The sequence below is a fragment of the Providencia rustigianii DSM 4541 genome (assembly GCF_000156395.1).
Taxonomy (GTDB): Bacteria; Pseudomonadota; Gammaproteobacteria; order Enterobacterales; family Enterobacteriaceae; genus Providencia; species Providencia rustigianii.
This window is the reverse complement of the sequence record NZ_GG703819.1, coordinates 348889-406559: the sequence shown is the minus strand read 5'-3', so window position 1 is coordinate 406559 and position 57671 is coordinate 348889. Positions and strand designations below refer to the sequence as shown.

The 57671-nt window shown below is 41.3% G+C and carries 51 protein-coding genes, 1 pseudogene and 1 riboswitch (2 of these 53 only partly in view); of the genes and pseudogenes, 36 read left to right on the top strand and 16 right to left on the bottom strand.

The features are described 5' to 3' along the window. Nucleotides 1-247 carry the 3' portion of a helix-turn-helix domain-containing protein gene (locus PROVRUST_RS11790; RefSeq protein WP_006815055.1) on the top strand. Its footprint begins 8 nt before the window's first position, so 247 of the gene's 255 nt are visible here — the last part of the coding sequence; the start codon falls outside the window, past its left edge; it ends in the stop codon at nt 245-247. Nucleotides 248-740: 493 nt separating this feature from the next. On the opposite strand, the gene PROVRUST_RS11785 is transcribed toward PROVRUST_RS11790, so the two are convergent. Next, on the bottom strand, nt 741-1382 hold the full coding sequence (locus PROVRUST_RS11785; protein WP_006815054.1) for an NAD(P)-dependent oxidoreductase: 642 nt from the start codon (nt 1380-1382) through the stop codon (nt 741-743). A 211-nt stretch (nt 1383-1593) separates the two neighbouring features. After that, nucleotides 1594-2229 carry a TetR/AcrR family transcriptional regulator gene (locus tag PROVRUST_RS11780; RefSeq protein WP_006815053.1) on the bottom strand — a complete coding sequence of 212 codons (636 nt, stop codon included), beginning with the start codon at nt 2227-2229 and terminating at the stop codon, nt 1594-1596. Between the two features lie 106 nt (nt 2230-2335). Here PROVRUST_RS11780 and PROVRUST_RS11775 point away from each other — a divergent pair. Next, a pseudogene (locus PROVRUST_RS11775) lies at nt 2336-3027 on the top strand (DAPG hydrolase family protein). A 48-nt stretch (nt 3028-3075) separates the two neighbouring features. On the opposite strand, the gene PROVRUST_RS11770 reads toward PROVRUST_RS11775, so the two are convergent. After that, on the bottom strand, nt 3076-4053 hold the full coding sequence (locus PROVRUST_RS11770) for an FUSC family protein (protein WP_006815050.1): 978 nt from the start codon (nt 4051-4053) through the stop codon (nt 3076-3078). A gap of 226 nt (nt 4054-4279) precedes the next feature. Here PROVRUST_RS11770 and PROVRUST_RS11765 point away from each other — a divergent pair, with 226 nt between their 5' ends. Beyond that, on the top strand, nt 4280-4900 hold the full coding sequence (locus tag PROVRUST_RS11765; RefSeq protein WP_006815049.1) for a malonate decarboxylase holo-ACP synthase: 621 nt from the start codon (nt 4280-4282) through the stop codon (nt 4898-4900). Between the two features lie 147 nt (nt 4901-5047). Here the strand turns inward: PROVRUST_RS11765 and PROVRUST_RS11760 are convergent, their stop codons facing one another. Next, nucleotides 5048-5677, bottom strand: a complete 630-nt coding sequence (locus PROVRUST_RS11760) for a glutathione S-transferase family protein (protein WP_006815048.1) — start codon at nt 5675-5677, stop codon at nt 5048-5050. 440 nt (nt 5678-6117) lie between these two features. Here PROVRUST_RS11760 and PROVRUST_RS11755 point away from each other — a divergent pair, with 440 nt between their 5' ends. The 5 genes from PROVRUST_RS11755 (at nt 6118) to tehB (ending at nt 10541) form a co-directional block, all read left to right on the top strand. Continuing rightward, nucleotides 6118-6675, top strand: coding sequence for a cytochrome b (locus tag PROVRUST_RS11755; RefSeq protein ID WP_039855155.1), 558 nt, complete (start codon nt 6118-6120; stop codon nt 6673-6675). A gap of 13 nt (nt 6676-6688) precedes the next feature. Then, entirely contained in the window at nt 6689-7267 is a 579-nt protein-coding gene (locus tag PROVRUST_RS11750) for a YceI family protein (protein ID WP_039855154.1), read from the top strand. A gap of 241 nt (nt 7268-7508) precedes the next feature. After that, entirely contained in the window at nt 7509-8282 is a 774-nt protein-coding gene (locus PROVRUST_RS11745) for a hypothetical protein (protein WP_039855153.1), read from the top strand. A gap of 179 nt (nt 8283-8461) precedes the next feature. After that, nucleotides 8462-9541 carry a linear amide C-N hydrolase gene (locus tag PROVRUST_RS11740; RefSeq protein ID WP_039855150.1) on the top strand — a complete coding sequence of 360 codons (1080 nt, stop codon included), beginning with the start codon at nt 8462-8464 and terminating at the stop codon, nt 9539-9541. 112 nt (nt 9542-9653) lie between these two features. Further along, a complete protein-coding gene (gene tehB, locus PROVRUST_RS11735) occupies nt 9654-10541 on the top strand; it encodes an SAM-dependent methyltransferase TehB (protein WP_006815043.1) in 888 nt (295 codons plus the stop codon). Between the two features lie 43 nt (nt 10542-10584). Here the strand turns inward: tehB and clcA are convergent, their stop codons facing one another. Next, nucleotides 10585-11973 carry a H(+)/Cl(-) exchange transporter ClcA gene (gene clcA, locus PROVRUST_RS11730; RefSeq protein WP_006815042.1) on the bottom strand — a complete coding sequence of 463 codons (1389 nt, stop codon included), beginning with the start codon at nt 11971-11973 and terminating at the stop codon, nt 10585-10587. A gap of 257 nt (nt 11974-12230) precedes the next feature. Between clcA and hcp the strand changes: the two genes are divergently transcribed. The 3 genes from hcp to PROVRUST_RS11715 all read left to right on the top strand — a co-directional run bounded on the left by hcp (nt 12231) and on the right by PROVRUST_RS11715 (nt 16553). After that, on the top strand, nt 12231-13883 hold the full coding sequence (hcp, locus tag PROVRUST_RS11725; RefSeq protein WP_006815041.1) for a hydroxylamine reductase: 1653 nt from the start codon (nt 12231-12233) through the stop codon (nt 13881-13883). 46 nt (nt 13884-13929) lie between these two features. Beyond that, on the top strand, nt 13930-14934 hold the full coding sequence (hcr, locus tag PROVRUST_RS11720; RefSeq protein WP_039855148.1) for an NADH oxidoreductase: 1005 nt from the start codon (nt 13930-13932) through the stop codon (nt 14932-14934). A 301-nt stretch (nt 14935-15235) separates the two neighbouring features. Beyond that, a riboswitch (M-box (ykoK) riboswitch) is annotated at nt 15236-15408 on the top strand. A gap of 128 nt (nt 15409-15536) precedes the next feature. Continuing rightward, nucleotides 15537-16553: a magnesium transporter gene (locus PROVRUST_RS11715; protein WP_223844831.1), complete on the top strand. Its 1017-nt coding sequence runs from the start codon at nt 15537-15539 to the stop codon at nt 16551-16553. 31 nt (nt 16554-16584) lie between these two features. Here the strand turns inward: PROVRUST_RS11715 and PROVRUST_RS11710 are convergent, their stop codons facing one another. After that, nucleotides 16585-17112 carry a SprT family zinc-dependent metalloprotease gene (locus tag PROVRUST_RS11710; protein ID WP_006815038.1) on the bottom strand — a complete coding sequence of 176 codons (528 nt, stop codon included), beginning with the start codon at nt 17110-17112 and terminating at the stop codon, nt 16585-16587. 104 nt (nt 17113-17216) lie between these two features. Between PROVRUST_RS11710 and PROVRUST_RS11705 the strand changes: the two genes are divergently transcribed. From PROVRUST_RS11705 to PROVRUST_RS11695, 3 genes are read left to right on the top strand one after another with little or no spacing between them, the layout of a single operon-like run. Then, entirely contained in the window at nt 17217-17558 is a 342-nt protein-coding gene (locus PROVRUST_RS11705) for an ArsR/SmtB family transcription factor (RefSeq protein WP_006815037.1), read from the top strand. Continuing rightward, the gene (locus tag PROVRUST_RS11700; protein ID WP_006815036.1) at nt 17548-17985 is read left to right on the top strand and encodes a YeeE/YedE family protein; all 438 of its coding nucleotides are present in this window, start codon (nt 17548-17550) and stop codon (nt 17983-17985) included. Before PROVRUST_RS11705 ends, PROVRUST_RS11700 begins: the two co-directional genes overlap by 11 nt. A 5-nt stretch (nt 17986-17990) precedes the next feature. After that, nucleotides 17991-18407, top strand: coding sequence for a DUF6691 family protein (locus PROVRUST_RS11695; RefSeq protein WP_006815035.1), 417 nt, complete (start codon nt 17991-17993; stop codon nt 18405-18407). Nucleotides 18408-18485: 78 nt separating this feature from the next. On the opposite strand, the gene PROVRUST_RS11690 is transcribed toward PROVRUST_RS11695, so the two are convergent. Together PROVRUST_RS11690 and metK are read right to left on the bottom strand one after the other, a co-directional pair. Next, on the bottom strand, nt 18486-19604 hold the full coding sequence (locus PROVRUST_RS11690) for a Fic family protein (protein ID WP_006815034.1): 1119 nt from the start codon (nt 19602-19604) through the stop codon (nt 18486-18488). Nucleotides 19605-19765: 161 nt separating this feature from the next. Then, nucleotides 19766-20917, bottom strand: a complete 1152-nt coding sequence (gene metK / locus PROVRUST_RS11685; RefSeq protein ID WP_006815033.1) for a methionine adenosyltransferase — start codon at nt 20915-20917, stop codon at nt 19766-19768. Nucleotides 20918-21592: 675 nt separating this feature from the next. On the opposite strand from metK, the gene speA reads away from it, so the two are divergent. Together speA and speB are read left to right on the top strand one after the other, a co-directional pair. Beyond that, entirely contained in the window at nt 21593-23497 is a 1905-nt protein-coding gene (gene speA / locus PROVRUST_RS11680) for a biosynthetic arginine decarboxylase (RefSeq protein ID WP_006815031.1), read from the top strand. A gap of 13 nt (nt 23498-23510) precedes the next feature. Further along, nucleotides 23511-24431, top strand: a complete 921-nt coding sequence (gene speB, locus PROVRUST_RS11675; protein ID WP_006815030.1) for an agmatinase — start codon at nt 23511-23513, stop codon at nt 24429-24431. Nucleotides 24432-24487: 56 nt separating this feature from the next. Here speB and PROVRUST_RS11670 read toward each other — a convergent pair whose 3' ends face one another. Next, nucleotides 24488-25369: an alpha/beta fold hydrolase gene (locus tag PROVRUST_RS11670; protein ID WP_039855143.1), complete on the bottom strand. Its 882-nt coding sequence runs from the start codon at nt 25367-25369 to the stop codon at nt 24488-24490. A 224-nt stretch (nt 25370-25593) separates the two neighbouring features. Between PROVRUST_RS11670 and PROVRUST_RS11665 the strand changes: the two genes are divergently transcribed. Next, nucleotides 25594-25833: a hypothetical protein gene (locus tag PROVRUST_RS11665; protein WP_006815028.1), complete on the top strand. Its 240-nt coding sequence runs from the start codon at nt 25594-25596 to the stop codon at nt 25831-25833. 7 nt (nt 25834-25840) lie between these two features. Here the strand turns inward: PROVRUST_RS11665 and PROVRUST_RS11660 are convergent, their stop codons facing one another. The 7 genes from PROVRUST_RS11660 to leuA form a co-directional block, all read right to left on the bottom strand. Then, entirely contained in the window at nt 25841-26578 is a 738-nt protein-coding gene (locus tag PROVRUST_RS11660) for a TerC family protein (RefSeq protein ID WP_006815027.1), read from the bottom strand. Nucleotides 26579-26640: 62 nt separating this feature from the next. Then, complete coding sequence (gene mutH / locus PROVRUST_RS11655) at nt 26641-27324, bottom strand: DNA mismatch repair endonuclease MutH (RefSeq protein WP_006815026.1); 684 nt, start codon at nt 27322-27324, stop codon at nt 26641-26643. Nucleotides 27325-27889: 565 nt separating this feature from the next. Then, nucleotides 27890-29566 (bottom strand): HTH-type transcriptional regulator SgrR, encoded by a 1677-nt coding sequence (gene sgrR / locus PROVRUST_RS11650; RefSeq protein ID WP_039855141.1) that lies wholly within the window; start codon nt 29564-29566, stop codon nt 27890-27892. A 406-nt stretch (nt 29567-29972) separates the two neighbouring features. Further along, entirely contained in the window at nt 29973-30575 is a 603-nt protein-coding gene (leuD, locus tag PROVRUST_RS11645; RefSeq protein WP_006815023.1) for a 3-isopropylmalate dehydratase small subunit, read from the bottom strand. A gap of 11 nt (nt 30576-30586) precedes the next feature. After that, nucleotides 30587-31990, bottom strand: coding sequence for a 3-isopropylmalate dehydratase large subunit (gene leuC, locus PROVRUST_RS11640; RefSeq protein ID WP_006815022.1), 1404 nt, complete (start codon nt 31988-31990; stop codon nt 30587-30589). A gap of 1 nt (nt 31991) precedes the next feature. Next, nucleotides 31992-33083, bottom strand: a complete 1092-nt coding sequence (gene leuB / locus PROVRUST_RS11635; RefSeq protein ID WP_006815021.1) for a 3-isopropylmalate dehydrogenase — start codon at nt 33081-33083, stop codon at nt 31992-31994. Nucleotides 33084-33085: 2 nt separating this feature from the next. Further along, on the bottom strand, nt 33086-34666 hold the full coding sequence (leuA, locus tag PROVRUST_RS11630) for a 2-isopropylmalate synthase (protein ID WP_006815020.1): 1581 nt from the start codon (nt 34664-34666) through the stop codon (nt 33086-33088). 903 nt (nt 34667-35569) lie between these two features. Here leuA and leuO point away from each other — a divergent pair. The 19 genes from leuO to ftsA form a co-directional block, all read left to right on the top strand. Continuing rightward, on the top strand, nt 35570-36517 hold the full coding sequence (gene leuO / locus PROVRUST_RS11625) for a transcriptional regulator LeuO (protein ID WP_006815019.1): 948 nt from the start codon (nt 35570-35572) through the stop codon (nt 36515-36517). A 278-nt stretch (nt 36518-36795) separates the two neighbouring features. Next, nucleotides 36796-38577 (top strand): AMP-dependent synthetase/ligase, encoded by a 1782-nt coding sequence (locus PROVRUST_RS11620; RefSeq protein WP_248696642.1) that lies wholly within the window; start codon nt 36796-36798, stop codon nt 38575-38577. Between the two features lie 320 nt (nt 38578-38897). Further along, nucleotides 38898-40625 carry an acetolactate synthase 3 large subunit gene (gene ilvI / locus PROVRUST_RS11615; RefSeq protein WP_006815017.1) on the top strand — a complete coding sequence of 576 codons (1728 nt, stop codon included), beginning with the start codon at nt 38898-38900 and terminating at the stop codon, nt 40623-40625. Nucleotides 40626-40627: 2 nt separating this feature from the next. Continuing rightward, the gene (ilvN, locus tag PROVRUST_RS11610; protein WP_039855139.1) at nt 40628-41119 is read left to right on the top strand and encodes an acetolactate synthase small subunit; all 492 of its coding nucleotides are present in this window, start codon (nt 40628-40630) and stop codon (nt 41117-41119) included. A gap of 84 nt (nt 41120-41203) precedes the next feature. Further along, a complete protein-coding gene (gene cra, locus PROVRUST_RS11605; RefSeq protein WP_039855137.1) occupies nt 41204-42214 on the top strand; it encodes a catabolite repressor/activator in 1011 nt (336 codons plus the stop codon). Between the two features lie 722 nt (nt 42215-42936). Beyond that, nucleotides 42937-43395, top strand: coding sequence for a division/cell wall cluster transcriptional repressor MraZ (mraZ, locus tag PROVRUST_RS11600; RefSeq protein ID WP_006815013.1), 459 nt, complete (start codon nt 42937-42939; stop codon nt 43393-43395). A gap of 2 nt (nt 43396-43397) precedes the next feature. Beyond that, on the top strand, nt 43398-44351 hold the full coding sequence (gene rsmH, locus PROVRUST_RS11595) for a 16S rRNA (cytosine(1402)-N(4))-methyltransferase RsmH (RefSeq protein WP_006815012.1): 954 nt from the start codon (nt 43398-43400) through the stop codon (nt 44349-44351). Further along, nucleotides 44351-44671, top strand: coding sequence for a cell division protein FtsL (gene ftsL / locus PROVRUST_RS19615; protein ID WP_006815011.1), 321 nt, complete (start codon nt 44351-44353; stop codon nt 44669-44671). The genes rsmH and ftsL overlap by 1 nt, the downstream gene beginning before the upstream one ends. A gap of 12 nt (nt 44672-44683) precedes the next feature. Beyond that, nucleotides 44684-46450, top strand: a complete 1767-nt coding sequence (gene ftsI, locus PROVRUST_RS11585) for a peptidoglycan glycosyltransferase FtsI (RefSeq protein WP_006815010.1) — start codon at nt 44684-44686, stop codon at nt 46448-46450. Beyond that, nucleotides 46437-47924: a UDP-N-acetylmuramoyl-L-alanyl-D-glutamate--2,6-diaminopimelate ligase gene (gene murE, locus PROVRUST_RS11580; RefSeq protein ID WP_006815009.1), complete on the top strand. Its 1488-nt coding sequence runs from the start codon at nt 46437-46439 to the stop codon at nt 47922-47924. The genes ftsI and murE overlap by 14 nt, the downstream gene beginning before the upstream one ends. Beyond that, entirely contained in the window at nt 47921-49285 is a 1365-nt protein-coding gene (gene murF / locus PROVRUST_RS11575; protein WP_006815008.1) for a UDP-N-acetylmuramoyl-tripeptide--D-alanyl-D-alanine ligase, read from the top strand. Before murE ends, murF begins: the two co-directional genes overlap by 4 nt. After that, nucleotides 49279-50361: a phospho-N-acetylmuramoyl-pentapeptide-transferase gene (gene mraY, locus PROVRUST_RS11570; RefSeq protein WP_006815007.1), complete on the top strand. Its 1083-nt coding sequence runs from the start codon at nt 49279-49281 to the stop codon at nt 50359-50361. Before murF ends, mraY begins: the two co-directional genes overlap by 7 nt. Nucleotide 50362: 1 nt before the next feature. Further along, entirely contained in the window at nt 50363-51688 is a 1326-nt protein-coding gene (murD, locus tag PROVRUST_RS11565; protein ID WP_006815006.1) for a UDP-N-acetylmuramoyl-L-alanine--D-glutamate ligase, read from the top strand. Continuing rightward, the gene (gene ftsW, locus PROVRUST_RS11560) at nt 51688-52881 is read left to right on the top strand and encodes a cell division protein FtsW (protein WP_006815005.1); all 1194 of its coding nucleotides are present in this window, start codon (nt 51688-51690) and stop codon (nt 52879-52881) included. Before murD ends, ftsW begins: the two co-directional genes overlap by 1 nt. Further along, nucleotides 52878-53954, top strand: a complete 1077-nt coding sequence (gene murG / locus PROVRUST_RS11555; RefSeq protein WP_006815004.1) for an undecaprenyldiphospho-muramoylpentapeptide beta-N-acetylglucosaminyltransferase — start codon at nt 52878-52880, stop codon at nt 53952-53954. Before ftsW ends, murG begins: the two co-directional genes overlap by 4 nt. A 54-nt stretch (nt 53955-54008) precedes the next feature. Next, complete coding sequence (gene murC, locus PROVRUST_RS11550) at nt 54009-55472, top strand: UDP-N-acetylmuramate--L-alanine ligase (protein ID WP_039855135.1); 1464 nt, start codon at nt 54009-54011, stop codon at nt 55470-55472. A gap of 2 nt (nt 55473-55474) precedes the next feature. Beyond that, entirely contained in the window at nt 55475-56395 is a 921-nt protein-coding gene (locus PROVRUST_RS11545) for a D-alanine--D-alanine ligase (protein ID WP_006815002.1), read from the top strand. A 1-nt stretch (nt 56396) separates the two neighbouring features. After that, entirely contained in the window at nt 56397-57203 is an 807-nt protein-coding gene (gene ftsQ, locus PROVRUST_RS11540; protein ID WP_006815001.1) for a cell division protein FtsQ, read from the top strand. A gap of 44 nt (nt 57204-57247) precedes the next feature. After that, on the top strand, nt 57248-57671 hold the start of the coding sequence (gene ftsA / locus PROVRUST_RS11535; RefSeq protein WP_006815000.1) for a cell division protein FtsA. The gene runs 833 nt beyond the window's last position; 424 of the gene's 1257 nt are visible here — the first part of the coding sequence; it begins with the start codon at nt 57248-57250; its stop codon lies off the right edge, out of view.

Here is a 57671-nt window from a genome sequence, read left to right as displayed (position 1 = left end):
AAATGAAATTGCTAAAAAGCTAGGGGTTAAGATCCGACTGCAAAGGGAGAGTCATAAAATGAGTCTTCAGCAAGCAGCTAAATTAATTGGAGTTTCAGTGGATGAGATGAATCGCTTTGAAAATGGCGAGAGCTGTATCGATGTGGATTCCTTGTTTCAATTCGCCTATTTGTTTAATCTAGAACCTGCCTCATTTTTGTATGGTGTAGTGAATGTTAATAGTGGAGCTCGTAGTACATTACACTAAAAGTATTATAAGATAATGATTCCACCTAGATGATATAACCTTTAAAATCAATGTATTAATAAATCAATAATGAAACTGTTTCGTATGAAATCATCTGTATAAATGAAATGCTATAAATAAAAATACTTAACTGCAAAGGTAATCTAATTAAGTAATTATAGATTCACTTCTCCGTGGATAATGCCTTTTTAGATGAAAAAGTATTTTTATGTTATATGAGGTACTAATTTAGTGTGTATTTAAAACGCTAATTAATAACATGAGAGTCTCATTATTAATCGATATAAGACTAATCCGGATATTTAAAAAAATTAACTTTATATTGATAAAAGATAATTAATGGAAAGAGTTAGTGGTAAATATAGTCATTTAGGGATTATTTTTAAGTAAATGTTCTTATTATTTTTAGATGACTTTAATTTTATATGATTAAATTAATAATCATATAAGTAAAAATCACTCTCTTTGGGATTGTCATAAAAATAAAGCGGCACTAGTAGGCCGCAGTAAATTGCTGACGAATAAATTGAGGGTGCTCGACTTCATCTAAAATGGCGACAGATAAATCCTGTACAGATATCTTTGCAGGTGTATTTCCATTCATAAGTAATTGATTGTTACCGAGCCGAAAAGTTTCAGTTCTTTCTCCTGGCTCAAGAATTGCTGCGGGAGAAACAAATGTCCAATCGAGAGAGTTAATTGATTGTAGAACTAATTTAAATTCTTTCACAGCTTGAGCGCCTGGACGAATCTTATCTGGAAATTCAGGAGAATCTAATAGTAATACGCCGGGTGAAATTTCAAGACTACCAGCACCTCCTACTACGATAAATCGTTGTACAAGGGATTTTTGTACAGCATGTAAAATTGCTTGGTTGCCAGCTATAGTGTCTTGATACAAATTAGGATTATCCCAGCCACCATTAAAAGCACTGATCACCACATCCTGACCTTTTAGTCGTGATGTTAGCCAAGAAGTATCCATAATATCACCAGACTCAGTGATCAAATGGGCATGCTGAGGTAGTTGGTTACTGTGTCGAGAAATTGCGGTGACTTGGTGGTGACGCATTAATGCTTCTGAGACGAGTGCCTTACCAACAAAGCCCGTTGCACCAATAATAGATATTTTCATTCTTAGCTCCAGTTAACTTTCGATGGTCTATTTAAGTTTTCCATTCTTTCTAAAATATATCTTCGTCATGCTTCACATTGCTGTGTTATTGATACTAATATGGTGCTAATCATTAATTTATGTAGATTTCCAGTAGCATTCTCATGGACCACTTAACGACATCTTTAAGTATTTAGAGTATAGAGCACGAAAGTCTATTAGGTGATTTTATCTACATCACTGAACGGCAGAGAATAATAATCTGTTGGATCCTATTTTTTAGTTCGGTAGATATCCCTGCGGGTGCCAATCCGAGAGAAATTTGCCTCAATGGTTCTGCAATTGCCATAGATAAAATTAAGTCACTCATAACGACATAGTCATTTTGCTTTATTATTTTTTGCTCCCAATGGAAAGTTAGCCAATCTGCTAATAATCGACGACTTCTTTCAATTCCACTTTTTTGATATTTATCGAGCAGGATCTTTTTTTGTTTAAAATCAGTCTGGAGTAATCGATATAAGCCAACTGCCTCTTCAGAAAGTACCGTGTTAGCGACCGTTTCTAAATTGACCTGCAATAATTCGAAAAAAGTATCAGTAGAGTGAGCTTTTGAGTCAAATAAAGGTACAAAGCTATCTGTCCAGCTGAGTACAACCTGCTCAATCAGGTCGTCACGGTTATCGACAAAACGATAGATTGTTTTTTTCGCGACACCAGCTCGCTTTGCAACATTATCAATGGTCGTTAGTTGGTAGCCATCCTTAATGAGTGATTCGCTAGTTGCCTGAATCATTTTCATTTTTAGAATATCCTCAGAAATACTAGGGCGTCCTCTAGCGGGCTTGATGTCTTCACGCTTTGACATAAATGGCGATCCTTAATGTTGTTATCTTGACATAAAAGGATTTTACCCTGAAATTAATTGGGAAACAAATTTAGTTTCCTAATTAATATTATTCAGGATGATGACTATGACAACACATAAAATTTGGGCCGTTGATGATGTCAATGAGCTATTGCTTTCAAAGCCTCTACGTATGGAGATGGGAATTGAACGTGATGAAAATGGATTATTAACCGTCGCAGTACGAACGGATTTGCATGGTTGCAAAGGGCGAATGTTGGAGTGGTGGTTTACTTTTTTTGAAACGACTCAGCATATTCGTTGGTGGCATCCTCATGATCATGTCGCTCACCATGGTTGGGATGAGCATTGGAAAAAAGGGAGCGTTTTATCGGTGCTTCAATTCATGCGGTTGAGTCTTTAGGTTCGATTCCTCCTGTTGCAGCTAAGCTCAAGTTTAGAGAAGCTTCAGACTTTTTCGATAAACAATCATTCGCTCAAGCGATTGAGAATAAAACTATTTCAGGTGCAGTCTGTGCTTCAATCGGCTTTGGTGACCATGTGCTAATGGATGAGCAGGGATATCCTATAGATGGGAAAATGGTGCATTTAACCAGAGATACTGATTTTGGATGTGTACTTCGTAGTCGATTTGTTCTAGGTGCGTCTCTTAGTGACCCACGTACTGAGTTATCTGACGAGATTGGTTTAGAGTTAATGCGCCATTGCTATAATGAATTTACCTATTTATCACGCTTTCTTCCTTCATTGTATTATGGTGAACATGCGAATGGAGAAAAAGCCCCTTTACCGTGGTAATCAATGGATAATAAAAATAAAATTAGCCCTATGGCGCGAATGGTAGTGCTAATTTTGTTTTGCCTTTTCTCGAAATAATTTCAACACAATACTGGTAATAATTGCGATAGCTCCACCCAGCGCGGTTTCTAATACTCGATCAAACAATAGGGTGTAGGCGGGATGTCGCCAATAAACAACTTGCTCTAGAACCGATAATATCAAGCTAGTGACAACGAATGTCATAAAGGTATAGCCATGGTGGAAGCTCATTGGCAGTAAAAAAGCAAAAACAAGGATAGCAGCTAGCCCGATATAAGGCATCAATGGGGTATTGAACAGTAAAAAGAGGAATAACACAGAAATTAAACTACCCGCAACTCTTTGTAAGGTTATCTTCACAATGCTCTGTGATTTAGGGTGGAGTACGAAGACAAAAGTCAGCAATGTCCAATAAAAGTGCCCGAGATCGATCATTCTTGGGATTGCCAACGTGAGTAGTAAGCCAATCGCATATGTCATTGAGCGAGGAATAATATTCTTTCGAAGCGTGACTAAATTCTTTTCAACAAGTAACGGCGTAATAATTGAATGGCGCGTCATTTTTTGGCTAAGTGCTGAATAGACCAGTAGGGTGACACCACTACCAATTAAAAATCCAAGAGTCAGGCTTTTCGAAATTGCGGGAAGTATTGTACCAATGGTGGACATGATAATCATGAATTTCATGGTTAAATCCATCATCGGATCTGTCCCGTATAACTGATAATAGATAAATGAAAAAACGGCTAAGTAAATATAAAATTCAGTGCCTAAGCGTAAAGTATCTCCAATCAAAATAGCGACTAAGATCATGGCGAGACAGCAGGCAGTATAGAAGTAATTTTTATATTCTTTCGCTGCACTGAATAGGTTGAATGAGTATAGCGTCGAAAAGGCTGCCCACATGGCGGCTTGAACATCAATGAGGGCCAATGCGGCCAAGGCACTGAGAATTAGGCAACTACTGAATATAATGCCGTCATGAATAGCGGGGATTTTCTTCATAATATGACGCTCATAAAATGTAATCTAACTCATTCATTACTAAGAGTTTTGAATGATATCATATGACAGTATAAATATACATTTAGCGCCGATTTTAGTTATTGATAGAGTGAAATACAAGGCAGAATAACTATGGCTTGAGATTGGCGCTGTATTTATCTGAGATAAAAAATGCATAATACCCCCAGCGTAAAAGCAATATGTTGTCATGTGAAAGGAAGAATAAATGCAAATAATTAATCCCCATGATTTTGTTTGGGTGGGTAGCAATAATGATGTGCCTGTGGAATCACTGCCTGAGTGGGTTCGATCCCAGTGGAATCATAAGCTTCCTCTGACCGTATACCGCGACAAAGCCGAAGACAATAAATTGACGGTTGCCATTCGTGGGATCAAACCTCACCAACGCGTAACGACCCAGATTAATAAATCTGCAATAACTCATATTATGAATGTGGAATCATTGGTGACGAATTCGATTGAACTACAGCGGTCAATGTTTATTGCACTTCCTCCGATTCAAGTTCTATTACTGATTTCGCAACATAATTGGCCATGGAAATGGGGCGTAACAGGGAGTTGTGCATATACACTTGCTACCGATATTCAAAGTATGTTGGCTGATGGCGATCTCGATGTGGTGATCCGCTGTCCAACTCGCCAACAAAAAGAAGACTTTGCACAGTTTGCCATTAAAGCTAATACACCCTATTGCCCAATTGACATCTATGTAGAAACGCCAAAAGGTGGTTTTTCATTGGCGGAGTGGTTTAAAAATGATCTTGTGACATTGCACACGCCAACAGGGAATGTACTGACAGCAGACCCATGGGATGAAAACTTATAGCGGTACGGTTTCAAAATAGGCGCTCATAGCACATTTTGAAACCAAATTGATTAAAACGTAATTTTGATGCTCGTACAGATGTTTTTTTAGTAATCAAAATAGACATTAAATAGGGTTAGCTCTAGCCCTAACCCTATTTACTCTGATTTAGTGCTCAATCTGAGGTTCTTGGGAGGCTGACTTTTGCCATTCTTGCATTGCGGGTAAAGCGAGAATATTGTCAACCCACTGTTTAGCTTGAGTATTAACTGGAAGTTGATAGCTATGAATTCGGGAAGCTACGGGGACGAAAAATGCGTCTACGGTCGTAAATTCTTTGCCAGCCAGCCATGGACCACCAAATCTATCAAATCCTTCTTGCCATAATTGTTGGAGTCGATTGAGGTTGGCTTGTAACTCATGGGAAATTTCAGGTAACGCTTCACATCTTGTGATATTCATCGGGCATTGTTGGCGTAATGCAGTAAATCCAGAATGCATTTCTGCGCTAGCACAACGTGCCCACGCCCTTGCTTGTTTTTCTTTTGGCCATGCTTGAGGAAAATCCTCTGCGACATATTCACAGATGGCTAATGAATCCCATATCGTTAGATTGCCATCAATTAAGCAAGGTACTTGACCACTAGGGGAGAAACGCTGAAATTTTTCGTGGCTACTTTTTCCATTTTCAAAGTAACAGAGATTTTCTTCAAAAGGGATTTGCAATGTTTTCAATAAAATCCAAGGGCGAAGAGACCATGACGAATAATTTTTGTTGGCTATCCAGAGTGTATACATACATTAACCTTTAAGTAGGTGGAGGAGTGGCAAGAGCTAGATTATCAATTAAAATCTGATATGAAAGATTTTTGAGGAATTTATTTTATAAAATAGTGGCTAGCCTTTTTAAGATAAATAAACTATGTTTATAAATATTCCGTATACCATATGAAAAATTAGAATAAGCATTGAATTTAAGTTAATTTACTTATTTTAAATTCTTATTTATTTTAATTTATTTACATAAAAATAAATATCTTTATATAATTCGATTAAAATTAAACCTTTTCTTATTGTTTAAGTATATAAGGGATATATTTGTATTTATGATGATACTATTTGAATGTCTTCAACAAAATATTTGTTTAACTTTAGGGTAGGAATAAAAGTAATTTCACCTTATGATTATTACAGCCTGGTTATCTAGGTTATTAATTTAAAACTATATGGCTTTTAATATGCAATGGAAAAATAGTACCACACGTTACGGGCATATATCATTGCTCATTCATTGGTTAGTTGCAATTGTCGTTTATGGAATGTTCGCATTAGGCCTTTGGATGGTAAGCTTAGGCTACTATGATGTCTGGTATCATCAGGCCCCAGAAATACATAAAAGCATAGGAATGTTATTGTTTTTTATTATGCTTTTTCGCGTGGTTTGGCGATTTATTTCACCACCACCAAAACCATTACCAAGTTATAGCAAATTAACCAAAGTAGCTTCTATCTCTGCACAAATTCTGATTTACATTATTTTGTTCAGTATTTTAATTAGTGGTTATTTGATTTCAACTGCAGATGGACAACCAATTAGTGTATTTGGTTGGTTTAATGTTCCAGCCTTATTTACTGGTGCCGCAACTCAAGCTGACAGTGCGGGTGAAATTCATCTTTATTTAGCTTGGGCTGTTGTTTTGTTATCCGTTTTACATGCATTTGCTGCACTAAAACACCATTTTTATGATGGCGATATTACTTTAAAAAGAATGCTGGGTTTTAACCCCGATAAATAACGTGGAGAAAGTTATGTTAAAGAAATCTATTTTAGGTCTTGCATCTGGTGCTTTATTATTAACTGCTGGCTCTGCTTTTGCAGAAAATTATACATTCGATAAACAAGGCCAACATGCGTTTATTGAATTTCGTATTCAACATCTAGGTTATAGCTGGTTATACGGTAGTTTTAAAGATTTTGATGGTAATTTTACCTATGATGCAAAAGACCCTGCTAAAGATAAGGTTGAAGTCACCATTAAAACAGGCAGTATCGATACTAACCATGCAGAACGTGATAAACACTTACGTAGCCCAGATTTCTTAAATGCAGCAAAATTCCCAGAAGCAAAATTTGTTTCTACCGCAGTTAAGAAAGAAGGTGATAAATACCTAATCACAGGTGATTTTACGTTAAACGGTGTAACAAAACCAATTACTTTAGATGCAAAATTAACAGGCGAAGGTAAGGATCCTTGGGGCGGCTACCGTGCTGGTTTCGAAGCTAAAGGAAATATTAAGCTGAAAGAGTTTAATATTAAATCTGATTTAGGTCCTAAATCCCAAGAAGTTGAATTAATGCTATCTGTTGAAGGTGTACAAGCTAAGTAATCTTTATTTTACTAGAACCTCAATGCTGATTCAGGTATTGAGGTTTTTTTGTTCAATTTATTTCACTAAATTCTCGCCATTTTAACCTTATTCCTATAGCGCTAGAACCCCACTCGACGATAGAATAATTGTGCAGAACGCATTGTTTATATTATGCCATTCCCTCAAGCAGGCAAAATAGACTAAGATTATTTATACCTGAGTTTCAGTATTTGTTTTATCGTTAAAAGGCAGGGTCATTTTGAATACAAACAGTCCACGTAAAACCGCATTGGTGATTAGCATCATTTTTATTGGCTTTGCCCTTGGTTTCTATTGGTTAAGCAAAGACAACAATGTGCTATCAACGGAAAGCAATAGTGCGATTCATTCAGAAGCGATTGCTCAAGTTGAGAAGGAACTGCCGATCCTTGTGACGATTAAGAAAATAAGCCCAGTGACCTATCAAAATTTTGAAAGCTTAATGTCACAATATGACCCCGCTAATGAAGAATTACGTCGTCAGTTATTAGATTTGATTATTAGCCAATCGATGAAGTTAGTGGTTGAGCGCATGCCTTATGCTTCTGATGAGACTGTGGTTAATTTTACGGCAAAAGTAAATGACAACTTGAAAGCCTTGTTAGCCGAAGATCCAACAGGAAAAGTCTGTTTTAACGCGTTGTTCCCTCAATTAAGGGATTCCGCTGATATTATTCCGCCACAAAAAAGTCAAAATGTACTACTAAAACAAATCAGTGCTATTAATGCACTGTTAATTTCAGGAGAAGCAGGTGTTAAGCAGCCAGTACTCTCTAAGGCTGAATATCAACAGATACTCTCCGACTTAAGAACGCAGTTAGTGACAAAATATGGTAATGACGTTAGCATATTGACAAACTTAGAAGCGGGTAAAAAATCACCTGCCACGGTATGCCAGATATCGATTAGTCTATATGATGAAGCGCTTGGGATACCTGATAACGCTAAAAAAGCTGCCTTATTGCGCACTTGGTTCTCTTCTGCAAATAATTAGCGATTAATTGCCGTATTATGCGAATTGAGAGGATTAGCCGGTTTTGTTAATCCTCATTGCGTTTTATTTCATGGTCTACACACACATAACAAACCGAACATCTTATACTGAATATAAGGTTCGGTTGTTCATTCATGTCGTTTAGCTACGCTATCAATTCCACACCTTTTGGAGGCAAGATGCGATTTGTGAAGAAAAGCATTGTCACACTGTTAACTATCGCTGCTATTTATGTTCCTACCATGGTTTCTCAGGCTTGTACCCGTGTTGTTTATCTCGGTGAAAATAATCAAATTATGACCGGCAGAACGATGGATTGGAAATATGATATTGGCACTAACTTATGGATCTTCCCTCGCGGGATGGATAGAGACGGTGTAGCTGGCGCTAACTCCCTCAAATGGAAATCTAAATATGGTAGTGTGATTGCATCTGGCTACGATATTTCAACGACTGATGGTATCAATGAAAAAGGTTTAGTGGCGAATTTATTATGGCTTGCTGAATCCAAATACCCAGAGCTGGATGATAAGCAGCCTGCTATTTCGCTCTCATTATGGGCGCAATATATGCTGGATAATTATGCCAGTGTTGCTGAGGCTGTGACTGCATTAGAACAACATCCATTTATTGTCGCGACAGATAATGTACCCGGCCAAAACCGTTTAGCGGCATTGCATTTATCCCTTTCTGACCCGAGTGGTGATAGCGCAATAGTTGAATATATTGATGGCAAACAAGTTATCCACCACAGCCGTAAATATCAAGTGATGACCAATTCGCCAGCCTATGAAAAGCAGTTAGCAATGCAAGAATATTGGCAAGGAATTGGTGGCACGGTCATGTTACCGGGGACTAACCGCTCAGCAGATCGATTTGCGCGGGCACAATTTTATGTGAATGCCATTCCCCAAAGTACGACACCGAATAAAGCGGTCGCCAGTGTTTTTGGTGTAATCCGTAATGTCTCTGTCCCTTATGGTCTGACATCTGAAGAATCTCCTGAAATTTCCTCTACCCGTTGGCGTACATTAGTTGACCATAAACGTCAGCTCTATTTCTTTGAATCAGCACTAACACCAAATGTTTTCTGGACAGATTTAAAGAAAATAGATTTTTCTAGTGAAACCGGCAAAGTGAAAAAACTTGATTTAGGTGAAGAGCAAAGCCACATCTATTCTGGGGATGCAACAGCCCAGTATGTTGATTCAAAACCTTTTGAGTTTTTAGGGCTTAGCGCCAAACAACTCGGTTATTAATCTTTCGTATTTGGCCTCCCGTTAACCGGGAGGTTGATTAATATCAATCACTCTGTAACCAATTCATGAAAGCTTTGCACTCTGAGTAAGTAAGTTATAAGATGTATTTAAAATGCAACTTAATGGTGACTGTATGACTGAATTAGTGTGCTATAAAACAATGCCAGTATGGGACAAAGCTTCTGTTCCATTGATGTTCCAAGACCGCCACAACACCAAAGAAGATACTTTTGCACAATTGAATGTACTTGAAGGTTCGTTAGATTTTATTATTTTTGGCGATGATGGTAGCGAACAAAAGTTTACTTTTGATACTGAAAATCAACCACCGGTGATTGAACCTCAAGTTTGGCATCGTATTGCAGGTTGCAGCGATGACATGCGCTGTCAGTTGTCATTTTTATGCCGTCCAGAACTGGCATTCTATAAAAAATATGACCTCAGTATGCCGCACTCTGAAGTGCGTTACCTCTGTGAAAATAATCTCGCAAAACCCTGTAAAACATTAGATCTAGGTTCTGGTCGTGGTCGCAATAGTTTTTATCTTGCTCAGCAAGGTTATGACGTTACTGCGGTGGATATTAATCAGAATCATATTCAAGCCATTGAGACAGTGAAAAAAGATTCAGGTATTGAAAATATTCATACTGCGCTCTATGACATCAACAGCCACCAGATTCAAGGTGACTATGATTTGATCATTTCTACCGTTGTATTGATGTTCTTACAGCGAGAAAAAATTAGCGATATCATCACTGATATGCAAGCACATACGTTAAGCGGTGGGATTAATGTTGTGGTTTGTGCGGTAGAAACACCAGATGCTCCGTTAGATATGGTGCCATTCAAGTGCTTCTTGAAGCCAGACGAGTTGAAGCAGTATTACCATGATTGGGAAATTCTTAAATACAATGAAAATCCGGGACATTTACATAGAACGGACGCCCAAGGTAATCGAATCAAACTCAACTTTGCGACATTGATTGCTAAGAAGAAATAGATAAGTTTTGATTAATGGGTTGCAAAAGCAACCCATTTTTTTGCTATTGACTTGTGTTTTCAGCCTGCTTCTGGCTGCGCTCTAGGGACTTTTCTAATAATACGGAATACAGCGGTCTTCCCCCTAAGAGCTGTGCCACTATTGTCGCGCCAATACAGGTTATAATCATCGGTAGGATTAATTGGTAATTATCCGTCATCTCAAGGACTAGAACGATCCCGGTCAGTGGTGCACGAACGGTAGCGGCAAATAACGCTCCCATTCCTGCAATCGCAAAGGTTCCAATTTCAATTTGGTATTGTGGAAATAGCTCAAGAACCCCATAACCATAAATTCCACCAAATAGCGTGCCTAATGCCAGTAATGGCGAGAAGATCCCCCCCGGTGCGCCAGAACTAAAACTGATGGTGGTGGTTAAAAAACGCAGGGCAAAAAATACCATTAACATGGTGATTGTGAAGCTATTCGCCATCATCTGATGAATAACGGAATAACCGCCACCGACAATTTCTGGCGCGAATACACCAATGGCTCCACAACTACCACCAATCAACCCTCCCATCAGAACAAAGCGAGAAACTTTGTTTTGATAGAACGCGAGAAATAAGCTTTGTAGGTAAAGTAAAAAACGGTTAAAGCCGATCCCGACCACACCAAATAGCATCCCTAAAATTAAATAGAGCCAAAGTGTATCCATTGGGGCAGATGAAAACTGCCCAATATTTAATACTACGCCTTCCCCATTGATTAAGCGAAATACAATGGTGGCAGTAACGGCGCCAATAAATACCGCTTTGATAGAAATTAAGCTGTATTTAAATTGGGGGCGCATCTCTTCGATGATAAATAAAATTCCGGCGAGAGGGGCGTTAAAGGCTGTCGAGAGACCCGCAGCTGCACCTGTCGCCAGTAAGGTATGGCGAGATTCATTATCTTTAAGGCGAAAGAGATCGTAAAACATTTGGCTAATATTTGCCCCCAGCTGTACGGTTGGACCTTCGCGCCCAAGCACCATTCCAGAGCCTAATGTGCCTAATCCGCCAATAAATTTCACCGGGATCACTCGCCACCAGCGTACAGGGCGTAAATCCTGTAAAGCACCTTCAATTTCGGGTATCCCAGAACCTCCCGCTTCAGGGGAAAAGCGTTTTACTAAGTAATACCCCATCATGGCTAACAGTGCAGAAACCACAAACATGGCGGCAATAATTAACCATTTATTGGTGACATACTGGTTAACGGAAGAGATCCGCAGACTGCTCACCCATTCGGTACCAAGCATAAACAACGAGCCAATCAACCCGACGACAGCTCCGATAATGGCCGCTAAGAAAAGAACTTTAACAGGGGTTTTATCAGACTCTTTCAGCTTACGAAGAAGCTGGAAGAGACGGTGATTATTGGATTGATGATTGGAATTATCTTGGGTCATCGCTTTTCGATTCTCTTTAAGTGATTTTATAACAATAACTTATCTAGACAGTATATCAATACTGCATTGAAACCCTAGTTAAAATTTGTGCTGAGTAGGTAGATATAGCTATTTTACAATATTGAATAATTCTTATTTATAGTGAAAGTTAATGTAGATCAACAAACCATCAGATAGCGATTTAAGATGCTTTTCTATTCCTATAAAAGGGGTAATCTTAATGTTGTATATGAAATGCAACTTAAAGAGGTTTTCCCATGTATTGTGTGCAATGTGAACAAACAATAAAAACTCCAGCGGCTAATGGCTGCGCATACGCGCAAGGTATGTGCGGTAAAACAGCGGAAACATCAGACTTACAAGATTTATTAGTTGCGGTGCTACAAAGCTTATCAGCAAGTGCCGTAGTTGCTCGTGAATTAGGTATTATTGACCATGATGTTGATAGTTTTGCCCCGCGCGCTTTCTTCTCTACATTAACTAACGTTAACTTCGATTCAGAACGCATTATTGGTTATGCCCGTGAAGCCATTTACCTGCGTGATAAATTAGTTAAACATTGCCTATCTGTGAATAGTGCAGTGGCATTTAATCACCCACTGATCAATCTTCAGCTAGAAGGGAAAGATATCCCTACGCTGCAAAAACAAGCAGAAAAATTTGCGTTAAATATTGATAAAGCTGAAATTGGCGAAGATATTCACGGCTTACGCATGCTGTGCCTGTATGGCTTAAAAGGTGCAGCGGCCTATATGGAACATGCCCATGTTCTTGGTCAGTATGACAATGATGTTTATGGCCAATACCATGAAATCATGGCGTGGCTAGGTACATTACCCGCTGATATGAATGAGCTGCTCGACAATGCGATGGCCATTGGCTTAATGAATTTTAAGATCATGGAAATCCTTGATGCGGGTGAAACAGGCGAGTTTGGTCATCCCGTCCCTACTGAAGTGAACGTTCGCCCAGTTGCGGGCAAATGTATCCTAATTTCAGGTCATGATTTACAAGATTTAAAAATGTTGTTAGAGCAGACCGAAGGTACAGGCATCAATATCTATACCCATGGTGAAATGCTGCCAGCACATGGTTACCCAGAATTGAAAAAATATGCACATTTAGTGGGTAACTACGGTAGTGGCTGGCAAAACCAGCAAGTAGAATTCGCTAAATTCCCTGGGCCTGTTTTAATGACCTCTAACTGCATCATTGACCCAGATGTTGGCGAGTATAAAGCTAGAATTTGGACTCGTAGCATTGTTGGCTGGCCGGGGGTTAAACACTTAGAAGAAGATGATTTCTCTGAGATGATTGCTCAAGCACAGGAAATGTCCGGTTTCCCATACACTGAAATTGAACACAAAATCACGGTTGGTTTTGGTCGCCAAACTTTATTAGGTGCAGCGGATGCCGTGATTGATTTAGTGGCACAGAAAAAATTGCGCCATGTTTTCTTAGTCGGGGGTTGTGATGGTAGCCGTGGCGAACGCAGTTACTACACTGATTTCGCGCGTAGCGTGCCAGAAGATTGCCTGATCCTGACTTTAGCTTGCGGTAAATACCGTTTCAATAAATTGGACTTCGGTACTTTAGAAGGTTTACCACGCTTATTGGATGTAGGCCAGTGTAACGATGCTTACTCTGCCATTATGTTAGCCGTGAACTTATCTGAGAAATTAGGCTGTGGCATTAATGATTTACCATTGAGTTTGATCCTTTCTTGGTTCGAACAAAAAGCGATTGTGATCTTGCTAACGTTGTTGGCTTTGGGTGTCAAAAATATTTACACCGGACCAACTGCGCCTGGTTTCTTAACTGAGAACTTATTAAATGTTCTGAATGAGAAGTTTGGTATGCGCAGTATCACGACTGTTGAACAAGATTTGGCAGAAATCTTACCTGCTTAATGATAAGGACAGGGGGAGTACTTTCCCCCTAGAAAGGAGTAAAGCCATGACGATGCCAACGAGCTTGTGCCCAAACAGAATGCAAATCCATTCTATCGTACAAGAAACCTCGGATGTTTGGACAATCAACCTCATCAACCACGATTTTTATTCTTATTCTCCGGGGCAGTATGCATTGGTGAGTATTAAAAATAGTGATGAAGTGATGCGAGCCTATACCTTGTCTTCTTCACCAGGACAAAGCCGTTTTATTTCTATTACCGTGAGACGGTTGGAAGATGGAACGGGTTCAAGTTGGTTAACCCAAGAGGTTAAACCGGGGGACTATTTGTGGCTGTCTGAGGCGCAAGGGGAGTTCACCTGTGCCAATGTAAAAAGTAGCCAGTATCTGATGCTTGCCGCAGGTTGCGGAGTGACACCGATTATGTCGATGACTCGCTGGTTGATGGCAAACCGCCCCGAAACCCATGTCAAAGTGTTGTTTAATGTTCGTGATGACAAGCAAGTGATTTTTGCTGAAGAGTGGCAGCAGCTAGCTCAACGTTATCCGCAACGTCTACAACTGTGCATTATGGCTGAAACGCCAGATAATGGCGGAGTGGCTCAAGGGCGTCTTAGCAAAGAAAAATTGCAAGAATTAGTTCCAGATGTGGCTTCTCGGGTTGTTATGACCTGTGGTCCGATACCGTACATGAAGAATGTTCAACAGTTTGCAACTGAGCTGGGTGTACCTTCAGATCATTTCTTTATGGAGCGTTTCTCTGTCGGCGGGGATGAGGCGGTGAGTGAAGATGTTCTCACCCTGAAAATTCGTCATCGTTTGGTGAATTTTAGTGTCCCAGTAGGAACCTCGTTATTGTCCGCATTAGAGCAAAACAAGCAGCCCGTTATTGCTGCTTGCCGTGCAGGAGTCTGTGGGAGTTGTAAAACCAAAGTACTTTCTGGGAACTACACGACGTCTAGCACCATGACACTAACGGCTGAAGAAATTGCTTCAGGATATGTATTGGCATGCAGTTGCCAGTTACAAGGCGATACTGAAATCGCGTAATAACTAATTATTTTTAAAGCTGCCTTATTTTTAAATAAATAAGGCAGCTTTTTTTTTCATAAAAAATAAATTGTTTTTTTTAAATATTTATTTTTATTTAATTAGTTACTTAGGTGACTAATATTTCAAGCATCATGATTAATATAACTTTCTATTAAAGTTACAATTGGTTACACGGAGAATTTTTAATATACATTAACTTAAACAAAGCCTAAACGAGCTGGAGGCTATTAAAAAAACAAAGTATTTAGAGGGTGGCAATTAATCATCCAGTGGGTATAATTCGCGCCGCATCCAAAGTGCAGTAACTCGTTAGGCGAGGCTCCTATACAAACATAGGTTACTGATCTGACGACGTCTAGAGACGCCCAAGATCAGGACAGGATATATCGACCGAAGGTATATCCCCATGTAACTTCCTGCTTTATTCAGGATACGTTGTATAGTGCTAAAACCGAGACGAAGAGATAGCGAACGCATTCTCTCATCTGGTTTCGCCCCTATGTGAGTACTGTTTGAGTAACCAACAGTAACTAGGGACCAAAAAAATGACATTATCTACCCAGAACAAAGCGGGTACTGTAGCTATTGCTCAGTCCGCAATGAAAAACGCACGTCAAAAATCACCTCAAACACAACCGACTAAAATTGATGATTCAACTGTTCAAGCTTATATGAGTCAATCATATTTGCCGGTTTCAGTTGCGGATTCTGTGGCATGTGTGAAGAAAAGTCTTATTGAACATCTCGATGGTGAACAAATTCCAACGTATTTATTTGTGGTTGATAGCGACAATTATTTAAATGGAATTCTGTCCGTTAAATCATTACTTTCAGCAGCTGAAGATTTATTAGTGTCGGATATTATGCGACACAATTATTTTTCTGTTTCCCCAGAGCAATCTCGCCATGATGTTTATGATTTAATTAATCATAGCGGCTTGGATATGATCCCTGTGGTGCAATTTGGCAAATTAATGGGTGTTTTACGCCCACAAGATATTGCTGAACTGATTGAAGATGAAAATACCCTCGATGCTCAACTGCAAGGGGCAACAACACCACTTGAAGAACCGTATTTAGAGACCAGCCCAGTAACTTTATGGCGCAAGCGCGTGGTATGGTTATTGATGTTGTTTGTCGCAGAAGCGTATACGGGAACAGTTTTAAAAGCATTTGAAGAACAATTGGAAGCGGCGATTGCTCTGGCATTCTTCATTCCATTACTCATCGGAACCGGCGGAAACAGCGGAACTCAGATTACCTCAACTCTTGTGAGAGCAATGGCGCTGGGGGAAGTGAGCTTACGTAATATCGGTGCGGTACTGAAAAAAGAAGTGTCTACATCATTTTTAGTGGCTATCACCATTGGTGGTGCGGCCTTGATCCGAGCTTGGATCTTGGGCGTTGGCTATGAAGTTACCATTGTCGTGAGCTTGACGATTGTGGCGATTACCGTGTGGAGTGCGATTGTTTCTTCAATTATTCCGATGGTATTACAAAAATTAAAAGTGGATCCTGCGGTGGTTTCTGCACCTTTTATTGCCACTTTCATTGATGGTACTGGACTGATTATTTACTTTGAAATCGCTAAATTAGTGATGACGGAGTTCGCTTAAGTTCAGCCCCATCTTCTGATACGGCAGGGAATTAACTCTCTGCCGTTGACGTAATTTCCCGCCTTAAAATTTCCCCACACCGACGACATAAATACTGATTTTCCCCTCTTTGTACTTTATTGTGGCGCCTTATAGTCAACTCATGAGTGACATTACAGCCACATAAATAAGTGAATGTTTGGCTTTTTACACTCGCCACTGCAAAGTTATGGGTACGTTTGGCTGGCACCTCCAGCACATGCTGCATCATCCATTTCCATTCGTTGCCATGGGGCGCAATCCCTTTGCGGCCAAAAACCTGATAAACCAGCAAATGAGCAAGTTCATGAGGGATCACTTCATCCACAAAATCATCGGGATTCTCAATTAACAATGTGGGATTAACGCGAATTTCCCAATCTTTTAGGTAGGCGCTACCCGCGGTAGTTCCCCGTTGTTTATAGTTGATGGTTGGCTCTGGAAATGATTGTTCCAGTTTTTGTTCTGCTAAAGCCAGCTTTTCTCTAAGGGTTTTCATCACCCGTTGCTGTAGCAAAATAGGGACGCGAATGGTTTTCATAAGCTAAAGAATACGCGATGACAGGTAATTCAAACAAGCAATAATTGACATATAATATATCAAAATATATATTGTTTTTAAATATAATAATACTAGAAGTGAATATGATGAAGGAACCAACTTCAGAACAACTGCTTTTAGCAATGACCCAAGCGGCAACGCAGACGGCGTCATTATTAAAAACATTGGGGAATCCAGATCGGTTGTTATTACTGTGCCAGTTGACTCAAGGAGAAGCCTGTGTGAGTGATTTAGAAATTTCACTTGGCATCCAGCAGCCAACGTTATCACAACAATTAACAGTATTGCGTAATGAAGGGCTAGTCGTCACTCGTCGAGAAGGTAAACGAATTTACTATTCTATCGCTGATGAGAAATTATTCATTTTGCTCAATACGTTGTATCAGCTCTATTGTCCTATAAAGGGGAAGTCAGATGACAATTGATTGGGCGAATTTCACGCCATGGTCAGCGGCAATTGGCGGTGTATTGATTGGATTAGCAGCAGCAATATTGCTTATTTTCAATGGTCGCATTGCCGGAATTAGTGGAATATTGGCGGGTATTCTGAAACCGGCAAAAGGGGATACGGCATGGAAGGTGGCATTTATCCTCGGAATTATGGTATCTCCACTATTGTTCACTTTGTTCGTTTATATCCCTGAAGTGGTTATTACAACAGGAACGCCGTTACTGATTGTGGCGGGATTACTCGTTGGTTTTGGTACTCGATTGGGAGGGGGATGTACCAGTGGTCATGGGATCTGTGGAATGGCACGATTTTCCCGTCGTTCTATTGTCGCAGTGGTGATTTTTATGCTGGTAGCATTTGCCACTGTAGCAGTGATCAATCATTTTGGTTTAAGGGGATAACCACGATGCCTATTATTATTGCGTTGTTATCGGGTCTCTTATTTGGATTTGGTTTGCTCCTTGCAGGTATGGGAAATCCGGCGAAAATTCTCGCCTTTTTAGATGTAACCGGTAACTGGGATCCATCCTTATTGGTAACCATGGCTGTGGCGATGGTGATTAGCGGTATTGCTTACCAGTGTGTTAAGAAGCGCCCAGCGAGCTTACTAAACTGCCCATTACAGATCCCAACCAGCAAAGTCATCACCAATAAATTAGTGATTGGCAGTGTGCTGTTTGGTCTTGGTTGGGGATTAGCGGGTATTTGTCCAGGGCCTGCAATTTTATTGACAGGAATGGGTTTAACTCAAGGAATCCTGTTTACCTTGGCGATGATAGCAGGGATGGCAATTTTCCAGTTATTACCCCGTTCTGAAAAGTAATCACTTTCGATGAGTCAATTAATAAACTTATTCTACCCAAAATATGAGGCGAATAAGAAGGCAATTGACTCATTATATCTAACACCATGAACCAGTAAATAGAGGTTCTTGGCTTAATCGGTAGCGGGTACTACGTCCTCCACCTATGCCTTCCTCTAGAAAACCTTGCTGAACAAGCTCAGTTAAATGGCGAGTGGCACTGGAGCGGCTCACTTTTCCGACCGCCATATATTGTCGATTATTGATCCCTTCGGCGAAGTCACCATCAAGCATTCTATTGAGTACTTTTAACTGTTCAGGGCGTAATATCCGTTGGTCAAAGCGATTCCAATATTTAGTTTTTTCAATGGTTAATTGAATTTGCTGTAACGTATCATTGATTGCTTGATGTAACGTATTGATAAACCATACTAACCATTGAGTTAGGTCGGTATCCCCGCGTTGAGATTGCTCTAGTATTTGATAATATTCTTTTTTACGCTCATTAATACTTTGAGATATGGCATACAGTCGTACTGTGCTTCTTTCCGCTTGGGCTAAAGCTAAATCCATAATCAAACGCCCAATTCGACCATTACCATCGTCAAATGGATGTATGGTTAGAAACCATAAATGAGCAATTCCTGCACGTATAATGGGATCTAATAAAGAATCATGTTTGCTGTGATTAAACCAAGATAAAAATTGCTCAATATCTTGTGGAACTTGGGCTGCTGGAGGTGCTTCAAAGTGAATAATAGGTTTGTCTAGTCGACCGGAAACAACCTGTATAGCGCTATGTCTAAAGCACCCTACCGTAATTTTATGGAACAGACTGTCATTTGATGGGAATAGTAAATTATGCCATTTGCAAAGTCGTTCAGCAGTTAACGGTTCATCGAGGTTATTAATGGCATCTAATGCCGACTCAACTAATCCCTCTGTTTTTTGATCTGTTGGAAAGGGCATTTCATCAGAGATACCTAAATGGTTGGCAAGTGAAGAGCGTACGGAACGAGCATCAAGTTTTTCGCCTTCAATATCACTGGAATAAATGATATTCGCGAGAATTTTATCCAACACCTGTTGGCGTATGTCAAACGTATCACATCGCCCATTAAGTTTACCTTGCAGGAAGACAACATTTCGCAATAACGGCTGTAATTGTGATGAGTCATAAGTAAAATTAGGCCAGTCAGGTTGTTCCCAGATCCACATTGCGCACTCCGATGAAGTGAATATTCAATCTATTCTACCCAAAAAATGAGGCGAATGTAACCATTAATTAATTCATTGGGGATGGGATAAACTCAAGACATAAAAAAACCCATCGGTAAGATGGGTTTTTATTCGATGAAGCGAGATCACGTCATTGAGTATTACAGACCTGCAGCTTCGCGCAGTTGTGCCGCTTTGTCAGTTTTTTCCCAAGGGAATTGTGGACGACCAAAGTGACCGTAAGATGCAGTTTGCTGATAAATTGGGTGTAATAAATCCAGCATTTGAATCAGGCCATAAGGGCGTAAATCAAAGAATTCGCGGACTAATTTCACTAATAAGTCTTCAGAAACTTTACCTGTGCCAAAAGTTTCAACCATGATAGAGGTTGGCTCCGCAACACCGATAGCATAAGAAACTTGGATTTCACAACGGTCAGCCAGACCCGCAGCAACAATATTTTTTGCTACATAACGTGCCGCATAAGCTGCTGAACGGTCAACTTTTGATGGATCTTTACCAGAGAATGCCCCACCACCATGACGAGCCATGCCGCCGTAGGTATCAACGATAATTTTACGACCTGTTAAACCACAGTCACCCATTGGTCCACCGATTACAAAACGACCCGTTGGGTTGATAAAGTATTTAGTTGCTGGGGATAACCACTCAACAGGCAGAACCGGCTTGATGATCTCTTCCATAACAGCTTCGTGTAACTCTTTCTGATGAATATCTTCAGAATGTTGAGTTGACAGGACAACGGCATCGATACCCACGATTTTGTTGTCATCATACTGGAAAGTCACTTGGCTTTTTGCATCTGGGCGTAGCCATGGCAGCATGCCATTTTTACGGACTTCAGCCTGACGTTGCACTAAACGGTGAGCATAAGTCACCGGTGCTGGCATTAATACGTCAGTTTCGTTAGTTGCATAACCGAACATCAGGCCTTGGTCGCCAGCACCTTGCTCATAAGGATCTGCACGGTCAACGCCTTGGTTAATGTCAGGGGATTGTTTACCAATTGCGCTCAATACGGCACAAGAGTTGGCATCAAAGCCCATGTCTGAACTGGTATAGCCGATTTCACGCACGGTTTTACGTGTGATTTCTTCAATATCGACCCATGCACTGGTCGTTATTTCGCCGCCAACCATCACCATGCCTGTTTTAACATACGTTTCGCAGGCTACGCGTGCTTTTGGGTCTTGCTCAAGAATAGCATCAAGAACCGCATCAGAGATTTGGTCTGCAATTTTATCAGGATGCCCTTCTGATACGGACTCAGAAGTAAAGAGGTGTGTAGACATGAGATTAATACCTTAAGAATTCGAAGAACATTTATAATTGGATGTTTTAACATCTAGACGGCTATTCTAGACTTTTCATTAGAGAATTTCTACCAATTTTTAAGCTTAAAATGATAAGGGTATAATCCTTTAATTCAGTTCGTTTTATTATAAAAATAGCATTTTGGATAATTTGCTTTTGCATTTTGGGGCTATTCGGGGTATAAACTGCGACCGTAACGGATGGTCGTTGTTTCCCGTTATATACCAGCAGGTCAAACAAGCATCTGCTATCTATCAGGAATGTTTTAACCGATTGAATTTTAATACACGATTAAAATTTTAAGGGGAAAACAGTTATATTGGGGGTTAATGGGCAATGATCCATAATCTGCTGAATAACAGTACCCAACCGTCATATGCGGATCGCCGCGTGACATTGGCATTTACTTTCCTGTCATTGTTTACTTCATCGCGAAGTTACCGTCATCTCTATAATAGATCTTTAATACTTAGTCAGTAATCTGCTAAGTCGAAGGATTTATATTGTCACCGTTTAGAAGATCTAAGCACTTTTAATTTACAATCTGAGTATCGCTGTTTCCCTGACATTACTGCCCAGTTGCATCATGCCTTTGGTTGGTGCCTGTCTGGAAGGAAAACGCATCACTCACCCCTCCATATTAGGAGTTTATTATGAATGATAATATCGCCCGCAAAGTACGCCAAACTTACAATATCGCGTATTGGGGAGGTGGTTACTATCAGGTGAATGAGCGCGGAAATGTCTGTGTTTGCCCGAATCCTGAAAATCCAGATACCGTCGTCGATCTTGCCGAATTGGTCTATCAAGTTAAAGAAGAGCAAGAGCATTTGCGCTTGCCGGCATTGTTTTGTTTTCCTCAAATTTTGCAACATCGTTTGCGGTCAATTAACGCGGCATTTAAACGTGCACGTGAGTCATACGGTTATAAAGGGGATTATTTCCTCGTTTATCCTATTAAGGTTAACCAGCAGCGTCGGGTTATTGAATCTTTAGTGAATTCCGGTGAACCACTGGGACTTGAGGCTGGCTCTAAAGCGGAATTAATGGCGGTTTTAGCCAATGCGGGTCGTACACGAACCGTGATTGTTTGTAATGGCTATAAAGACCGCGAATATATTCGTTTAGCACTTATCGGCGAAAAATTGGGTCACAAGGTTTATCTTGTTATCGAAAAAATGTCCGAAATTGAGATGGTACTAAAAGAAGCTGAACGTTTGAATGTGACCCCTCGCTTAGGGGTTCGTGCTCGTTTAGCGTCTCAAGGCTCAGGTAAATGGCAGGCAAGTGGCGGTGAAAAATCTAAGTTTGGATTGGCTGCAACCCAAGTTCTGCAATTAGTGGAAATTTTACGTAATGCAAATCGTCTAGACAGTTTGCAGTTACTGCATTTCCATTTAGGTTCCCAGATGGCGAATATCCGTGATATCGCTACAGGTGTTCGTGAAGCCGCGCGTTTTTATGTCGAGTTACATCAACTTGGTGTGAATATTGAATGCTTTGACGTGGGTGGCGGTTTAGGTGTGGACTATGAAGGTACTCGCTCTCAGTCAGATTGCTCCGTCAATTATGGGTTGAATGAGTATGCAAACAATGTGATTTGGGCAATTGGTGATGCGTGTGAAGAATTTGGATTACCACACCCAACGGTGATCACCGAGTCTGGTCGTGCATTAACGGCTCATCATACAGTGTTAGTCTCGAATGTTATCGGGGTTGAACGTAATGAATTCACCAAAACTTCGCCACCAAGTGAAGATGCACCGCGTTCATTGATTTCTTTATGGGAAACATGGGAATCAATGCAACATCAAGGCAACAGTCGTTCACTGCGTGAATGGCTGCATGATAGCCAGTTTGACTTGCAAGAAGCGCATACTCAGTACGCTCATGGTGTTCTTGACTTGACTCAGCGTGCATGGGCAGAAGAGCTATACTTAAATATCTGTCGTCGTATTCAGCAAGACTTAGACCCTAGCAACCGTGCTCATCGTCCAATTATTGATGAACTGCAAGAGCGCATGGCGGATAAATTCTATGTGAATTTCTCATTATTCCAGTCTTTACCTGATGCATGGGGGATTGACCAAGTCTTCCCCGTACTGCCAATTGAGGGCTTAGATAAGCCACTGGATAGACGTGCGGTACTTCTCGATATTACCTGTGACTCAGATGGTATTATTGATCATTATGTTGATGGTGATGGCGTGGAAACTACCATGCCAATGCCTGCATATGATCCAGAAAATCCTCCGATGATTGGCTTCTTTATGATTGGGGCATACCAAGAAATTTTAGGCAACATGCATAACTTATTTGGTGATACTGCCGCGGTTGATGTATGGATAGATAGCCAAGGTAATGCCCGTTACTTACAGAGTGAAGAGGGCGATTCGGTTGCAGATATGTTGCAATACGTGAAATTGGTCCCTGAGGTTCTGTTAGAGAGCTTTATCGAACAAGTCAAAGGCACTGGACTGAGTGAAGAATTACAAAAAGATTTTGTAACTGAGTTCGAAAATGGGTTGTACGGCTACACTTACTTAGAAGATGAATGATTAAGGAACAGTGATGATTAATAGCACATTAGGAAATCAGGTTGATAACTCACTGGTTTCAAACGCATTTGGATTTTTACGTTTTCCATTGAATTTTCAACCATACAGCTCTGATGCTGATTGGGTGATCACGGGTGTTCCATTTGATATGGCGACTTCAGGTCGTGCTGGTAGCCGTCATGGACCTGCGGCAATTCGCCAAGTTTCTACAAATCTGGCATGGGAAAGCCATCGCTGGCCGTGGGATTTCAAACTCAAAAATAAGTTAAATGTGGTTGATTGCGGTGATGTAGTTTTTGCTTTCGGTGATGCGCAAGATATGTGCGATAAGCTACAAGCCCACACGGAAAAACTACTGGAATCCGGCAAGCGCTGCTTAACCTTTGGGGGCGATCACTTTGTTACGTTGCCGTTGCTGCGCGCTCACGCTAAACATTTCGGTAAAATGGCGCTTGTCCACTTTGATGCTCATACCGATACTTACGGTAATGGCAGCCTGTATGACCATGGAACTATGTTCTATCATGCACCTAAAGAAGGTTTGATTGACCCAAATCATTCAGTACAAATTGGTATCCGTACGGAGCACGATACTGACAACGGTTTCACCGTATTAGATGCGGCTCAAGCGAACGATCGTGGTGTTGATGACATGGTTGCTCAAATCAAACAGATCGTTGGAGATATGCCTGTTTATCTGACATTTGATATTGACTGTCTGGATCCTGCATTTGCACCTGGAACAGGTACGCCAGTGATTGGTGGTTTAACGTCTGATAAAGCATTGAAGCTACTGCGTGGCATTAAATCCCTGAATATCGTAGGGATGGATGTGGTGGAAGTTGCACCGGCTTATGACCAGTCTGAAATCACTGCGCTCGCTGCGGCGACGATTGCATTGGAATTGTTGTATATCCAAGCTTCTAAAAAATAATCGTTAAATCGATATTAAAAATGGCGCCGCAATCTAATGATTAGGCGCCGTTTTTTTTATGCTCTAATACTGTGTTGTTTTAGGTGTGCCAAGATAGGGTAAGCTTGAGTCCACAGCACTGCACCTCCTTCATTGGAAAACAGGAAATGCTCACTATCTGGGAAGCGTTGAGCCAATGTTTTACCAAAATCAGGGGAGTGAACCGCGCTGACATCTAATTCGCCATACCATAAGGCTACTGGGCAGCGGATGACTTCAGGCGTAAATTGCCATGGTTGTAAGGCGATGAGCAAATCTTGAACATAGCCAAGATTCCCTTGCACAAAAGCCCGCTCCATACACTCGCTATAAGCTTCTAAAAAATGTTCTTCACTGTAAATTTGTTGATCGATTTCAGCGCTGCAATTGAGGATAAATGCCAGTAGCCATTGGGACGTCACATTTCGCATTAGCCAATCAGATAATGAATCAGGAGTCTTAATTGCTTGTTCCTGCATATTAATCACATCTTTTTTGAGTTGTTTTTTTATGGCTGGAAAATCAAACTGATCTTGTCCTGAAACTAATGATAAAGAAATGGGAGAACAATAGTAGGCTAATGCCATTGCAAATACGGCGCCCTGAGAAAAACCGATGACAGAAAAATCTTGAATATTTTGAGCGGTGAGCAGCTGCTGAATATCTTGGGCAAAACGGGATAAGGATTTAAATTCATCTTGTGTCGATTGACCCAAGCCCGCGCGCTCTGGGGTAATTAAGCGAATATTGAGTTCATCAAGACGGTCAATACCAAAACCAAGAATGCCGCTCATTCCTGCCCCTGTACAGAATACTACAGGAAAGCCCTGCTCAGGACCTGCTTCATACCAACACAGTATGCGTCCATCGGACAATTTCATCGACATATGGCGCGTGTTGGTGATTTTATTGCTATACATTATGAATACCTGCAAGATAGTATTTTCTAGTGCGACATTTCGGTATTTATCGCAAAGTCATCAATGACTTTTATGATTATCTAATTTCAAATTGCGAATAATGAGCACGTAGGGAGCACAATTTGAGGAAGTATAAGACCTATAATAGGATTTTAAATTAATAAATAGGTTAATTGCAAAATATACGCTCAATTACCGTGATTTTACAGACAAAAGGGAGTTATATGTCATTTTCCGAAGAAGAAAAACAGCTTTTATTGTCAGTTAAAGGTGTTGGACCGATAGTGATTGGTCGACTTGAGCAAATGGGATTCTCATCTTTACAACAACTCAGTGATGCTTCTTATGAGGAAATATTGATTTCCGGAGCGGCATTAACAGGATCTAGTTGTTGGAAAAATAGCCCTCAAGCGAAAAAGGCAGTTGAAGGCGCGATTGCCGCAGCAAAAAGCGCCTTACTTTAGGATGACATTATTGCTGTTTCTGTTTTTGTTTCATTTTCCATTTTTTACTGCGCAAAATATTGAGCATCTGCACTGACATGGAGAAGAACATGGCAAAGTAGATATAACCTTTAGACACGTGAATTTGTACACTTTCGAGTATCAAGGTAAAGCCCACTAAAATGAGGAAAGACAGCGCAAGGATTTTTACCGATGGGTATCTATCTACAAATTCACCAATTGGTTTGGCTGCAAACATCATAATCAGTACCGCGATGATCACTGCGGCCATCATGATAACGAGGTGATCAGATAAGCCAACCGCAGTAATCACTGAGTCAAGGCTAAAGATAATATCAAGTATGGCAATTTGGACGATCGCACCCCAAAATGAACTCACTTTTTTCTGTAGCAAGTTCTCATCATCTTCGCCTTCAATCGTATCAAAAATTTCCTGACTGGACTTCCAAATCAAGAAAAGTCCCCCAGCAAATAAAATTAAATCTCTAGCGGAGATTGCATGCTCTGCAAAGGTAAATAATGGTGTCGTTAAACGAGCTAACCACGCGATGGACGCTAATAGCGCTAAGCGCATTCCCATTGCGGCGATGAGCCCGATACGCCTTGCACTATTTTGCTGATGAGCCGGGAGCTTGCTGACCACGATACTTAAGAAAATAATATTATCGATCCCTAACACCACTTCCAAGATTGTTAAGGTTGCTAATGCCATCCAAGCATTGGGATCTAAAAACCACTCAAACATCTTTATGCCTTCAAAATTGAGTAAATAATCGTCTGCTACGATTCAGGCGATGCCTTGACGAATTAACCGAGATTAAAATGTCGCGCTAATAATGGACCTGTAAAATCTTTTTTTAAATAAAAACCTCTGGGTAACGTCATAATGGGTTGCCCAAATTCACCAACACCTTCAGTTAAGGCTCTATTATTCGCCGCTTTGGGTCTAATTTGTAATACTTGCCCATGGCGAGCGGTGATGGTTTCAACTTTACCGAGCACGATGAGATCCATCAATTCCTCCCAATCTTGGCGCAGTAATTGCTCTTCAAGGGGAGAAGGGCTCCAGATTAATGGATTAGCAACTCGCCGCTCGGCGAGAGGAATTTGACGCTCTCCTTCTATCGGAAACCACAATATTCGAGACAGTTTACGCCGCACATGGCTGTTTTCCCATGTAAGCCCACTATTTCCAGTCAGTGGAGCGACGGAGACAAATGTGGTTTCTAGGGGATTACCATGACGGTCTATCGGAATCGTTTTCAGTTCAATTCCGATATCAGCAAAATCTTGTTCAGCCTTGCTTCCTGCGGTAGCACCTAAAAAATACTCCAGCAGTGTGCCAACCCATCCTTTATCCCGTTTGAGGTTAGGAGGTATAGCAATGCCTGCGATATTCGCGAGTTCGCCGAGAGTGTATCCTGCTAGCGCTTGAGCTCTTTCTAGCAGAGCCGTTTCATTTTCAGGTGGCAAAGGTGGTGTAAAAGACATAGAAAGTTTAATTTTTGTTTAAAAAATAGACAATAAAATAACCGCTGAGTAAGTGAATTATAACACTGATTATTAGACTTGTTTAACTAACTGATATACTTATTAATATTCACTAATCATGGTCTGTGGAATGAAATATTTTTAGGGTTATCCAAATTCATCCCAAGATAATCACAGGATCTTGCACTAGGTTATCCACAGGATTTCTGGATAACTGTGAGAAATTAGGATTACTGTGTGAATTTACAGCCTTGACTATCGTAATTTGTTGAACCTGATCACAGAAATAGACTAACTTAAGTACATTCCTTGTGGATAAATCAGACGTTGCTTGATCTTTGTTCAGTTAGACTCCTAAACAATAACAGGTCAAAAATCCACAGTGGATAATTGTCATTAAACCTGTTTAATTTAATGATTTTATTGTATTTATTAAATTCTTTCTTTTTTTATTAAAAAATAACATTTAGGATATGCCCTGATTACTATCTGGTTGTTAACATGGATATCCACAGAAAAAGTGAATAAAATTCATCTCACTCACTCTAGCTGTTTATAACTATCATCAATTCTGTGTATTATCTTCAGAAGGTTTAAACCAAGCGGACTTAAAGTCAAACCAACCAAATGTATTCATGCGTACACCACGCATTGTTTTTTGACCTTGTAACTCCAACCAATGATGAAAAATAGGGTGGAAAACTTGAGAATCAATCAGGCTTTCACACCAAGACTCGACATCCAAGGCTTGCTGCCGCCATTGCTGCAATTCATTCTCTAAGTTTTGATTGAGACACTGGCGCAATAATGGCATTTCATAGAGTGTGGCAAAGATAGAAAACTCTAGAGGCTTATAAAAATTGGCGGTGGATAACCAAATATCACTGTGCGCATTTCCATTAAACCAATCATCATAGTCCACAATATTGATTTTCAGTTCGACACCTTGGGTCTGTAGAACCCGTTTCATGATCTGGCTGATAGCAAAAAATTCATGGTGATGGCGGTAAAACGTGACGGTTAATTCAGTCAGATCTTTAGGTTTGGTGCGTTGAGATAACATTTTACTGTGGTGCCAATGGAGCAATAATCCATATGCGGGCGCCCAATGGCGTTGATAAAAAGATTCACAATGGGCGAGTAGATTAACGGGCGTTAAAAAGCTGCATAACCATTTACGAATATCTTCCCGCTGAGATAGCTCGGAACGCTGGTCGAACAAGAGAAAATAGCAACCTTCCTCCATTCTGCTCTCTAAGGAATCATTATGGCGTTTATCTCCATCCATTTTCAATGTAGTACAAACCATTTGCTCAGAAAGGTCTGGTACCACCCAAATAGTCACTTCATCCAGTAAGGCTCGATACCCAAAATAACGGTCAAAGGCTTGGATTGTCAGCTTTTGCGAGGTATTAATTTCCACTTGATAGGGACCGGTTCCAATAGGGCATTGGCTGAAGTTATTCAACGTTTCCCATTCTTTAGGCAGGATTGCTGCATGAGGGCTGCCTAATAACCAAGGAAACTGTTTATCGGGATGACTAAGTTTTATATCAATCACATAAGGTTGAGAGGATGTGACCGATTGGATATGAGAGAATAATGGCCAATGCTGTTTTAAACGCATTAATGAATGAATAATGTCATCAACTTGCATCTCGCGACCATGATGAAAAAAGATGGCAGGGCGTAGGTAGAACCGCCAATGTTGATCACTAATCGCTTGCCAGTGATGGGCTATCCCATTTTCGACTTCCCCTTTTTCCTCATTTAGATGAGTTAGCCCATTAAATATTTGGCTCATGAGATGAATTTCTGAGCGGCGCATTGGGGTGCCGGGTAATAAATTTGGAAAATCGCGATAATAAATAATACGTAATAGGTTTTTACCCTGCCGATAGCTACGCTCTAGTTCGGAGAGCACCATTTGGCGAATAGTTTCTTTGTCCCCAACCAGTGCGACTAACTTATCAATACTTTCTTCTTTTAATAATTGTTCTGCTTGGGCCTGCTGTAGCTCTAACCCATTGATATGGAATATCAGATTGGAACGTTTTCCTCGACCCGCTTCTGCTTGCCAACTGATCCAACCGTGGGACTGCATGTTATTCAGTAACGTGCGGACATGTCGGCGTGAGCAAAACAAAATATCAGAAAGCTGCTGCAAGGTGGTTTCATTATTTTTTCCCTGAAAATGTTGCCATAGGCGGACAAATTGGGTTTGTAACCGAGAACTAGACATAAAAGAGGAACTCCGGCAAAAAATGCATCAATTTTAATATATTTTATTCCGTAGATAATAGCAGTCAGTAAGTAGCTCTATTGACCTGTTTATTGCAGGTTTACTCCCCCATTTATTGAGTAATGGTATTTTTACCAGCCAGCATTAGCTGGCTTTTTTTCTTCTTATTTCACGCTGTGGCTGTATTGGCTTCACTCGATAAAGTATGCTCCCTGAGATATCCTCATTTTGCCGCCTTGCCACAACGCGAACTATTTTGAAAAATATACAGAGGCAATTAATTGAATAATTGCATATTAGGAATTAATGGGGAAGGATTTATTAAAGGTTATTTTTTATAGGAATCGAGTTCTACTTTTATGACGATAAGTAGGCAAGAAAAAGCCCACCGAAGTGGGCTTGGGGATTAATTCATAAAGGCGGGGAGCTTTTGCTCGTATTCTTCTATTTGAGCGACGTGCTGTAATGTTAAGCCAATGCTGTCTAAACCATTCATCATGCAGTGTCGACGGAAACTATCAATCTCAAAAGAATAAGTCTTATCGCCAGCCGTGACGGTTTGAGCTTCTAAATCCACCGTAAATTGGCAGCCTTCGTGGCTATTCACATAATTGAACATCTCATCCACTTGTTGGTCGCTTAATTTAATCGGCAACAACTGGTTATTGAATGAGTTACCATAAAAAATATCCGCAAAGCTTGGTGCAATCACGACTTGAATACCGAAATCAGTTAAAGCCCATGGTGCATGCTCACGAGACGAGCCACAGCCAAAGTTTTCACGCGCTAACAAGATGCTGGCACCTTTAAAAACGGGTTTATTCAGAACAAAATCAGGGTTAGGCTGCTGACCTTGATCATCTAAAAAACGCCAATCATTGAATAAATGCTGACCAAAACCGGTACGAGTGACTTTCTGTAAAAATTGCTTTGGAATGATGGCATCCGTATCCACATTCGCTGCATCTAAAGGAGCCACAATTCCAACATGCTTAATAAACTTATCCATAATTATCTCCTTTAGATTTGAATATCGCGAACATCAGCGAAATGACCGTTGATTGCCGCAGCGGCAGCCATTGCCGGACTGACTAAGTGAGTTCGACCCGCACGACCTTGGCGACCTTCAAAGTTACGGTTACTGGTAGAAGCGCAGCGCTCACCCGGATTTAAACGGTCATTATTCATTGCTAAACACATTGAACAACCCGGTAAACGCCACTCAAACCCCGCATCGATAAAGATTTTGTCTAAACCTTCTTGCTCAGCTTGGGCTTTAACCGGCCCCGATCCTGGAACTACAATGGCTTGGACGCCAGAGGCCACTTTTTTGCCTTTAGCAATTGCAGCTGCAGCACGTAAATCTTCAATACGTGAATTTGTACAGGAGCCAATAAATACTTTATCAATCGCCACTTCGGATAATCTAATACCTGATTTCAATCCCATATATGCTAATGCTTTTTCTGCAGAGGCGCGTTCGACAGGATCAGAAAACGATTCTGGGGCAGGGATAGGCTGATTAATGGCGATCACCTGACCCGGATTAGTTCCCCAAGTGACTTGTGGAGCAATTGAGTTTGCTTGGATGATAATCACTTTATCGAATTTCGCATCTGGATCTGTTTTCAATGTTTTCCAGTAAGCAACAGCGTCATCCCAATCTTGACCTTTAGGGGCAAATTGGCGACCTTTCATATAGTTAAACGTAGTTTCATCCGGTGCGATGATGCCAGCTTTAGCACCCAACTCGATAGCCATATTACAGACAGTCATTCGACCTTCCATACTTAACGCTTCGATAGCTTCGCCACAGAATTCAACAATATAGCCTGTACCACCAGCGCTACCCGTTGTGCCAATGATTGCCAATACGATATCTTTTGCTGTGATCCCTGCTGGCGTTTTACCCACGACTTCAATTTTCATGGTTTTAGCGCGGGCTTGTTTTAAGGTTTGTGTTGCCATTACATGTTCAACTTCGGAGGTTCCGATACCAAAGGCTAATGCGCCGAAGGCTCCGTGCGTCGCCGTATGAGAATCGCCACATACGATAGTTGTTCCCGGTAAAGTGATCCCTTGCTCCGGTCCCATAACATGCACAATACCTTGATACGGATGGTTTAAATCGTATAAGGTGACGCCAAACTCTTCACAGTTTTTGATTAACTCCTGCATTTGGATTCGAGCCATATCGCCACAAGCATTAATATCTTTAGTTTGCGTCGAAACGTTATGATCCATAGTTGCAAATGTTTTACTTGGTTGATGCAACGGACGATTTTTAGTTCTCAATCCATCAAAGGCTTGCGGTGAGGTCACTTCATGTACCAGATGTCGGTCGATATAAATCAACGGGATTTCATTCTCGACTTCACGGACAACGTGGGCGTCATATAATTTTTGATATAAAGTTTTCGACATGTTAGACCCCTTCTGCAATATAACGGGCAATAATGTCACCCATTTCACTGGTGCTGATTGATGGACCATTACCGGCTAAATCTGCGGTACGATAGCCACTTTCTAATGCTTTATTGACGGCTCTTTCGATTGCATCTGCGGCATCAGCTTGGTTTAAGCTAAATCTAAATAACATGGATGCCGATAAAATTTGTGCAATTGGGTTAGCGATATTTTTACCTGCAATATCGGGTGCAGAACCGCCAGCGGGTTCATATAAACCAAAACCCTCAGCGTTCAAGCTGGCGGATGGCAACATACCCATTGAGCCAGTGATCATCGCACACTCATCAGAAATAATGTCACCAAATAAATTTGAGCACAGAACGACATCAAATTGAGATGGTGCTTTAATCATCTGCATTGCCGCATTATCGATGTACATATGAGTAACGTCGACATCCGGATATTCTTTGGCAATTTGATTCACAACTTCACGCCATAAAACGGAGCTTTGTAATACGTTAGCTTTATCAATCGAGGTGACTTTGTGGCTACGTTTACGTGCAGATTCAAACGCGATGCGAGCAATGCGTTCGATTTCATAGCGATGATAAACCTCAGTATCAAATGCATATTCATCAGCGCCTTCACCTTTGCGTCCTTTCGGTTGACCGAAATAGATCCCGCCAGTTAATTCTCGAACACATAAAATATCGAAGCCTTGAGCAGCAATGTCGGCACGTAATGGGCAAAAAGCTTCTAAGGCTTGATATAAACGAGCAGGGCGTAAGTTGCTGAATAATTTAAAGTGCTTACGTAATGGTAATAATGCTCCACGCTCTGGCTGGTTATCTGGTGGTAAGTGCTCCCATTTAGGACCACCCACTGAGCCAAATAAGACGGCATCGGCATTTGCACAACCTTCTACCGTTGCTTTAGGTAATGGCTCACCATGACGGTCGATGGCTGCGCCACCAACATCATATTCTTGCGTTGAAATATTAATGTTAAAACGTTTGCTCACGGCATCTAACACTTTATGGGCTTGAGCCATAACTTCCGGACCAATGCCATCACCCGCTAATACTGCAATATTAAAATTCGTAGACATTTTTACACCGCTTCCTTTGTGTTTAATTGTGATTCTTGGTGAGTGATTTTTTGTTTTTCTTTTTCTACTTGCTCTGCTCGCCAGATGCTATTCAATACATGCACCATCGCTTTAGCTGATGATTCAACGATATCTGTTGCTAACCCCATACCATGAAAACGACGACTAAAACATTCGACGACAATATCTACTTGGCCTAAGGCATTTTCACCTTGTCCTTTTGCAGACAATTGGTATGAAACTAATTTCATTGGATAATTGGTGATTTTACTAATAGCCTGATAAATAGCATCGACGGGACCATTTCCTGTTGCAGCTTCGGATTTTTCTTTATCGCCACACTGCATTTTGACGGTAGCCGTTGCCACAATACTGGAGCCAGATTGAGTGCTAAAATAATCCATCACAAAATGGTCGGTTTCATCTTGTTGTTTGGCAAAAAACGCCAATGCCTCTAAGTCATAGTCAAATACTTGACCTTTTTTATCTGCCAAATTCAAGAATGCGGTATACAACTCATCCAAATTAAAATCTTTACCTTCCTGATAGCCCATTTCTTCCATGCGATGTTTGACTGCTGCACGACCGGAGCGAGAGGTTAAATTCAATTGCTGGCCTTTCAATCCGATGGACTCTGGGGTCATGATTTCGTAAGTTTCACGGTTCTTTAATACACCATCTTGGTGGATCCCTGAAGAGTGAGCGAATGCATTACTACCCACCACAGCTTTATTGGCTGGAATTGGGGTATTACATAATTGGCTGACCAATTGGCTCGTACGATAAATTTCTTTGTGATTAATATTGGTATGAACGCCCAACATCTGTTCACGTAATTTAATCGCCATAATCACTTCTTCTAATGCGGTATTCCCTGCGCGTTCACCCAATCCATTCATTGTGCCTTCTACTTGGCGGGCACCGGCTTGAACTGCACTGATCGAGTTTGCGACAGACATACCTAAATCGTCGTGGCAGTGTACGGAAATAATTGCTTTATCAATGTTGGGGACGCGTTCATATAAAGAAGTAATGATTCCGCCAAATTGGTATGGCGTGGTGTAGCCGACGGTATCAGGAATATTGATGGTTGTCGCGCCAGCACCGATAGCGGCTTCGACAATGCGGCATAAGTTATCGATATCAGTACGACCCGCATCTTCACAGGAGAATTCCACATCGTCAGTATAACGGCGGGCGCGTTTAATTGAATTAATCGCCATATCCATTACACCATCAAACGTTTTATTTAATTTTTTCTGCATATGCAGATTAGACGTCGCTAAGAAAATATGGATACGAAATGCTTCCGCAACTTTTAACGACTCAGCGGCTACATCAATGTCATTTTCGACACAACGTGCCAATGCACAAATGCGGCTATTTTTAATTTCTCGAGCGATGGTTTGTACGGATTCGAAATCGCCTGGAGAGGAGACAGGAAAGCCAGCTTCAATGATATCAACGCCTAAACGTTCTAAAGCAAATGCGATTTGTAATTTTTCTTTTACGGACAAGCTCGCCTGCAAAGCTTGTTCACCGTCACGTAAGGTTGTATCGAAGATGATAACTTGGTTGCTCATAATGCGTTCCTCATAGACTAAATTTTGTTGTTATTGATTCTGTTTATTTAATTCCCATCTAGCCGCAGGCATAAAAAAACCCGCTGGTTGCGCGGGTTTTTAATGTTTGTGGACAGTGTTTGTTAGTTTCTATCCATAAGCATACCGCGCAAGTGGGTTGCGAGTAGTAGTAGGCTTAGGAGGCGGATAGAAAATGTCATCGTTAACTGTCTCTCGTAAAATTTCAAATAATCTGCATTTATTGATACGTGATTTCAATAATGAAGTCAAATTTAATTTTAAATTATCAATACTACGATAACAGGTAGCAGTATTACTTTAGTTGTTATAGCTAAAATTGGTCTATTTCATGATGTTTTTACCTGATGAAAAGGGTAAAAATCAGCCTAAAATTCTAATAATAAACAAAAACCAGATTAAGGCATACTTAACCGATTGATATTTATTTGTTTTTTGTTTTATAGCTATGCTGGGGCTAGATAATACTCGTTATATGCATTGACTATATCAATGGTTAAAAAATGGTTAGTTATATAATAAATGAATAATAAAAAAATTAATCTGATAATGGGACGCTTTAGTGTCTATAGAAGATATTTATTATGATTTATTCCTGAATTTGTTTTATTATTTTTAGCGGAGTTGCTGTGATTATAATAAGTTACACGCACTCATTACACTGATGAATATTTGCATTTTATGATGATATCTATAACTAGATTCTTATTAATGGATGAAAATAATAGAAACGTCGTTTTAATAAATGCAGGGAAAGCGAAATAGCTTATGATTGATAAGTTGTTTTAAGAATAATATTTAATGATTTTATATTTTTCGTCAATATCGCTTTGATGGATCATTTTCATTAATTAAAAATGATAAATATATTTAGTGGAGTTAAAAATGACTGATTTTGATACGATCTCAACAGTAAAAAAAGAAAATAGCGATATTCATCTACGTAATGTTGATTTGAACTTATTGACGGTTTTTGATGTTGTAATGCAAATGCAGAATGTCACGCGTGCTGCACAAGTACTGGGTATGTCGCAGCCCGCAGTAAGTAATGCTGTATCTCGCCTAAAATCTATGTTCAACGATGAGTTGTTTGTGCGTTATGGTCGTGGTATTCAGCCGACCTCACGTGCTAAACAATTATTTGGCCCGGTTAGGCAAGCTTTACAATTAGTCCATAATGAATTACCGGGGGCTGGGTTTGAGCCTAAGCAAAGTGAACGTTCATTTAATCTCTCCATTTGCTCACCACTTGATATTCGCTTAGCAGCAATTATTGTGGATAAATTCAAAGTCGTATCACCTAATATTAATGTTTTTATTCATTCTTTTTTAGATAACAACATTGCTCACCAATTAAAGTATCAAGAGATAGACTTTTTCTTGGGTTATAATCAATTCGAAAAACCCGAATATCAACATCAGATTTTATTTAATGATGAATTAGTCTTAGTTGTGGCGAATAACCATCCGAGAATTGAAAATACGATTGATCAAGCAATGCTAAATAATGAAAGACACGCTATTATGGCGATGGATAATATTGGTTCATTTAGTAAGCCATATTATCATAATACCGAATTGTCTCACACGATTAGCTATCAAGGAACTGACCTTAATAGTGTATTAACGATTGTTGCTCAAACAGACTTAGTGGCAATTGCACCGAAATGGCTGGTCGACCGTCACGGGAGTCAACTGCAATTACGGACATTATCGTTACCTTGGGGAGATAGCACGCGCCCATGTTATTTAACTTGGCATGAATCTACGGCTAGAGATAAAGGCCATCAGTGGATGAAAGCGCAATTCTGTCAATTGGTCGAACAACTGTAAGCTCAATTTAAGTATTGAAAATGTGAACATAACTAACTCATCATAGTGATAACTATGGTGAGTTTTGTTGCGGCTATAACATTTGCATAAAATTTACATTTAATTCCTTTCCTCCCTTCTGTTTAGACTATACACTTATTTTATTCAGCTAACAGTTGTAAGCTGAAAATAATAAAAAAGTAACAGGTTAAGTTATTTGTGCATATACCGAGTGACTTAAATTTATCATGACCTATAGGGATTACATCTTGATTACTGAAAATCTATATCCATATCATATGGTTAATCGCATACGCACGATGGTTGATGCGAGCGAGTCAGCGAATCGGATAGCTTTCAGTCAATGGGACAACGGACATCAAAGTGAGTTGACGTGGGCGGAAGTAGGAGAACGTACAGCCGCAATCTCCCGTCAATTACTGGCGATGAATATTGCTCCACAGGAAAATGTCGGGCTTTTTGCACAAAATTGCATGAACTGGTCTTTAGTGGATATCGCTGTATTACAGATTAAAGCTGTGACTGTTCCTTTATATGCCACCAGCAGTGTCGAGCAAGCTGCCTACATCATCAATGATGCCAACATTAAAATTCTATTTGTTGGTGATGAAGAACAATACCAAGTTGCATGCCAGCTATTATCTCGTTGCCCTCAGTTAGAGCAAGTTATTGTATTAAATGATAATGTTGAGCTAAATAGCCAAGTATCTGGCTGTATGCATCTTTCTACTTTTATGTCACAAGCTCAGCCGCAATATCAATCAGAGCTAGATTCGCGGATTGCCGCACAGAATCTCAGTGACTTATTTACAATTATTTATACCTCGGGTACGACGGGAGAACCAAAAGGTGTGATGTTGGATTACTACAACATGGCATCTCAGCTATATCTCCACGATAATCGTTTAGAACTCTCTTCCGATGATGTTTCATTATGTTTTCTGCCGTTATCCCATGTGTTTGAACGTGCATGGAGCTTCTATGTGATGCACAGCGGGGCGCGCAATGTTTATTTAACCAATACCAATCTTGTTAAAGAAGCATTGGCTGAGGTGAAGCCAACGGTGATGTGCGCAGTGCCGCGTTTCTATGAGAAGGTTTATAGCGCAGTGCAGGGTAAAGTATCTCAAGCCCCATTTATGCGCCGAGCAATCTTTAAATGGGCAATTGCGTTAGGTAAGCAGAAAGTCAAAGCGCAATCGAAAGGTAAATCACTGTCATTAGTGAATCGAAAATTATATTCACTGGCAGATAAATTAGTATTAAGCAAAATACGTCAAGGCTTAGGTGGGCGAATTCGTTTCATGCCAGCGGCAGGAGCACGTTTAGATGATGATGTTATTGCTTTCTTCTTAGCGGCAGGCGTCAATATCAAATATGGCTATGGGATGAGTGAAACCTGCGCAACCGTTTCTTGTTGGGAATCCAACAAATACCCATTAGGTTCGATAGGTACGCCTTTACCCGCTATTTCGGTGCGTATTGGTGAGAATGATGAAATACAAGTGAAAGGTCCAGTGGTGATGAAAGGTTACTATAACCGCCCACAAGAAACGGTGGATACTTTTACGGCAGATGGCTGGCTACGTACAGGGGATGCAGGGAAAATAGATGCTGACGGTAATCTCTATATTACTGACAGACTCAAAGACCTGATGAAAACCTCGAACGGGAAATATATTGCGCCTCAAGTGATTGAAGGGGTATTGGGACAAGATCGATTTATTGAGCATATAGCGGTGATTGCCGATGCGCGTAAATTTGTTTCAGCGCTTATTGTTCCTTGCTATGACAGTCTTGAAGAATATGCCAATTCTATCAACTTGAAATATCGAGATCGTCTCGAACTGTTAAAAGATTCTAAAATTGTAGCGTTATTTGAAAGCCGCTTAAAAGAGCTACAAAAAAACCTTGAACATTTTCACCAAGTTAAGCGTTTTACTTTGTTACCAACTAACTTTTCAATGGAAAAAGGCGAATTAACCCCAACGCTTAAGCTACGTCGTAAAATTATATCTGAGCGTTACCAGCTAGAAATTGAATCGATGTATAAAGAGTAGCTTTCTCTCTCTCAATCTCTGTTAGCCCTTCAGTAAATATAACTGCGGGGCTTTATTTTTATTTGTCCCTCAGTTGTTGCTATTTTTTACTTATCCAATGGTTACTTTCGCTTATTTTTGGTTGAAATACAGTCAATGCCTCTGGCGATATTTGAAGTTCAAGACAAAACGAAATTCTGATTTATTTTCATGCAAAATGAGATTTGCGTCGTTAGGGGCTGAGGGATATGTTAATAGCTGAATTTATGACTAACTTAATAAAAATTAAAGAGGGTCACATGGCTCTCTATTAACTTGCAAATAGTCTGAGGGACAAACTCATGGAGATGTTGTCAGGAGCGGAAATGGTCGTCAAGTCATTGATTGACCAAGGCGTAAAACACGTTTTTGGCTACCCAGGTGGCGCGGTTTTAGATATTTATGATGCACTGCATACCGTTGGCGGGGTAGAGCACATCTTAGTACGTCATGAGCAGGCAGCAGTGCATATGGCTGATGGTTATGCACGTTCTACTGGTGATGTTGGTGTTGTCCTTGTGACTTCAGGACCAGGGGCAACCAACGCTATTACAGGAATAGCCACTGCGTATATGGATTCAGTGCCAATGGTGGTGCTATCGGGTCAAGTTGCTAGCTCGTTAATTGGTAATGATGCATTCCAAGAATGTGACATGGTGGGAATCTCTCGCCCTATCGTCAAACACAGTTTTTTGATTAAGCATGCAAAAGAGATCCCTGAAACGATCAAAAAAGCATTTTATATTGCGTCAACTGGGCGCCCTGGTCCTGTGGTTATTGATTTTCCCAAAGACACAGTTAATCCTGCGCTAAAATTCCCATATCGTTACCCCGATACTGTTACGTTACGCTCATATAATCCGACATTACAAGGACATAAAGGGCAGATAAAAAAAGCATTATCGAAACTAATTTCTGCTAAAAAACCGGTTCTTTATGTGGGAGGCGGGGCAATCAATGCAGATTGTTCAGCGCAATTAATTACGCTGGCAGAAAAACTCCAGTTACCTGTCGTTTCAACGCTGATGGGGCTAGGCGCATTTCCTGAAACGCATTCGCAATCTGTTGGCATGCTTGGCATGCACGGAACGTATGAAGCGAACAAAGTGATGCATAACTCCGATGTGATTTTTGCGGTGGGTGTTCGCTTTGATGACCGCACTACCAATAATTTAGAAAAATATTGCCCTAATGCGACGGTTATCCAAATTGATGTGGATCCAACCTCAATTTCAAAAACAGTAAAGGCCGATATTCCCATTGTCGGTGATGCCAAACTAACTTTGGAACAAATGATTGCGCAGCTAGACCACGCGTCGCTGGATCAAAATCTTGCGGCATTGAAAGAGTGGTGGAAAGAAATTGAAAGCTGGCGCACAAAGCAATGCCTAAAATATGCCTTAAGCCCAAACAAAGTGAAGCCTCAACAAGCGATTGAAATGATTTATCGTTTAACCAACGGTGAGGCGTATGTCACTTCTGATGTAGGGCAGCATCAAATGTTTGCTGCACTTTATTATCCATTTGATAAACCTCGACATTGGATTAATTCAGGAGGGCTTGGCACTATGGGATTTGGTTTGCCTGCTGCGTTAGGGGTAAAACTGGCCCATCCAAAAGCAACAGTTGTTTGTGTGACTGGTGATGGCAGTATTCAAATGAACATTCAGGAGCTATCTACTGCATTACAATATGCTCTGCCGGTCTTAGTCCTAAACCTGAATAATGGTTTCTTAGGGATGGTAAAACAGTGGCAAGATATGATTTATCAAGGTCGCCACTCTCAATCATATATGCAATCACTCCCAAATTTTACCAAGTTGGCTGAGGCTTATGGGCACGTAGGGATATCTATCGCTTCTCCTGATGAGCTAGAAGAAAAGCTCAAACAAGCATTGGTTGAAGTCAATGAAAACCAAAGGCTGGTATTTGTTGATATCAATATTGATGAAACTGAACATGTTTACCCAATGCAGATCCGTGGCGGAGCAATGGATGAAATGTGGTTAAGCAAAACGGAGAGGACCTGATTATGCGTCGTATTTTATCAGTATTATTAGAAAACGAATCAGGGGCACTTTCTCGGGTGATTGGGCTGTTTTCACAGCGAGGCTACAATATTGAAAGCTTGACCGTAGCCCCAACGGATGACCCTACATTGTCGCGCATGACCATCCAGACTAAAGGTGATGCCAAAGTTCTGGAGCAGATTGAAAAGCAGCTTCACAAGCTGGTGGATGTCTTACGAGTAAACGAATTGACTGCATCTGCACATATCGAACGTGAAATCATGTTAGTGAAGCTACAGGCCTCAGGCTATGGGCGTGATGAAATCAAACGAAGTGCGGATATTTTTCGTGGACAAATTGTCGATGTTACACCAACGCTGTATACCGTTCAGCTAGCGGGAACAAGCGATAAACTGGACGCTTTCATTGAAGCTGTACGTGGTGTTGCTGAAATTGTTGAAGTTGCACGCTCAGGGATCGTCGGCGTTTCCCGTGGTGATAAAATTATGCGATGAAAAATTTATCATCCAAAGGTAGAATAGAGTGATATAAGGCCTCGAATGATTCGGGGCTATCCCCATTATTGTAAAGAGGTTAACGTGAAACTGGATGAGATAGCCCGTTTAGCGGGTGTTTCCCGCACAACGGCTAGTTATGTGATCAACGGCAAAGCCAAGCAGTATCGAGTCAGCGATAAAACTGTAGAAAAAGTGATGGCAGTCGTCAGAGAGCACAATTACCATCCAAATGCAGTCGCTGCGGGGTTACGTGCTGGCCGAACTCGTTCCATTGGTTTGGTGATCCCTGATCTTGAAAATACCAGCTATACACGCATAGCAAATTATCTTGAGAGGCAGGCTCGTCAGCGCGGTTACCAGCTTTTAATCGCCTGTTCAGAAGACCAACCTGACAATGAAATTCGTTGCGTGGAGCATCTGCTTCAGCGTCAAGTGGATGCTATTATTGTTTCTACTGCACTACCTCCTGAACACCCATTTTATCAGCGTTGGGCGAACCGCTCGCTTCCGATAATTGCTTTAGATAGGGCGCTAGAAAAAGAACATTTTATTAGCGTGGTAGGGGATGACCAAGAAGATGCACAGATGATTTCCTCGGAATTACGTAAATTCCCTGCTGAATCGGTATTGTATCTTGGTGCATTACCAGAATTATCCGTGAGTTATCTACGTGAGCAAGGCTTTCGTAAAGCATGGGAGGGTGATCAACGTCAAGTGAACTACCTTTATGCTAATAGCTATGAGCGTGACGCTGCTGCTGAAGTCTTTTCTCAGTGGCTTGACAGTGGGAATGCAATGCCTGATGCATTATTCACAACATCATTTTCTCTATTACAAGGGGTTTTGGATGTTGCATTAAAACGCGACGGTCGCTTACCTGAGGATATGGTCATCAGCACATTCGGGGATAATGAATTACTCGATTTCCTCGGTTGTCCTGTGTTATCACTTGCTCAACGCCATCGTGATATTGCGGAACGAATTTTAGAACTGGTATTAGCTAGTCTTGACGAAAAACAGAAACCAGAAACTGGGATTCGTCGTATTCGCAGAGATTTATGTCGCCGAGGAAGCCTTGGTCGTAAGCAATAGTGGATAAACCTTGTCCAATAATGAAAAAACCAATTGAATAGTTAGTGATGTTAATCACGATTATGAGTAAAATACTCGCCCCTACATGTTAGGGGCTTTTTTTTGCTTCATGAAATTAGACTGGAAATTGTTAATTGAAGCAAACTTACGTAAATATTTAACTTTAGGAATTATCCTAATACCTTTTTTGATGATTTTCTATCCAGCTTATATTTTCCGAAATGATTAATTTTAATTTTCAAAATTATAGGTGGAAATTTTGTATGAATAATCATCAAATGAAAAGCACTGTGAATTATAACAGTTATTTAATTATTTGATATTTATGTATTTTATAATTAAATACATATTTTAAAGTAGTTCGGTATAAATAATCATCGTTTATTGATGATTAGTGGGTGAAAAATAAACACGAAATAAACTGATTAAAAATGAGACGTATATATCATTTATACAAATTTGTATGATTTTGCAGCAATGAAATAGATCTAAACCTCTTTTATCTGCACTTTATAAAATAAGTGAATTATATCAACTCGTTATTTCTCTTTTTCTTTCTAAGTATGATTTTTTCCGACTTTTTCTTTTCTAAATCGCTCTGTAAATATAGCTAAAGCAACGTGCAGCTGGCTTGACAACGTTTTCATACCATTCGTAAACTTTATAAGTGGAGAATTGTGGGGTAAAGTGGGTGAGTAGGAAATAAAGGGGAATAATCAGGTATGTTTCGTGGGGCAACACTGGTTAATCTCGACAGCAAAGGGCGACTAACCGTGCCTACTCGTTATCGAGGAATGCTGAGCGAGGAATCGAAAGGGCAAATGGTCTGTACCATTGACCTTCACCAGCCATGTCTGTTGCTTTATACCTTACCCGAATGGGAAATCATTGAGGAAAAACTGTCTAAGTTATCCACGATGAATCCGGCAGAACGTCGAGTACAACGTCTTTTACTTGGTTATGCCAGTGAATGTCAGATAGACAATGCAGGACGTCTTTTGCTAGCTAGCACGCTGCGTCAACACGCAGGGCTAACAAAAGAGGTCATGTTGGTAGGCCAAATAAATAAATTTGAAATTTGGGATGAACAGATGTGGTATCAGCAGGTGGAAAATGACATTGCTGCTGAACGCCTTGCTGAGGAACCTCTTTCCGCCCGTTTACAGGATTTGTCACTATAACAATGACGCAACAACAATTTAAACACGTAACCGTACTGCTCGATGAAGCAGTCAATGGGCTAAATTTAAAACCAAACGGCATCTATATCGATGGCACATTTGGTCGCGGTGGGCACTCTCGCTTGATTTTGAGTCAGCTTGGTGAAAATGGCCGTTTAATTGCAATCGACCGTGATCCGGAAGCGATTAAAGCTGCTCAAGAAATCGATGACCCTCGCTTTATGATTAAGCATGGTCCATTTTCAGCGATTGCTGATTATGCCGAAGAAGAAGGTTTAGTTGGCAAGATTGATGGTGTTTTACTGGATTTAGGCGTTTCTTCACCTCAATTAGATGATGCCGAACGTGGATTTTCATTTATGCGTGATGGACCCCTCGATATGCGAATGGACCCGACTCATGGGCAATCAGCTGCACAATGGCTGATGACGGCCGAAGCCGATGATATCGCATGGGTATTAAAGACTTTTGGTGAGGAACGTTTCGCTAAGCGCATCGCAAGAGCCATCGTTGAGCGCAACCATAATCCAGAAGAAGAGCCATTAACACGTACTCGTCATTTGGCTGAATTGATTGCGAAAGTGAGTCCAATGAAGGATAGACACAAGCATCCAGCAACACGAAGCTTCCAAGCAATTCGTATTTATATTAATAGCGAATTGGAAGAGATTGAAAAAGCGTTGAATGGTGCGATGTCAGTTTTAGCCCCTGAAGGACGTTTATCGGTGATCAGTTTCCATTCACTTGAAGATAGATTAGTAAAACGCTTTATACGTCAGCATAGCTCCGGTCCTTCAGTTCCTCCGGGGATCCCTTTGACTGAGGCGCAAATTAAAGAGTTAGGTGCTGCTAAGTTACGTGGATTAGGAAAAATGAAACCATCAGATTCTGAAATTGATGAAAACCCACGGGCTCGTAGTTCAGTGCTACGTTTTGCAGAAAGAGCGCCAGAGTAATGACACCAGAAAGGCACAGTTTAGCTAGAGTTATCGGTCGCGACTTATTTCGCTACGGAATTATTCCGCTGATCTTGTTAGCCGCAATTGTTATTAGTGCCGTGTTCGTGGTGACAACGGCTCATGAAACGCGACTACTCACCGCAGCGAAAGACAAGCTGTATGAAGAAAAAGATTCTCTTGATATCGAATGGCGAAATTTGATCTTAGAAGAGAATGCGTTAGCGAGTCATAGCCGTGTTGAGCGTTTATCGGTTGAGAAATTACAGATGGTTCATGTAGAACCGTCCCAAGAAAACATTATTGTCTCGAAGCAATAACAAAGGTTCAGAATGAAAGCATCCAAACCAGCTAAAAACAAGAAAACAGAAGAAGTCACCAGCTTTGTTCGCTGGCGCTTTGTTTTGCTGTGTGGATGTATTGTTTTAGCGTTAGCCGGTTTACTTGTCCGTGTTGCCTATCTTCAAATTATTGCACCTGAAAAATTGGTAAAAGAAGGGGATATGCGCTCTTTACGCGTGCAAGAAGTGGCAACTGCTCGTGGAATGATCAGTGACCGTGAAGGTCGTCAGTTAGCCGTTAGTGTTCCAGTGAACGCTATTTGGGCTGACCCAAAAGAAATTTTTGAAAAGGGTGGTATTAGTAACGATGAGCATTGGAAAGCTCTTGCTGACGCCCTCGAAATCCCATTAGATCAAATCACCACTAAAATCTCGTCTAATCCAAGAGGGCGCTTTGTTTACTTAGCGCGTCAAGTCAATCCTTCAATTGGTGAATATATCCGCAAATTAAAAATTCCGGGTATTTATTTACGCAAAGAATCTCGCCGTTATTACCCATCAGGACCTGTTACTGCGCATTTACTGGGGGTCACTAACATCGACGGTGAAGGCATTGAAGGGGTTGAAAAAAGTTTTGACCGTTGGTTAAAAGGCGCTCCAGGGGAGCGTACTGTACGTAAAGATCGTAATGGTCGTGTAATCGAAACGGTTTCTACAGTAGACAGCCAAGCTGCACATAACTTGATGTTAAGTATTGACGAGCGAATTCAATCCATTGTTTATCGTGAACTCACTAAAGGCGTTCAGGAAAACAAAGCTGAATCAGGTGTTGCGATTCTTGTGGATGTGCAGACGGGTGAAATTCTTGCGATGGCAAACAGCCCATCTTATAACCCGAATAACCTTGCAGGAACGCCAATGGATGCCATGCGTAATCGGGCAATTACCGATATTTTTGAACCCGGTTCAACGGTAAAACCCTTGGTGGTTATGAGTGCGCTAAATAATAAAATTGTTAAAGAAAATACCGTATTAAATACCTATCCATACCGTGTTAATGGCCATGAAATTAAAGATGTCGCGCGTTATGCGGAGTTAACTATTACGGGGATTTTACAGAAGTCGAGTAACGTTGGTGTTTCAAAATTAGCGTTAGCGATGCCAGCTACAGAGTTGGTGGATGTGTATAGCCGCTTTGGGTTTGGTAAGCCGACTAATCTGGGGTTAGTCGGGGAAAGTAGTGGTATCTTTCCAAGTAAAAAAACACGGTGGTCTGATTTAGAAAGGGCCACCTTTTCTTTCGGGTACGGGCAAATGGTGACTCCATTACAGCTAGCGCGTGCCTATGCAACAATTGGTAGTTTTGGTGTATATCGCCCACTGTCTATCACTAAAGTTGATCCACCCGTTCCGGGTACACGGGTATTTCCTGAGCCTATTATGCGCACGGTCGTTCATATGATGGAAAGTGTTGCTCTGCCTGGTGGTGGGGGAACTCGTGCGGCAATCAAAGGCTACCGAATTGCGATTAAAACAGGTACTGCGAAGAAAGTCGGTCCTGAAGGTCGCTATGTTAATGAATATATCGCTTATACAGCAGGAGTTGCGCCAGCCAGCAACCCTCGCTATGCCCTTGTGGTTCTGATTAATGATCCTAAAGCGGGTAAATATTATGGAGGTGCGGTCTCTGCACCTATTTTTGGTTCCATTATGGGTGGGGTATTACGCCTGATGAATGTTGAGCCAGACGCATTGCCAACAGACGATAAAAGTGAAATCGTGAACAGTCAAAAAGAGGTTAAAAGTGGCAGATCGTAATCTTTGTGAGCTCCTCGCACCTTTTGGTGTGAGCACAACAAATATCTCTCTACGAGAGATGACGCTAGACAGCCGAAAGGCTGCCGCGGGTGATCTGTTTATTGCAGTAAAAGGCCATCAATCGGATGGCAGACACTATATTCCTCAAGCTATTGCTCAAGGTGTTGCTGCCATTATTGCAGAAGCACAAGGTGAAGCTGAAGAAGGCGAAATTCGCGTTGTGCATGGTGTACCCGTCATTTATCTCCATGACTTGAATAACCGCTTGTCTGCTTTAGCGGGTGAGTTTTATCATCAGCCATCTTCCAAAATGAAATTGGTTGGAGTGACCGGTACCAATGGTAAAACCACGACAACCCAATTAATTGCTCAGTGGGCAAAAGGCTTAGGTGAAACATCTGCGGTGATGGGAACCGTGGGAAATGGTTTGTTAGGTCATGTTTCGCCAAGTGAAAATACGACAGGCTCAGCGGTTGATATCCAGCTGGAGCTAACTCAGTTATTGAATAAGAAAGCGACCTTAACGGCGATGGAAGTGTCTTCCCATGGGTTAATTCAAGGTCGTGTTGCTGCATTAAATTTCGATGCTGCGGTATTTACCAATTTAAGTCGTGATCATCTGGATTATCACGGTGATATGGAAAACTATGAAGCGGCTAAATGGTTGTTATTTTCTACTCATCAGACAAAAACACAAATTATTAATGCGGATGATGATGTTGGACTGAAATGGCTGCATCGTTTGCCACAAGCCTGCGCAGTTACGATGGAAAATCGTATCCCAAAAAATTGGCAAGGTTCGTGGTTAAAAGCGACAAACGTGGATTACCACGACAAAGGTGCAACAATTCATTTTGCATCTTCGTGGGGAGAAGGTTCTTTTGAAAGCCCTCTAATGGGCGCTTTCAATGTCAGTAATTTACTGCTGGCAATGGCAACCTTACTTATGATGGATTATCCATTAGATAAATTATTAGCGGCAACAGATTTCTTGATGCCAGTTTGTGGTCGTATGGAAGTTTTCAGCACTGAAGGTAAGCCAACAGTGGTTGTTGACTACGCCCATACGCCGGATGCTCTAGAGAAAGCACTTTTAGCGGCACGTTTGCACTGCAAAGGCAAATTATGGTGTGTCTTTGGTTGTGGTGGTGATAGAGATAAAGGCAAGCGTCCTCTAATGGGGGCCTCTGCGGAACAGTATGCAGACAAAGTCGTGATCACGGATGATAACCCTCGCAGTGAAGAGCCCCTTGATATTATCAATGACATCATGGCGGGTATTTTAGATTCAAGCCGTGTGTTAGCCATCCCTGGCCGCCCAGAAGCAGTAACAAGCACCATTTTGCAAGCTCAACCTGATGACGTGATTTTAGTCGCAGGCAAAGGTCACGAAGATTACCAAATTATTGGCTCACGCCGTTTAGATTATTCAGACCGTTTGACGGTGGCGAGATTATTGGGGGTGGTAGCATGATCCCCGTAACACTAAGCCAACTCTTACAAGTCACTCATGGTCGCGTTATTAACGAAGGTAATCAAGAATTATTGCTGCAAAATGTTAGTACCGATAGCCGAAAAATTGATGAAAGTTGCTTATTTATTGCGTTAAAAGGCGAGCGTTTTGATGCCCATGATTTTGCGAGTCAAGTGGTTGACGCGGGTGCTGCTGCGTTATTAGTCGACCATCAACTCGATATCAATTGCCCGCAGATTATTGTGGATGACACTCGAATTGCTATGGGGCAATTAGCGGCTTGGGTTCGCCAACAATCTAAAGCTCACGTTGTTGGTTTAACGGGTTCTTCAGGAAAAACTTCAGTCAAGGAAATGACCGCCTCGATTTTAGTACAGCGTGGAAAAACACTGTACACAGCGGGTAATCTCAATAACGATATTGGTGTCCCGTTAACACTATTCCGCTTAACCCATGATCACCAATTTGCTGTGATTGAGATGGGTGCAAACCATCCTCATGAAATTGAGTACACCACCAATATTGTAAAACCAGAAGCGGTGTTAGTGAATAATTTATTTGGGGCTCACTTAGAGGGCTTCGGATCTCCAGAAGGCGTAGCGAAAGCGAAAGGTGAAATCTATCAAGGTTTACCTGATGAGGGAACAGCGATCGTCAATTTGGATAGCTATTCGGATAAGTGGCAATTCAAGCCACGTCAGACAGTTTGGCGTTATTCATTAACTCAACAAGAGCACGCGGATTTTTACCCTTCAAATATTCAGGTCAAGCAATTAACAACAGATTTTACATTACATACCCCAGTAGGGCAGGTGGATATTACTCTGCCACTTCCTGGTATGCACAATATTGCTAATGTTTTAGCGGCAAGTGCATTATCGATTTCTGTTGGGGCAACACTGGAAGAGATCAGTCAAGGTTTAGCGAGTACTAAAGCGGTTCCGGGACGTTTATATCCCGTACGTTTAGGTGATAACAAAGTCGTTATTGATGACACCTACAATGCGAATGATGGCTCAATGATTGCGGCAATTAATGTGCTGGCAACATTACCCGGTTATCGCATTTTAGTGGTAGGAGACATGGGTGAGCTTGGTCATTATGCCCATGATTGTCATCAGCGTGTTGGGATTGCAGCTAAACAAGCAGGTTTAGATAAAGTATTAAGTGTTGGGCAGCTAAGCGAAATTATCAGCCAATCTAGCGAATGTGGTGAACATTTTACAGTTAAACAAGATTTATTAACTCGACTCATTCCGCTAACCCAGCAGAATGACGTTGTTTCTATTTTAGTTAAAGGTTCACGCAGCTCCGCGATGGAAGATGTTGTGAATGCATTGAAGGAGTGCTTCGCATGTTAGTCTGGCTAGCCGAATTATTGGTTCACAAATTCTCGGTCTTTAACGTCTTTTCCTATTTGACGTTTAGAGCCATCGTCAGTTTACTGACTGCGTTGATTATTGCTTTATGGATGGGACCGCATTTAATTGCCTACTTGCAAAAAATGCAAATCGGACAAGTTGTTCGTAGTGAAGGTCCTGAATCTCACTTCAGCAAGCGCGGTACGCCGACAATGGGGGGAATTTTAATTCTGTTCTCTATTTGCGTATCCGTATTGCTATGGGCGCGCTTAGAAAACCCATATGTATGGTGCGTACTATTAGTTTTAGTCGGCTACGGTATCGTGGGCTTTGTGGATGATTACCGCAAAGTCGTGAGAAAGGATACTCGGGGTCTGATCGCTCGTTGGAAATATTTCTGGCAGTCAGTCTTAGCATTGGTCGTTGCATTCTCTATGTACGCTATTGGAAAAGACACGCCAGCCACTCAGTTAGTTGTACCATTCTTTAAAGATGTTATGCCTCAATTAGGCCTCCTATACATTTTATTAGCTTACTTCGTTATCGTTGGAACCAGTAATGCGGTTAACCTGACTGATGGTTTAGATGGCTTAGCGATTATGCCTACCGTATTTGTTGCTGCTGGATTTGCCCTAATTGCATGGGCAACGGGTAACGTCAACTTTGCGAGTTACTTACATATTCCATTCTTACCTCATGCAGGTGAGTTAGTGATTGTCTGCACGGCTATAGTTGGGGCTGGGCTCGGTTTCTTATGGTTTAACACTTATCCAGCGCAAGTCTTTATGGGCGATGTAGGCTCACTAGCTCTGGGGGGGGCATTAGGAACGATTGCAGTTCTTTTACGCCAAGAATTCTTATTAGTGATTATGGGCGGTGTATTCGTTGTTGAAACGTTGTCTGTGATTTTACAAGTTGGCTCATTTAAATTACGTGGCCAACGAATTTTCCGTATGGCTCCAATTCACCATCACTATGAATTGAAAGGTTGGCCAGAACCTCGCGTTATCGTTCGTTTCTGGATTATCTCCTTAATGTTAGTCCTGATTGGACTGGCAACATTGAAGGTGCGTTAAAATGGTTGGTTTACAGGCTCAGCAGTATCAGGGTAAAAACGTTGTCATTATAGGCTTAGGGTTAACTGGCCTATCGTGTGTTCAATTTTTCCTCACGCGTGGTGTTGTTCCTCGTGTGATGGATACCCGCGCTGTGCCGCCCGGCATTGATAAACTTCCCGATAATGTGATTTGCCATAGTGGAAGTTTGAATGATGAATGGCTGCTACAAGCTGACTTAATTGTGGCGAGTCCAGGTATTGCACTGGCAACTAAGCAACTACAATTAGCCGCCAATAAAGGCATTGAAATTGTTGGTGATATTGAACTGTTTTGCCGTGAGGTAGATGCACCTATCGTAGCGATTACCGGTTCAAATGGTAAAAGTACTGTGACCTCTTTAGTTGGCGAAATGGCTAAAGCCGCTGGCATTTCTGTCGGTGTTGGCGGAAATATTGGTATTCCAGCGTTATCACTGTTAAATCAAGGTCATAGTTTGTATGTGTTAGAGCTGTCTAGCTTCCAATTGGAGACGACCTCTAGTTTACAAGCAGCTGCTGCGACAGTATTGAATATCAGTGAAGATCATATGGATCGCTATCCACTAGGGTTGGAACAGTATCGCGCGGCTAAATTACGAATTTATGACAATGCACAACATTGTATTGTTAATGCTCAGGATGTCTTAACGCTCCCTACTGACCATCGGCTCAATCAATGTACTAGCTTTGGGTTAAATAATGGCGATTACTACTTTGATACTCAAAAGCGAGTTTTGATAGCGAAAGGGGAAACGGTGTTAGATGCCTCAGAAATGCATTTAACTGGGCAGCATAACTATATGAATGCACTAGCTGCATTAGCTTTAGCGGATACGGTTGGTATTCCTCGTGAAGCTAGCATCAAAGTATTAAAAGAGTATGCGGGCTTAGTTCATCGCTTCCAATTAGTATTATTTAATAATGGAGTTCGTTGGATTAACGATTCTAAAGCCACCAACGTAGGTAGCACTGAAGCTGCATTAAATGGTTTACATGTGGATGGTACTATTTATCTACTGCTGGGTGGTGATGGTAAATCGGCAGATTTTTCACCACTGAAAAATTATATTTCGGCAGATAATTATCGCCTGTACTGCTTTGGTCGTGATGGTAAGCAGCTTGCGGAATTAGCGCCAGAAAAATCAGTACTCACTGAGACGATGGAGCAAAGTCTGCGCCAAATTGCACCTTTATTGAAAACAGGGGATATGGTGCTGTTATCCCCAGCTTGTGCGAGTTTGGATCAGTTTAAAAGCTTTGAACAGCGTGGCGATATCTTTGCTCAGTTAGCTAAGGAGTTAGGTTAATGACCATACCGGGTGCTTTGCGTATAAAAAATTGGGTCATTGGTGAAAAGAATGGCGTGATTTCAGGCACGACGCTCTATGACCGTACATTGGTCTGGCTAGCATTCGGTTTGGCAGCAATTGGTTTTATCATGGTGACTTCGGCATCCATGCCTGTTGGGCAAAAATTAACGGATGACCCATTCTATTTTGCAAAGCGTGATGTGGTTTATCTGGTCATCGCTTTTCTACTGGTATTAGGTGTAATGCGTATTTCTATGGCGACATGGGAAAAATACAGTTTTACCCTATTGATGATTGCCTTAGCTATGCTTGCAGTGGTGTTGGTCGCGGGTAGCTCGGTTAACGGGGCATCACGCTGGATAGATATTGGTATCGTAAAAATTCAGCCTGCTGAAATTTCGAAATTTGCACTGTTTTGCTATGTTTCTAGCTATTTAGTTCGTAAATCAGATGAAGTACGGACTAAATTTTTTGGTTTTGTAAAACCAATGTGTATTTTGATTTTCATGGCGCTTTTATTATTACTACAGCCTGACTTAGGGACTGTTGTGGTATTGGTTGTCACGACTCTTGGGCTGCTATTTTTAGCAGGTGCTAGATTAGCACCATTTATTATTGGTATTGCGGCTTGTGGAGTCGGGGTTTTAGCCTTAATCATTTTTGAACCTTATCGCTTACGTCGAGTGACTTCATTCTTAAATCCGTGGGACGACCCATTCGGTAGTGGCTATCAGTTAACTCAGTCACTGATGGCATTTGGTCGAGGTGAGTTACTCGGACAAGGGCTGGGTAACTCAGTACAAAAATTAGAGTATTTACCAGAGGCTCATACCGACTTTATTTTTTCTGTATTAGCGGAAGAGCTTGGCTATGTTGGTGTTGTACTGGTATTGCTGATGGTTTTTATGTTGGCATTTAGAGCCATGATGGTTGGGCGTCGCGCTTTGCTATCAAATCAACTTTTTGGTGGATATCTCGCTTGCTCAATTGGTATTTGGTTTACCTTTCAAGCGTTAGTAAACGTAGGTGCCGCAGCAGGTATGCTGCCAACTAAAGGGTTAACCCTCCCATTGATTAGTTATGGTGGTTCCAGTTTATTAGTCATGTCCGCGGCAATTGCGGTATTACTGCGAATCGATTATGAGACACGTCTTGAGAAAGCTCAGGCGTTTGTAAGGAGTTCCAAATGAGTCAGGCAAAAAAATTACTCGTTATGGCTGGTGGGACTGGGGGACATGTTTTCCCTGGTTTAGCTGTAGCACACTATTTGCAGGCTCAAGGTTGGGAAATTCGCTGGTTGGGAACTGCGGATCGAATGGAAGCAACTTTAGTCCCTAAACATGGTATCGATATCGAATTTATTCAAATCTCTGGTTTAAGAGGTAAAGGTTTAGGTGCATTGATTGGAGCACCTTGGCGTATTTATAAAGCTATCCGCCAAGCGAAAACGATCATTAAACGCTATCAACCTGATGCAGTTTTAGGTATGGGCGGCTATGTTTCCGGACCAGGAGGAATTGCTGCATGGCAATGCGGTGTTCCTGTTGTTCTCCATGAACAGAATGGGATTGCAGGATTAACCAATAAATGGTTATCCAAAATTGCAACAAAAGTATTACAAGCATTTCCTGGCGCATTCCCTAATGCGCCCGTGGTTGGAAACCCAGTACGTGAAGATGTCTTAGCTCTTCCTGCACCGCAAACTCGCCTTACAGGGCGAGAAGGCGCTATACGCGTTCTGGTTGTAGGAGGGAGTCAAGGCGCTCGTATTTTGAATCAAGTCATGCCTGTGGTTGCTGGAAAAGTAACCAAACAGTTAAATATCTGGCATCAGGCGGGAAAAGGCGGTAAGGAATCGACAGAAGCACTGTATAATGGTTGCTTGAAAAATTCAGTCAATTCTGAGTTTAAAGTGACTGAATTTATTGATGATATGGCGCAAGCTTACGCATGGGCTGATATTGTTGTTTGCCGCTCAGGTGCATTAACCGTTAGCGAGGTCGCTGCTGCTGGCTTACCTGCGATTTTTGTCCCTTTCCAGCACAAAGACCGCCAGCAATATTGGAATGCGTTACCACTAGAACAAGCTGGGGCTGCAAAGATTATTGAGCAGCCACAATTTACCCCTGATGCTGTTGCCGAGTTACTCGACCAGTGGGACAGAGCTGAATTATTAGTGATGGCTGAAAAAGCCTATGGTTGCGCGATCACAGACGCAACAGAACGTGTCGCAGCGGTAATCTGCGAAGTCGCTAAAAAATAATAGCAAATCTCGGCAGTGAAATTTAGACAGAATTTATAGAGAAGCGGAAATACAGTGAATACACAGCAATTAGCGAAATTAAGAACATCAGTGCCAGAAATGAGAAGAGTTCGGCACATTCATTTTGTTGGCATCGGTGGTGCTGGCATGGGTGGTATCGCTGAAGTGTTGGCTAACGAAGGTTATGAAATTAGTGGTTCGGATTTAGCGCCGAACCCTGTTACTCAACAGCTTACTGCGCTTGGGGCGACAATCTATTTTAACCATCGCCCTGAAAATGTTGAAAATGCTAGTGTCGTGGTTGTCTCCACTGCCATTTCTATGGATAACCCTGAAATTCAAGCTGCGAAAGAATTGCGTATTCCGGTTATTCGTCGTGCAGAAATGTTGGCTGAGTTAATGCGTTATCGCCATGGTATCGCAGTTGCAGGAACTCATGGGAAAACGACGACAACGGCAATGATTTCTGGGATCTATGCTCAAGCAGGTTTAGACCCAACATTTGTGAATGGTGGATTAGTTAAATCGGCGGGTACACATGCGCGTTTAGGTAGCAGCCGCTATCTGATTGCAGAAGCAGATGAAAGCGATGCGTCATTCTTGCATTTGCAACCATTAGTCGCAGTCGTTACGAATATTGAAGCTGACCATATGGATACCTATCAGGGAAATTTCGAAAACCTGACAGATACTTTCATCAACTTCTTACATAATCTGCCATTTTATGGCCGTGCAGTAATGTGTATTGATGATCCAGTAATCCGTTCATTATTACCTAAAATTGGTCGCTACATTACGACCTATGGTTTTAGTGAAGATGCTGATGTTCGTATTACGAAATACACACAAAAAGGTAATCAAGGTTTCTTCACCATTGCACGTGAAGGTATGCCTGAGCTAACCGTTGTTCTGAATGCACCTGGCCGCCATAATGCGTTGAATGCGACTGCAGCGGTTGCCGTGGCAACGGAAGAAGGAATTGACGACTTACATATTCTATCTGCTCTAGTTGAATTTCAAGGCACTGGTCGCCGTTTTGACTTCTTAGGCAATTACGCTTTACGCAACGTGAATGGTAAAGAGGGTGAAGTGATGTTGGTGGATGATTATGGTCATCATCCAACAGAAGTCGATGCGACGATTAAAGCGGCAAGAGCTGGATGGCCCGACAAGCGCATTGTGATGATTTTCCAGCCACATAGATATACACGTACGCGTGATTTATATGATGACTTTGCAAACGTACTTGGGCAGGTTGATGTGTTGCTCATGTTAGAAGTTTATTCGGCAGGCGAAAAGCCAGTTCCTGGCGCAGATAGCCGCTCATTATGTCGAACTATCCGTAGCCGTGGGCAAGTTGACCCAATTTTTGTGGCTGAACCAGAGCAAGTTTCACATATGCTGGCACAAGTTCTTGATGGTAACGACTTAATTTTAGTTCAAGGCGCAGGAAATATTGGTAAAATAGCCAAAAGCCTTGCTGAAACTAAGTTACAGCCCCCGATGGTTGAGGAATAAGTATGACAGAGAAAGTTGCTGTTCTATTAGGTGGAACATCTGCTGAACGTGAGGTTTCACTTCAGTCAGGAAATGCCGTATTGGCTGGGTTACGCCAAGCTGGTATTGATGCACACCCGATTGATACTCAAAATTTTCCTGTTGTGACGTTGAAAGACGCTGGTTTTGATAAAGTGTTTATCGCATTACATGGTCGTGGTGGAGAAGATGGGACAATTCAAGGAATGCTTGAATTTCTTGGTCTTCCTTATACTGGAAGTGGGGTGATGGCATCCGCACTGAGTATGGATAAACTGCGAACAAAACAATTATGGCAAGGTGCAGGGCTAAGTGTTTCTCCATATATTTCACTTAATAGGCAGAAATATACTAATATTAAAAAAGAGCAGTTAGCTCAGCAGGTTAAGCATCTTGGGCTACCATTGATCGTCAAACCAAGCTTGGAAGGTTCTAGTGTTGGAATGAGTAAAGTTGATTCTTTGGATGCTTTACCAGAAGCTATCGAATTAGCGTTTCGTTTTGATGATACATTATTGATTGAAAAGTGGTTAAGCGGTCCTGAATACACGGTTGCGGTGCTGGGCGATAACGTATTGCCTTCAATCCGAATTCAACCTCCGGGCGTGTTTTATGACTATGAAGCGAAATATTTGTCGGATGAAACACAATATTTTTGCCCTAGCGGATTAGATTCTCAGCGCGAAGCTGAACTTGCAGATATCGCAATGCAAGCTTATCAAGCCGTAGGTTGCCGTGGCTGGGGTCGTGTAGATGTGATGCAAGATAGCGATGGTAAATTCTATTTGCTTGAGGTGAATACTTCGCCGGGAATGACCAGTCATAGTCTGGTTCCGATGGCAGCACGTCAGGCCGGCTTAGATTTTTCACAATTAGTGGCGCGTATTTTGGAATTGGCTAGTTGATATGTCACAGGCAGCGTTAAACGTTAGGCATCATAATGACGATAAAGACGAAGATCCAGGCTCTAGACCGAGTAATGGTGCGTTTTTAGGTGGGTTGATTTTCTTCCTAATGGTTGTAGGCACAATCATTTGGAGTGGTTGGACCGTGATGACTTGGATGAAAGATGCCGATAGGCTGCCGATGTCAAAGTTAGTCTTAACGGGAGAGCGAGCTTATACCACTAATGATGATGTTCGGAAGGCGATTTTATCCCTTGGGCAACCAGGAACATTTATGACGGTAGACGTCAATGCCATCCAGAATCAAATTAGTATGATGCCTTGGATCCGTCAGGTGACTGTACGTAAACAATGGCCTGATGAACTGAAAATTCATATTGTAGAATATAAGCCTTTTGCCCGATGGAATGACCAAAGCATGGTAGATAAGGAAGGTCGGGTATTTAGCCTTCCTGCTAGCCAAAATGGAAAAGGCGATTATGTGATGCTGTATGGTCCACAGGGTAGTCAGGGTGAGGTTTTAAAAGAATTTACTGTCTTAAAGGATATTTTGGCGAAAAATAACTTGAAACTAAAATCCATTTCTATGACAGCGCGCCATGCATGGCAGATTATTTTAGATAATGATGTACGAGTAGAGCTAGGTAAAAAGGATGTATTAGAGCGGTTAAATCGTTTTCTTGAACTTTATCCGCTTTTACAGCAAACAACGGATAAACGCGTCGATTATGTCGACTTGCGTTATACCAGTGGTGCCGCGGTAGGATGGGCTCCCGTTTTAGTCGATGCTCCACAGGGTTTCCAATAGGGCAGATTGCTAATAACTCAAATTAGGCAGATAGGCAGAAGCAAATGATTAAAGCAACGGACAGAAAATTAGTGGTAGGCCTTGAAATTGGAACTTCCAAGGTATCAGCCCTGGTAGGCGAAATTCTGCCCGATGGTATGGTTAATATTATTGGGGTGGGAAGCTGTCCATCTCGTGGAATGGACAAAGGTGGCGTTAACGATCTTGAATCCGTCGTTAAATGCGTCCAGAGAACGATCGATCAAGCTGAATTAATGGCTGATTGCCAGATTTCCTCTGTTTACCTTGCATTATCAGGTAAGCATGTAAGCTGTCAAAATGAAATTGGTATGGTGCCAATTTCAGAAGAAGAAGTGACTCAAGAAGATGTGGACAGTGTGGTTCACACGGCTAAATCAGTCAGAGTTAAAGACGAACATCGAATTCTGCATGTGATTCCGCAAGAATTCGCGATTGACTACCAAGAAG

What these genes read in the sequence shown, in the direction of transcription:
- PROVRUST_RS11785 (WP_006815054.1), bottom strand. Translation starts at nt 1,382, where the DNA reads ATGAAAATATCTATTATTGGTGCAACGGGCTTTGTTGGTAAGGCACTC.
- PROVRUST_RS11780 (WP_006815053.1), bottom strand. Translation starts at nt 2,229, where the DNA reads ATGTCAAAGCGTGAAGACATCAAGCCCGCTAGAGGACGCCCTAGTATT.
- PROVRUST_RS11770 (WP_006815050.1), bottom strand. Translation starts at nt 4,053, where the DNA reads ATGAAGAAAATCCCCGCTATTCATGACGGCATTATATTCAGTAGTTGC.
- PROVRUST_RS11765 (WP_006815049.1), top strand. Translation starts at nt 4,280, where the DNA reads ATGCAAATAATTAATCCCCATGATTTTGTTTGGGTGGGTAGCAATAAT.
- PROVRUST_RS11760 (WP_006815048.1), bottom strand. Translation starts at nt 5,677, where the DNA reads ATGTATACACTCTGGATAGCCAACAAAAATTATTCGTCATGGTCTCTT.
- PROVRUST_RS11755 (WP_039855155.1), top strand. Translation starts at nt 6,118, where the DNA reads ATGCAATGGAAAAATAGTACCACACGTTACGGGCATATATCATTGCTC.
- PROVRUST_RS11750 (WP_039855154.1), top strand. Translation starts at nt 6,689, where the DNA reads ATGTTAAAGAAATCTATTTTAGGTCTTGCATCTGGTGCTTTATTATTA.
- PROVRUST_RS11740 (WP_039855150.1), top strand. Translation starts at nt 8,462, where the DNA reads ATGCGATTTGTGAAGAAAAGCATTGTCACACTGTTAACTATCGCTGCT.
- tehB (WP_006815043.1), top strand. Translation starts at nt 9,654, where the DNA reads ATGCAACTTAATGGTGACTGTATGACTGAATTAGTGTGCTATAAAACA.
- clcA (WP_006815042.1), bottom strand. Translation starts at nt 11,973, where the DNA reads ATGACCCAAGATAATTCCAATCATCAATCCAATAATCACCGTCTCTTC.
- hcp (WP_006815041.1), top strand. Translation starts at nt 12,231, where the DNA reads ATGTATTGTGTGCAATGTGAACAAACAATAAAAACTCCAGCGGCTAAT.
- hcr (WP_039855148.1), top strand. Translation starts at nt 13,930, where the DNA reads ATGACGATGCCAACGAGCTTGTGCCCAAACAGAATGCAAATCCATTCT.
- PROVRUST_RS11715 (WP_223844831.1), top strand. Translation starts at nt 15,537, where the DNA reads ATGAAAAACGCACGTCAAAAATCACCTCAAACACAACCGACTAAAATT.
- PROVRUST_RS11710 (WP_006815038.1), bottom strand. Translation starts at nt 17,112, where the DNA reads ATGAAAACCATTCGCGTCCCTATTTTGCTACAGCAACGGGTGATGAAA.
- PROVRUST_RS11705 (WP_006815037.1), top strand. Translation starts at nt 17,217, where the DNA reads ATGATGAAGGAACCAACTTCAGAACAACTGCTTTTAGCAATGACCCAA.
- PROVRUST_RS11700 (WP_006815036.1), top strand. Translation starts at nt 17,548, where the DNA reads ATGACAATTGATTGGGCGAATTTCACGCCATGGTCAGCGGCAATTGGC.
- PROVRUST_RS11695 (WP_006815035.1), top strand. Translation starts at nt 17,991, where the DNA reads ATGCCTATTATTATTGCGTTGTTATCGGGTCTCTTATTTGGATTTGGT.
- PROVRUST_RS11690 (WP_006815034.1), bottom strand. Translation starts at nt 19,604, where the DNA reads ATGTGGATCTGGGAACAACCTGACTGGCCTAATTTTACTTATGACTCA.
- metK (WP_006815033.1), bottom strand. Translation starts at nt 20,917, where the DNA reads ATGTCTACACACCTCTTTACTTCTGAGTCCGTATCAGAAGGGCATCCT.
- speA (WP_006815031.1), top strand. Translation starts at nt 21,593, where the DNA reads ATGAATGATAATATCGCCCGCAAAGTACGCCAAACTTACAATATCGCG.
- speB (WP_006815030.1), top strand. Translation starts at nt 23,511, where the DNA reads ATGATTAATAGCACATTAGGAAATCAGGTTGATAACTCACTGGTTTCA.
- PROVRUST_RS11670 (WP_039855143.1), bottom strand. Translation starts at nt 25,369, where the DNA reads ATGTATAGCAATAAAATCACCAACACGCGCCATATGTCGATGAAATTG.
- PROVRUST_RS11665 (WP_006815028.1), top strand. Translation starts at nt 25,594, where the DNA reads ATGTCATTTTCCGAAGAAGAAAAACAGCTTTTATTGTCAGTTAAAGGT.
- PROVRUST_RS11660 (WP_006815027.1), bottom strand. Translation starts at nt 26,578, where the DNA reads ATGTTTGAGTGGTTTTTAGATCCCAATGCTTGGATGGCATTAGCAACC.
- mutH (WP_006815026.1), bottom strand. Translation starts at nt 27,324, where the DNA reads ATGTCTTTTACACCACCTTTGCCACCTGAAAATGAAACGGCTCTGCTA.
- sgrR (WP_039855141.1), bottom strand. Translation starts at nt 29,566, where the DNA reads ATGTCTAGTTCTCGGTTACAAACCCAATTTGTCCGCCTATGGCAACAT.
- leuD (WP_006815023.1), bottom strand. Translation starts at nt 30,575, where the DNA reads ATGGATAAGTTTATTAAGCATGTTGGAATTGTGGCTCCTTTAGATGCA.
- leuC (WP_006815022.1), bottom strand. Translation starts at nt 31,990, where the DNA reads ATGTCGAAAACTTTATATCAAAAATTATATGACGCCCACGTTGTCCGT.
- leuB (WP_006815021.1), bottom strand. Translation starts at nt 33,083, where the DNA reads ATGTCTACGAATTTTAATATTGCAGTATTAGCGGGTGATGGCATTGGT.
- leuA (WP_006815020.1), bottom strand. Translation starts at nt 34,666, where the DNA reads ATGAGCAACCAAGTTATCATCTTCGATACAACCTTACGTGACGGTGAA.
- leuO (WP_006815019.1), top strand. Translation starts at nt 35,570, where the DNA reads ATGACTGATTTTGATACGATCTCAACAGTAAAAAAAGAAAATAGCGAT.
- PROVRUST_RS11620 (WP_248696642.1), top strand. Translation starts at nt 36,796, where the DNA reads ATGGTTAATCGCATACGCACGATGGTTGATGCGAGCGAGTCAGCGAAT.
- ilvI (WP_006815017.1), top strand. Translation starts at nt 38,898, where the DNA reads ATGGAGATGTTGTCAGGAGCGGAAATGGTCGTCAAGTCATTGATTGAC.
- ilvN (WP_039855139.1), top strand. Translation starts at nt 40,628, where the DNA reads ATGCGTCGTATTTTATCAGTATTATTAGAAAACGAATCAGGGGCACTT.
- mraZ (WP_006815013.1), top strand. Translation starts at nt 42,937, where the DNA reads ATGTTTCGTGGGGCAACACTGGTTAATCTCGACAGCAAAGGGCGACTA.
- rsmH (WP_006815012.1), top strand. Translation starts at nt 43,398, where the DNA reads ATGACGCAACAACAATTTAAACACGTAACCGTACTGCTCGATGAAGCA.
- ftsL (WP_006815011.1), top strand. Translation starts at nt 44,351, where the DNA reads ATGACACCAGAAAGGCACAGTTTAGCTAGAGTTATCGGTCGCGACTTA.
- ftsI (WP_006815010.1), top strand. Translation starts at nt 44,684, where the DNA reads ATGAAAGCATCCAAACCAGCTAAAAACAAGAAAACAGAAGAAGTCACC.
- murF (WP_006815008.1), top strand. Translation starts at nt 47,921, where the DNA reads ATGATCCCCGTAACACTAAGCCAACTCTTACAAGTCACTCATGGTCGC.
- mraY (WP_006815007.1), top strand. Translation starts at nt 49,279, where the DNA reads ATGTTAGTCTGGCTAGCCGAATTATTGGTTCACAAATTCTCGGTCTTT.
- murD (WP_006815006.1), top strand. Translation starts at nt 50,363, where the DNA reads ATGGTTGGTTTACAGGCTCAGCAGTATCAGGGTAAAAACGTTGTCATT.
- ftsW (WP_006815005.1), top strand. Translation starts at nt 51,688, where the DNA reads ATGACCATACCGGGTGCTTTGCGTATAAAAAATTGGGTCATTGGTGAA.
- murG (WP_006815004.1), top strand. Translation starts at nt 52,878, where the DNA reads ATGAGTCAGGCAAAAAAATTACTCGTTATGGCTGGTGGGACTGGGGGA.
- PROVRUST_RS11545 (WP_006815002.1), top strand. Translation starts at nt 55,475, where the DNA reads ATGACAGAGAAAGTTGCTGTTCTATTAGGTGGAACATCTGCTGAACGT.
- ftsQ (WP_006815001.1), top strand. Translation starts at nt 56,397, where the DNA reads ATGTCACAGGCAGCGTTAAACGTTAGGCATCATAATGACGATAAAGAC.